This window comes from Thiosocius teredinicola (genome assembly GCF_002009425.1).
GTDB lineage: Bacteria > Pseudomonadota > Gammaproteobacteria > Chromatiales > Chromatiaceae > Thiosocius > Thiosocius teredinicola.
The window spans coordinates 1,005,032-1,059,770 of sequence record NZ_CP019936.1 but is presented as its reverse complement, the minus strand read 5'-3'; the positions used below and the strand labels follow the sequence as shown (position 1 = coordinate 1,059,770).

Annotated in this window: 64 protein-coding genes and 2 pseudogenes (1 of these 66 only partly in view); 15 read left to right on the top strand and 51 right to left on the bottom strand. The window is 56.1% G+C overall.

Translation table 11 applies throughout. From position 1 onward, the window contains the following. A protein-coding gene (locus tag B1781_RS05145; protein WP_078118634.1) for a VWA domain-containing protein crosses the window boundary here: on the bottom strand, positions 1-1,645 show its 5' portion. The gene continues 197 nt to the left of window position 1, outside the view; only the first 1,645 of its 1,842 coding nucleotides appear in the window; its start codon is at positions 1,643-1,645; the stop codon falls past the left edge of the window. 124 nt (positions 1,646-1,769) lie between these two features. Then, positions 1,770-2,669, bottom strand: coding sequence for a lysophospholipid acyltransferase family protein (locus tag B1781_RS05140; protein WP_078118633.1), 900 nt, complete (start codon positions 2,667-2,669; stop codon positions 1,770-1,772). 91 nt (positions 2,670-2,760) lie between these two features. On the opposite strand from B1781_RS05140, the gene B1781_RS05135 reads away from it, so the two are divergent. From B1781_RS05135 to galU, 3 genes are read left to right on the top strand one after another with little or no spacing between them, the layout of a single operon-like run. Continuing rightward, positions 2,761-3,189, top strand: a complete 429-nt coding sequence (locus B1781_RS05135; protein WP_078118632.1) for a rhodanese-like domain-containing protein — start codon at positions 2,761-2,763, stop codon at positions 3,187-3,189. Between the two features lie 42 nt (positions 3,190-3,231). Next, positions 3,232-3,726 carry a hypothetical protein gene (locus B1781_RS05130; protein WP_078118631.1) on the top strand — a complete coding sequence of 165 codons (495 nt, stop codon included), beginning with the start codon at positions 3,232-3,234 and terminating at the stop codon, positions 3,724-3,726. Between the two features lie 21 nt (positions 3,727-3,747). Next, positions 3,748-4,581 (top strand): UTP--glucose-1-phosphate uridylyltransferase GalU, encoded by an 834-nt coding sequence (gene galU, locus B1781_RS05125; protein ID WP_078118630.1) that lies wholly within the window; start codon positions 3,748-3,750, stop codon positions 4,579-4,581. Positions 4,582-4,960: 379 nt separating this feature from the next. Here the strand turns inward: galU and B1781_RS05120 are convergent, their stop codons facing one another. Beyond that, positions 4,961-5,566, bottom strand: a complete 606-nt coding sequence (locus tag B1781_RS05120) for an OmpA family protein (protein WP_078118629.1) — start codon at positions 5,564-5,566, stop codon at positions 4,961-4,963. A gap of 660 nt (positions 5,567-6,226) precedes the next feature. Between B1781_RS05120 and B1781_RS05115 the strand changes: the two genes are divergently transcribed. Genes B1781_RS05115 through B1781_RS05105 form a run of 3 tightly spaced genes read left to right on the top strand, consistent with a single transcriptional unit; the run spans position 6,227 to position 10,097 of the window. Next, on the top strand, positions 6,227-7,999 hold the full coding sequence (locus tag B1781_RS05115) for an alpha-amylase family glycosyl hydrolase (protein ID WP_078118628.1): 1,773 nt from the start codon (positions 6,227-6,229) through the stop codon (positions 7,997-7,999). Between the two features lie 31 nt (positions 8,000-8,030). Then, positions 8,031-8,852, top strand: a complete 822-nt coding sequence (locus tag B1781_RS05110; RefSeq protein ID WP_078118627.1) for an HAD-IIB family hydrolase — start codon at positions 8,031-8,033, stop codon at positions 8,850-8,852. A 39-nt stretch (positions 8,853-8,891) separates the two neighbouring features. Continuing rightward, positions 8,892-10,097 carry a glycosyltransferase family protein gene (locus B1781_RS05105; protein ID WP_078118626.1) on the top strand — a complete coding sequence of 402 codons (1,206 nt, stop codon included), beginning with the start codon at positions 8,892-8,894 and terminating at the stop codon, positions 10,095-10,097. Positions 10,098-10,139: 42 nt separating this feature from the next. On the opposite strand, the gene B1781_RS05100 is transcribed toward B1781_RS05105, so the two are convergent. From B1781_RS05100 to B1781_RS23120, 3 genes are all read right to left on the bottom strand, one after another. Further along, complete coding sequence (locus B1781_RS05100; RefSeq protein ID WP_078118625.1) at positions 10,140-11,255, bottom strand: HD-GYP domain-containing protein; 1,116 nt, start codon at positions 11,253-11,255, stop codon at positions 10,140-10,142. Next, positions 11,248-18,039, bottom strand: a complete 6,792-nt coding sequence (locus B1781_RS05095; protein WP_078118624.1) for a transporter substrate-binding domain-containing protein — start codon at positions 18,037-18,039, stop codon at positions 11,248-11,250. Before B1781_RS05095 ends, B1781_RS05100 begins: the two co-directional genes overlap by 8 nt. 663 nt (positions 18,040-18,702) lie before the next feature. Beyond that, the gene (locus tag B1781_RS23120) at positions 18,703-18,942 is read right to left on the bottom strand and encodes a hypothetical protein (protein ID WP_164513259.1); all 240 of its coding nucleotides are present in this window, start codon (positions 18,940-18,942) and stop codon (positions 18,703-18,705) included. Positions 18,943-18,964: 22 nt separating this feature from the next. Between B1781_RS23120 and B1781_RS23115 the strand changes: the two genes are divergently transcribed. Both B1781_RS23115 and B1781_RS05085 read left to right on the top strand, forming a co-directional pair. After that, the gene (locus B1781_RS23115; protein WP_164513258.1) at positions 18,965-19,096 is read left to right on the top strand and encodes a DUF2934 domain-containing protein; all 132 of its coding nucleotides are present in this window, start codon (positions 18,965-18,967) and stop codon (positions 19,094-19,096) included. 100 nt (positions 19,097-19,196) lie between these two features. Next, the gene (locus B1781_RS05085) at positions 19,197-19,631 is read left to right on the top strand and encodes a hypothetical protein (protein ID WP_078118622.1); all 435 of its coding nucleotides are present in this window, start codon (positions 19,197-19,199) and stop codon (positions 19,629-19,631) included. 121 nt (positions 19,632-19,752) lie between these two features. On the opposite strand, the gene B1781_RS05080 is transcribed toward B1781_RS05085, so the two are convergent. The 4 genes from B1781_RS05080 to B1781_RS05065 form a co-directional block, all read right to left on the bottom strand. Further along, the gene (locus B1781_RS05080) at positions 19,753-20,013 is read right to left on the bottom strand and encodes a BolA family protein (protein WP_078118621.1); all 261 of its coding nucleotides are present in this window, start codon (positions 20,011-20,013) and stop codon (positions 19,753-19,755) included. A 14-nt stretch (positions 20,014-20,027) separates the two neighbouring features. After that, positions 20,028-20,348 carry a Grx4 family monothiol glutaredoxin gene (gene grxD, locus B1781_RS05075; protein ID WP_078118620.1) on the bottom strand — a complete coding sequence of 107 codons (321 nt, stop codon included), beginning with the start codon at positions 20,346-20,348 and terminating at the stop codon, positions 20,028-20,030. Continuing rightward, a complete protein-coding gene (locus tag B1781_RS05070; protein WP_164513257.1) occupies positions 20,345-21,166 on the bottom strand; it encodes an ankyrin repeat domain-containing protein in 822 nt (273 codons plus the stop codon). The genes grxD and B1781_RS05070 overlap by 4 nt, the downstream gene beginning before the upstream one ends. Before the next feature lie 201 nt (positions 21,167-21,367). Further along, positions 21,368-21,679 (bottom strand): antibiotic biosynthesis monooxygenase family protein, encoded by a 312-nt coding sequence (locus B1781_RS05065; RefSeq protein ID WP_078118618.1) that lies wholly within the window; start codon positions 21,677-21,679, stop codon positions 21,368-21,370. 258 nt (positions 21,680-21,937) lie between these two features. On the opposite strand from B1781_RS05065, the gene B1781_RS05060 reads away from it, so the two are divergent. The 3 genes from B1781_RS05060 to B1781_RS05050 are packed head-to-tail and all read left to right on the top strand — an operon-like array spanning position 21,938 to position 24,628. Continuing rightward, entirely contained in the window at positions 21,938-23,641 is a 1,704-nt protein-coding gene (locus B1781_RS05060; RefSeq protein WP_078118617.1) for an AAA family ATPase, read from the top strand. Beyond that, entirely contained in the window at positions 23,634-23,990 is a 357-nt protein-coding gene (locus B1781_RS05055; protein ID WP_078118616.1) for a NifB/NifX family molybdenum-iron cluster-binding protein, read from the top strand. The genes B1781_RS05060 and B1781_RS05055 overlap by 8 nt, the downstream gene beginning before the upstream one ends. Before the next feature lie 8 nt (positions 23,991-23,998). Beyond that, on the top strand, positions 23,999-24,628 hold the full coding sequence (locus tag B1781_RS05050) for a glutathione S-transferase family protein (RefSeq protein WP_078121929.1): 630 nt from the start codon (positions 23,999-24,001) through the stop codon (positions 24,626-24,628). Between the two features lie 109 nt (positions 24,629-24,737). On the opposite strand, the gene B1781_RS05045 is transcribed toward B1781_RS05050, so the two are convergent. The 8 genes from B1781_RS05045 to B1781_RS05005 form a co-directional block, all read right to left on the bottom strand. After that, complete coding sequence (locus B1781_RS05045; protein WP_078118615.1) at positions 24,738-25,208, bottom strand: GIY-YIG nuclease family protein; 471 nt, start codon at positions 25,206-25,208, stop codon at positions 24,738-24,740. 159 nt (positions 25,209-25,367) lie between these two features. Further along, entirely contained in the window at positions 25,368-25,952 is a 585-nt protein-coding gene (locus B1781_RS05040) for a GNAT family N-acetyltransferase (protein ID WP_334223979.1), read from the bottom strand. A gap of 174 nt (positions 25,953-26,126) precedes the next feature. Next, the gene (locus tag B1781_RS05035; protein ID WP_078118613.1) at positions 26,127-26,519 is read right to left on the bottom strand and encodes a rhodanese-like domain-containing protein; all 393 of its coding nucleotides are present in this window, start codon (positions 26,517-26,519) and stop codon (positions 26,127-26,129) included. A gap of 1,353 nt (positions 26,520-27,872) precedes the next feature. Then, positions 27,873-28,217 carry a hypothetical protein gene (locus B1781_RS05025; RefSeq protein WP_078118611.1) on the bottom strand — a complete coding sequence of 115 codons (345 nt, stop codon included), beginning with the start codon at positions 28,215-28,217 and terminating at the stop codon, positions 27,873-27,875. 153 nt (positions 28,218-28,370) lie between these two features. After that, positions 28,371-29,440, bottom strand: a protein-coding gene (locus tag B1781_RS05020) for an IS3 family transposase (protein ID WP_125931932.1) whose coding sequence is annotated in 2 segments (ribosomal slippage) — positions 28,371-29,185 and positions 29,185-29,440 — 1,071 coding nt in all. Because the reading frame shifts where the segments join, the coding sequence is not laid out codon by codon here. Between the two features lie 351 nt (positions 29,441-29,791). Next, positions 29,792-30,118: a low molecular weight protein tyrosine phosphatase family protein gene (locus B1781_RS05015; RefSeq protein WP_078118610.1), complete on the bottom strand. Its 327-nt coding sequence runs from the start codon at positions 30,116-30,118 to the stop codon at positions 29,792-29,794. A gap of 139 nt (positions 30,119-30,257) precedes the next feature. Beyond that, positions 30,258-30,617, bottom strand: coding sequence for a hypothetical protein (locus B1781_RS05010; RefSeq protein WP_078118609.1), 360 nt, complete (start codon positions 30,615-30,617; stop codon positions 30,258-30,260). A 147-nt stretch (positions 30,618-30,764) separates the two neighbouring features. Then, entirely contained in the window at positions 30,765-31,178 is a 414-nt protein-coding gene (locus tag B1781_RS05005; protein WP_078118608.1) for a hypothetical protein, read from the bottom strand. Between the two features lie 256 nt (positions 31,179-31,434). On the opposite strand from B1781_RS05005, the gene B1781_RS05000 reads away from it, so the two are divergent. After that, positions 31,435-32,391: an IS30 family transposase gene (locus tag B1781_RS05000; protein WP_078118607.1), complete on the top strand. Its 957-nt coding sequence runs from the start codon at positions 31,435-31,437 to the stop codon at positions 32,389-32,391. A 31-nt stretch (positions 32,392-32,422) separates the two neighbouring features. Here the strand turns inward: B1781_RS05000 and B1781_RS04995 are convergent, their stop codons facing one another. The 6 genes from B1781_RS04995 to B1781_RS04970 form a co-directional block, all read right to left on the bottom strand. Further along, complete coding sequence (locus B1781_RS04995; RefSeq protein ID WP_078118606.1) at positions 32,423-32,890, bottom strand: hypothetical protein; 468 nt, start codon at positions 32,888-32,890, stop codon at positions 32,423-32,425. A 104-nt stretch (positions 32,891-32,994) separates the two neighbouring features. After that, positions 32,995-33,369 (bottom strand): hypothetical protein, encoded by a 375-nt coding sequence (locus tag B1781_RS04990; protein ID WP_078118605.1) that lies wholly within the window; start codon positions 33,367-33,369, stop codon positions 32,995-32,997. 167 nt (positions 33,370-33,536) lie between these two features. Then, positions 33,537-33,815 carry a putative quinol monooxygenase gene (locus B1781_RS04985; RefSeq protein ID WP_078118604.1) on the bottom strand — a complete coding sequence of 93 codons (279 nt, stop codon included), beginning with the start codon at positions 33,813-33,815 and terminating at the stop codon, positions 33,537-33,539. 642 nt (positions 33,816-34,457) lie between these two features. After that, entirely contained in the window at positions 34,458-34,910 is a 453-nt protein-coding gene (locus B1781_RS04980; RefSeq protein ID WP_078118603.1) for a protein tyrosine phosphatase family protein, read from the bottom strand. 129 nt (positions 34,911-35,039) lie between these two features. After that, positions 35,040-35,609 carry a hypothetical protein gene (locus tag B1781_RS04975; RefSeq protein WP_125931931.1) on the bottom strand — a complete coding sequence of 190 codons (570 nt, stop codon included), beginning with the start codon at positions 35,607-35,609 and terminating at the stop codon, positions 35,040-35,042. A gap of 332 nt (positions 35,610-35,941) precedes the next feature. Then, the gene (locus B1781_RS04970) at positions 35,942-36,142 is read right to left on the bottom strand and encodes a hypothetical protein (RefSeq protein WP_078118601.1); all 201 of its coding nucleotides are present in this window, start codon (positions 36,140-36,142) and stop codon (positions 35,942-35,944) included. Between the two features lie 183 nt (positions 36,143-36,325). On the opposite strand from B1781_RS04970, the gene B1781_RS04965 reads away from it, so the two are divergent. Together B1781_RS04965 and B1781_RS23580 are read left to right on the top strand one after the other, a co-directional pair. Next, positions 36,326-36,565, top strand: coding sequence for a type II toxin-antitoxin system ParD family antitoxin (locus B1781_RS04965; protein ID WP_078118600.1), 240 nt, complete (start codon positions 36,326-36,328; stop codon positions 36,563-36,565). Then, positions 36,565-36,867 (top strand): type II toxin-antitoxin system RelE/ParE family toxin, encoded by a 303-nt coding sequence (locus B1781_RS23580; protein WP_078118599.1) that lies wholly within the window; start codon positions 36,565-36,567, stop codon positions 36,865-36,867. Before B1781_RS04965 ends, B1781_RS23580 begins: the two co-directional genes overlap by 1 nt. A gap of 73 nt (positions 36,868-36,940) precedes the next feature. On the opposite strand, the pseudogene B1781_RS04955 reads toward B1781_RS23580, so the two are convergent. The 9 genes and pseudogenes from B1781_RS04955 to B1781_RS04920 all read right to left on the bottom strand — a co-directional run. Then, positions 36,941-37,546, bottom strand: a pseudogene (locus tag B1781_RS04955) (IS3 family transposase); the annotation flags it as partial. A 209-nt stretch (positions 37,547-37,755) separates the two neighbouring features. Further along, complete coding sequence (locus B1781_RS04950; protein WP_078118598.1) at positions 37,756-38,793, bottom strand: IS110 family RNA-guided transposase; 1,038 nt, start codon at positions 38,791-38,793, stop codon at positions 37,756-37,758. 62 nt (positions 38,794-38,855) lie between these two features. Continuing rightward, a pseudogene (locus B1781_RS23395) lies at positions 38,856-39,358 on the bottom strand (transposase); the annotation flags it as partial. 53 nt (positions 39,359-39,411) lie between these two features. Then, on the bottom strand, positions 39,412-39,567 hold the full coding sequence (locus B1781_RS23110) for a hypothetical protein (RefSeq protein ID WP_164513255.1): 156 nt from the start codon (positions 39,565-39,567) through the stop codon (positions 39,412-39,414). A 147-nt stretch (positions 39,568-39,714) separates the two neighbouring features. Next, the gene (locus B1781_RS22875) at positions 39,715-40,173 is read right to left on the bottom strand and encodes a hypothetical protein (RefSeq protein ID WP_125931929.1); all 459 of its coding nucleotides are present in this window, start codon (positions 40,171-40,173) and stop codon (positions 39,715-39,717) included. A 149-nt stretch (positions 40,174-40,322) separates the two neighbouring features. Continuing rightward, positions 40,323-40,688, bottom strand: a complete 366-nt coding sequence (locus B1781_RS04935; protein ID WP_078118596.1) for a hypothetical protein — start codon at positions 40,686-40,688, stop codon at positions 40,323-40,325. A gap of 630 nt (positions 40,689-41,318) precedes the next feature. Continuing rightward, entirely contained in the window at positions 41,319-41,747 is a 429-nt protein-coding gene (locus tag B1781_RS04930; protein WP_125931928.1) for a hypothetical protein, read from the bottom strand. 133 nt (positions 41,748-41,880) lie between these two features. Next, complete coding sequence (locus B1781_RS22870) at positions 41,881-42,387, bottom strand: hypothetical protein (protein ID WP_125931927.1); 507 nt, start codon at positions 42,385-42,387, stop codon at positions 41,881-41,883. A gap of 123 nt (positions 42,388-42,510) precedes the next feature. Continuing rightward, a complete protein-coding gene (locus B1781_RS04920) occupies positions 42,511-43,041 on the bottom strand; it encodes a hypothetical protein (protein ID WP_125931926.1) in 531 nt (176 codons plus the stop codon). A 592-nt stretch (positions 43,042-43,633) separates the two neighbouring features. Here B1781_RS04920 and B1781_RS23105 point away from each other — a divergent pair. Continuing rightward, the gene (locus B1781_RS23105; RefSeq protein WP_164513254.1) at positions 43,634-43,777 is read left to right on the top strand and encodes a hypothetical protein; all 144 of its coding nucleotides are present in this window, start codon (positions 43,634-43,636) and stop codon (positions 43,775-43,777) included. 133 nt (positions 43,778-43,910) lie between these two features. On the opposite strand, the gene B1781_RS22865 is transcribed toward B1781_RS23105, so the two are convergent. The 18 genes from B1781_RS22865 to B1781_RS04840 form a co-directional block, all read right to left on the bottom strand. Continuing rightward, on the bottom strand, positions 43,911-44,144 hold the full coding sequence (locus B1781_RS22865) for a hypothetical protein (protein ID WP_125931925.1): 234 nt from the start codon (positions 44,142-44,144) through the stop codon (positions 43,911-43,913). A 211-nt stretch (positions 44,145-44,355) separates the two neighbouring features. Further along, complete coding sequence (locus tag B1781_RS04915; RefSeq protein ID WP_078118592.1) at positions 44,356-44,931, bottom strand: hypothetical protein; 576 nt, start codon at positions 44,929-44,931, stop codon at positions 44,356-44,358. Further along, complete coding sequence (locus B1781_RS04910) at positions 44,924-45,370, bottom strand: hypothetical protein (protein WP_125931899.1); 447 nt, start codon at positions 45,368-45,370, stop codon at positions 44,924-44,926. Before B1781_RS04910 ends, B1781_RS04915 begins: the two co-directional genes overlap by 8 nt. A gap of 419 nt (positions 45,371-45,789) precedes the next feature. Next, complete coding sequence (locus B1781_RS04905) at positions 45,790-46,356, bottom strand: hypothetical protein (protein WP_078118591.1); 567 nt, start codon at positions 46,354-46,356, stop codon at positions 45,790-45,792. Between the two features lie 277 nt (positions 46,357-46,633). Further along, on the bottom strand, positions 46,634-46,870 hold the full coding sequence (locus tag B1781_RS22860; RefSeq protein ID WP_125931924.1) for a hypothetical protein: 237 nt from the start codon (positions 46,868-46,870) through the stop codon (positions 46,634-46,636). Between the two features lie 160 nt (positions 46,871-47,030). Beyond that, positions 47,031-47,441, bottom strand: a complete 411-nt coding sequence (locus B1781_RS04895; RefSeq protein ID WP_078118589.1) for a hypothetical protein — start codon at positions 47,439-47,441, stop codon at positions 47,031-47,033. A 163-nt stretch (positions 47,442-47,604) separates the two neighbouring features. Next, on the bottom strand, positions 47,605-47,934 hold the full coding sequence (locus B1781_RS04890) for a hypothetical protein (RefSeq protein WP_078118588.1): 330 nt from the start codon (positions 47,932-47,934) through the stop codon (positions 47,605-47,607). Positions 47,935-48,079: 145 nt separating this feature from the next. Beyond that, positions 48,080-48,685, bottom strand: a complete 606-nt coding sequence (locus B1781_RS04885) for a PIN domain-containing protein (RefSeq protein ID WP_078118587.1) — start codon at positions 48,683-48,685, stop codon at positions 48,080-48,082. 145 nt (positions 48,686-48,830) lie between these two features. Further along, positions 48,831-49,151: a hypothetical protein gene (locus tag B1781_RS04880; RefSeq protein ID WP_078118586.1), complete on the bottom strand. Its 321-nt coding sequence runs from the start codon at positions 49,149-49,151 to the stop codon at positions 48,831-48,833. 140 nt (positions 49,152-49,291) lie between these two features. Beyond that, the gene (locus tag B1781_RS04875) at positions 49,292-49,684 is read right to left on the bottom strand and encodes a YgdI/YgdR family lipoprotein (protein ID WP_078118585.1); all 393 of its coding nucleotides are present in this window, start codon (positions 49,682-49,684) and stop codon (positions 49,292-49,294) included. Positions 49,685-49,818: 134 nt separating this feature from the next. Beyond that, positions 49,819-50,223 (bottom strand): hypothetical protein, encoded by a 405-nt coding sequence (locus B1781_RS04870; protein ID WP_125931923.1) that lies wholly within the window; start codon positions 50,221-50,223, stop codon positions 49,819-49,821. A gap of 650 nt (positions 50,224-50,873) precedes the next feature. Beyond that, entirely contained in the window at positions 50,874-51,062 is a 189-nt protein-coding gene (locus B1781_RS04865) for a hypothetical protein (protein WP_078118583.1), read from the bottom strand. Between the two features lie 19 nt (positions 51,063-51,081). After that, entirely contained in the window at positions 51,082-51,438 is a 357-nt protein-coding gene (gene yidD, locus B1781_RS04860; RefSeq protein ID WP_078118582.1) for a membrane protein insertion efficiency factor YidD, read from the bottom strand. Positions 51,439-51,768: 330 nt separating this feature from the next. Further along, on the bottom strand, positions 51,769-51,900 hold the full coding sequence (locus B1781_RS23390; protein ID WP_334223886.1) for a hypothetical protein: 132 nt from the start codon (positions 51,898-51,900) through the stop codon (positions 51,769-51,771). Between the two features lie 168 nt (positions 51,901-52,068). Further along, positions 52,069-52,338 (bottom strand): hypothetical protein, encoded by a 270-nt coding sequence (locus B1781_RS04855; RefSeq protein ID WP_078118581.1) that lies wholly within the window; start codon positions 52,336-52,338, stop codon positions 52,069-52,071. A 579-nt stretch (positions 52,339-52,917) separates the two neighbouring features. Continuing rightward, the gene (locus B1781_RS04850) at positions 52,918-53,253 is read right to left on the bottom strand and encodes a hypothetical protein (RefSeq protein WP_125931922.1); all 336 of its coding nucleotides are present in this window, start codon (positions 53,251-53,253) and stop codon (positions 52,918-52,920) included. 161 nt (positions 53,254-53,414) lie between these two features. Further along, the gene (locus B1781_RS04845; RefSeq protein WP_078118579.1) at positions 53,415-53,693 is read right to left on the bottom strand and encodes a putative quinol monooxygenase; all 279 of its coding nucleotides are present in this window, start codon (positions 53,691-53,693) and stop codon (positions 53,415-53,417) included. A gap of 144 nt (positions 53,694-53,837) precedes the next feature. Further along, positions 53,838-54,224 carry a hypothetical protein gene (locus B1781_RS04840; protein ID WP_125931920.1) on the bottom strand — a complete coding sequence of 129 codons (387 nt, stop codon included), beginning with the start codon at positions 54,222-54,224 and terminating at the stop codon, positions 53,838-53,840. Positions 54,225-54,739 lie beyond the last annotated feature (515 nt).

The window sequence follows — 54,739 nt, the reverse complement described above, 5'->3', positions numbered from 1 at the left end:
CCTCTTCAGGTTCGGGTTGCGGCTCGGCCGGCGCAGGCTCTTCGGTTTGCGCCGCTACCTCTTCGACCGGTTCCTGTTCGACCGGCGCCGGCTCCGCGGGCGGAGGCTCGACACCGGGCGCCATCAGCGGGCCCGAGGTGCGTTCGACCAGGTTGCCAAGGCGGCTTTGTCCCGACAATTGGACGTATGTCGGCAAGGCGCGGTCCGCGACCACCGCCTGCCAGCGGTCTTCGCCGCTGGACGACAAGGCGAGCGGTGTCTTGCTGCCGTCCGGTGCCTGTTGCCATGCAGTGACGGCGCTGTTGCCCTGCATCACCGCAGTCTGCAAGGCGACGTTCAGTTGCGCCGCACCATCTGCATCGACAACCTCGGCGGTCATCGGCGCGTGCACCTGCATACGAAAACGTTTTTCGCGCATGAAGGTCGGGCTATCGATCGCCACCACCAACTCGAGCTCTTCGCGCGGATCGGTTTCACCGAACTGCATCGAATAGCGACCGTCCTGCGCGTTTTCATCGCCGCTTTCACCGGTGTCATTGAGCGGCAGCGGCGAGGTCTCGCCGCCGGTATTGGCTGCGGCGTGTACCTGCAGCAGACGCAGGAAGGCCTGACGCGTCACCACCTTGCCGCGGTTGGACAGACTCGCTTCGATCGGCGTGGTCTCGCCGGCCGCGATGTGCGCCGGTATCTCCGACGTCTGCAGTTTGAGATCGGTAACCACCATAACGCGGTTGTCGGGGTCGACGTCCGCCTCGAGGCGCCACTCGCCTTTCTGCGGCGAGGCGATCGTAATCAGGTCATAGCCTTGATCGCGGAACCAGGCCACGCCCGCGGGCAGGTCACTGTCGGTGTACGACTCGCCATTCGGCGAATGCAGCACGGCCGGCTTGGCGTCGGGCTTGCTGAACAACAGCACGGTGGCCTCGCTGACGCTGCCGTCGACGACGAAGCGGTTGTCTTGCAGCGGTACTGCATCCGGTTTGCCGACCTGCTCGAACATGTGCAAGAACACACGCTGCAACTCGTCGGCATGCTCGACCTGCTGATACCAGCCACCGGTATCACCCGCCAACGCCTTCATCAGTTCGTGATCGGCGCGCTCGGACAGCGCGATCGTGTGCACCTTGACGCCGGCGGCTTTGAGTCGCGGCAGCAAAGTGTCGAGGATGCGTTCACGCGACGCCGTGCTCTCCTCGGCTTTCTTCGAAACATCGACCATGCCGTCGGTCAGCAGAACCAGGTGACGCGCGAACTTGTCGGGCTCGCCGCTCCAGTCGGCCGACGCCTTGTCGAGCACATCTTCGATGTTGGTGAACTGACCAGGCGACGAGATACGCTGAGAAAGCGCCTTGGTGCTTTTTTTCCACGCATCGTCGACATCGGCGACCGGCACCAGGTTGTTGGTCTGATGCGCGAAGGTCCATACCCCGGCACGTGTACCCGGCTGCAGCAGACCGCTCAGCATGCGCAGCGCCGGGCGACGCAGATTGTTCGGGTCGTTCTTTTTCATGCTGCCGGAGATATCGATCAGCACGCGGACATCCGCCTGCTGCGGCGGCGCGGCGAACCCAGGTGCGGCACAACAAAGCAGCACGGCAAGCAACAACAGCCGCCCGATGTATCGATTCGCCGGTGGAAAACGCATACCTTGCCCCTGGATACGAAATGAGTTCCTCCACCGGGTAACGGCAGGCTGAGGCCGCGCTTTAATGTTGAACGAGGGTTTCGGCCACGCTTATGTGCTTGAAATTCGTCGGCAAAAGCCGTCGTCAGCGGTTGTGCTGCTTGTACGGGCTGGACCGGCGTTGTCCGGGTATCTCGAAACGCCGGTAGGTCCATTGATACGCGGTCGGAAACTCGCGTGCGCAGCGCTCGACATCGCGGTTGAGCGCGGTTGCCGCGAGCTCGGCAGAGTCCGCGGCGATATCGGCGTCGCCGTCGAAGAAACTCACCCGGTAACGCCCGATCGTCGGGTCGAATACCGAGTAACAGAACATCACCGGCGAGCCGTGGCGTCGGGCCAGGCGACTGATCAAGGTCATCGTCATCGCCGGATGGCCGAAGAACGGCGCAATCACCCCCGAGGCACCCTCGGCTTTCGGCACCTGATCGGGCAGGATCACGATCGCCTCGCCGCGCTGCAAAGCGGCATGCAGCGCCTTTAGCCCCTGACGGTCGGTCGGCACCGGTTTGATCCCGGGCCGCGCGCGGCCCTTGCGCATGATGTCGTCCATGAACTGCGCCCGTGGCGGTCGGTATAGCGCCGTGGTCGACGTCACTCTCGCCAGCGGATAGGCCATCATTTCCCAGTTGCCGATATGCGGCAGGGCAAAGATCAGCCCCCTGCCCTTCGCCAACCGGGACTGCGCAGCCTGCGCGAAACCCTCGTCTTCGACCAGGGCGTACCAGTCGGTGCGGTCATCGGCCCAGATCTTGATCATCTCGGCCATGCTGCGCCCCGACTCGACGACGCTCTTGCGCGCATACTGTCGCTGTTCTTCCGCGGTGAGCTCGGGGAAACACAATGCGATATTGACGCGAGCGGTGCGCGCCTCGCGGGTGTCCAGTCGGTGCAGCAAACGCCCGATCGCAGCACCCAGGCTGCTGACCCAGGTAAGCGGCAAGCGGGCGATCAGGCGAATCAGGCCGCGCAGTAATCGGTCACGCATGATCGGCAATACCGACGATTGGATTTTCGTTGAGGACAAACACGGCTTATTGGTCTATAAAAACAACTTGGTTTTGTAGCGAGATCCAGCGATGAGCGAAAAGGACCCGTCCGAATTATCACCCAAACAGGCATTCCAGATGTTGCAGGATGACCCACGCGCCCTGCTGGTAGACATCCGCTCGACCATGGAATTCCTGTTCGTCGGGCACCCGAAGGGCGCAGTGCACGTCGCCTGGATCGACGAACCGGACTGGGACATCAATCCGCATTTCGTCCCCGAGATCCGCAAGCTGCTGCTCGGCGGCGCGGTGTGCGACCTCGACGAAGGCTGCGCCCCGGTGATCCTGATCTGTCGCAGCGGCAAGCGTTCAGCCGAAGCCGGACGCGCCCTGATCGGCGCAGGTCTGAAGAACGTCTTCCACATCGACGAAGGCTTCGAAGGCGAACTCGACGACAACCATCAGCGCGGCACAGTCGGTGGCTGGCGCTACCACGGACTGCCTTGGGAGCAATGCTGAAGCATGGTACGCTGACCGCATCGTTGGTCAGTTTGCCGCTACATGTCGACCGCTGTCACCCTGTGTGAACCCCACTACCTGCTTGCGCTGGGCGCAATCCTGGAACGCTACGGACTGCACGTAGAAAAGGTCGCAGACGGTCAATCCATTCCCGGTTCCTACTGGGGCGAATCTGAAGCCGGGCTGATCGGCAACCACCTGTTCGTACGCAACGACACCCCGCTCCACTCGGCGCTGCACGAGGCCTGCCACTACATCTGCATGGATGACGCACGGCGTGCCCAGTTGCATACCGATGCCGGCGGCGACGATCCCGAAGAGAACGCCGTGTGCTACCTGCAGGGACTGGTCGCCGACAAGCTGCCCGGCTATGACCGATCGCACCTGTTCGCCGACATGGACGCCTGGGGCTACAGCTTTCGCTTAGGCTCGGCCCAGGCGTGGTTCGAGCAGGATGCGAAAGACGCCCGGACTTGGTTGCAAACCCACCGTATCATTGATTCCACGCAGTGCCCGACGGGCCTGCTTCGTCGATAAAGAAACTACGGACCCTCCCCCATGATCAAGAAGTGTTTATTCCCTGCCGCCGGCTACGGCACCCGCTTTCTTCCCGCCACCAAGGCGATGCCGAAAGAGATGCTGCCGATCGTCAACAAGCCGCTGATCCAGTACGGCGTCGAAGAGGCGATGGAAGCCGGAATGACCAACATCGGTATGGTGACCGGTCGCGGCAAGCGCGCGCTCGAAGACCACTTCGACGTCAGCTATGAGCTCGAGCACCAGATCAGCGGCACGTCGAAAGAAAGTTACCTGGCCGACATCCGCAACATCATCGACAACTGCAGCTTTTCGTACACCCGTCAGACCGAAATGAAAGGCCTCGGCCACGCCATTCTGACCGGCGAGAACCTGATCGGTCGTGAACCTTTCGGCGTCATCCTCGCCGACGACTTGTGTGTCGGTGAGAACGACAGCGTTTTGATGCAGATGGCAAATATCTACGCCAAATACCGCTGCAGCATCGTCGCCATCGAAGAGGTGCCGCACGAAGAGGTTTACAAGTACGGTGTGATCGCCGGCTCCGAACTCGAAGACGGCGTTTACGTGGTCTCGGACATGGTGGAGAAACCCAGTCCCGAAGATGCACCGTCGAACCTCGCGATCATCGGTCGTTACATCCTGACACCCGACCTGTTCGATGTGATTCGCGATACCCCGCCCGGACGCAATGGTGAGATTCAGATCACCGATGCGCTACAGACGCAGGCGACCAAAAACATGGTGTTGGCCTATCGCTTCAAAGGCCAGCGTTTCGACTGCGGCAGCGTCGAAGGCTTCGTTAAAGCGACCAACTATTTCTACGAGCGCTGGAAAGAGAAAGAAGGCGCCTGATCGCCAAGCTGCATAGGCAGGTGTTCCCTCGCGCGGGGGAATGCCTGCCACGCTTGCCGTCCCTTCATCCCCCCGCCTTGCAACGCCGCCGTCGGCATACCCGCACCACTCGCCGTCTCAAGGGCGAAATAAGATCGACACAACGCGTTCAGCGCTCCGTCATGCTCACGACACACAGGGGAGTAATGCTAGCGAAAGCTGGCAGGGAAGCTGGCTGCGCAGAAATCAGCCGATTCTGCGTTCGCCTATAGACCGTTCTTGAGCCGGGACCGGAGGTCTCGGCTTTTTTTGTGCGGTCCCGGGATGGCCCGGGACCGACAAGCGATAGTCGGTTGCGCGGAGTAGACTGGCGGCTACCCCGAGCAACCTGTCGGTTCGATCAGAACAGGTCCAGATCGACCTCTACACGGCGGTTCGGGCGCAGGCAGGTGATAGCTTCCGAACCACGGACGCCTTCACAACCTACGACCGGCATCGATTCACCCTTACCGGAGATCTCGATGGCCTGCGGATCGATACCTTTGTTGTTGACCAGATAGTCGTTGACGGCGCTCGCGCGGCGCAGCGACAGATCAAGGTTGTACTCCTCGGTACCGATACGGTCGGCATGGCCAGTCAGACGAACCGTCTGGATCTTGCCTTTGCCTTGTGCATCGTTGACCAGGGTATCGATCGACGACATGGCCTCTTGGTCGAGGTCAGCGCTGTCGAAACCAAAGGTCACGGTAGCCTCAGTGGTGACTGCTGCCGGAGCAGGAGCCGGAGCCGGAGCCGGAGCAGCAGGTTCGGGTTCGGCGACCTCAGCCACTTTTCCATCGCAGCCCACGATGATGTCTTCTGGCGTCCACGAGCCAGTGCGCCAACATTCGCCGGCACTGTTGCGCCAAACCTCACCACTGGAATCGGTCCAGTAACCTGCCTGAACCTGCGATACCCCAAGCGCGGCGGCCATCAGTACAGCAAGACGAATAACCCGGATTCTCATTTCGACCTCCTCACAGATCGTAATACGGCTAAAAAATCAGCCAATTCAAACGCCTATTAGCATTCTAGATTGTTTCGACGAAATTTGGGATTGAGCCATCTCAATGAAATCAAGTCGACCAGCGCTGGAGCACAGTGTTGTGACAGCCTTCTCTAATATTGTGCACCCGCACGATCGCTTTCTACCACCAGATTTTTCGATACTTTTTGCCCACTTGAACCACGAACTGGCGGTCGCGATCCAAATTGGTGCAAAACATTGCGTCGAGAACCAAACTATAGGCAACAATGTTGGTCTCCATGGGGCAAGTCCCGCACGCCCGAACTGCGAACAGGTCGACAAGCCTGGCGGCGCTGGATCACGCCCCTTATCGTCGCGCGGTCGCATTGCCGATTCCCGGCAAGCTGAAGCCGGCCGAAGGTCGGCGGCGAAACGTCTTGCCGTTGAATACCTTACGATGTCGCCCAGCACCCATCCACGTCGCGACAGGGCAGCAGAATCTCCGCCGCACGCCCGCCCAGCGGCTTTCCAGCCCGCATTGCCGCCACTGCCCGGTCGCGCAGGCTTGTGGCAGCGGCAGCCCGCTGTACTGGGCAGTATCAGTGGCGTAGATTTTGCTGCGTTGCGATGATGTTTGCTACTGCGTCGACCTAATCGCCCATGAGCACCGCCGAACTGGATTTGCCGTTCCCCGACATCCCATCCGATCTGCCGGCCGAGCAACGCATCGTTGCGCGCCTGGCTTTTCTGTACGGTGACGAACGAGCGGCGGAGATAGACCGGCGGATACAGCGTCTGCTCAAGACCCATCGCCAGTTGCGTACACGCGTTGTGCAGGGGGAGTTCTGGTCGCAGCGCGACGTGGTCATGATCACCTACGGCGATTCGGTGCAATCGTCGACCCACCCCCCGCTGCAGACGCTGCACAATTTCATCTCGGACTACCTATCCGACGCGTTCAGCATGGTGCATATCCTGCCGTTCTTCCCATGGAGTTCCGATGACGGCTTCTCGGTAACCGACTTCCGCGCAGTGAAGCAGGACCTGGGAACCTGGCAGGACATCAAGCGCCTCTCGGAAGACATCGATGTGACGATGGACTTGGTGCTGAATCACTGTTCGCGCGAAAACCTGTGGTTCGTCGATTACATCTTCGGCGAAGAACCGGCGTGCAACTATTTCATCGAACTGGATCCATCGACCAACCTGTCGATGGTCACGCGACCGCGCAGTTCACCGGTACTGAGCGGTGTACGCACGCAGACCGGTATGCGCCACGTATGGACGACGTTCAGCAACGACCAGATCGATCTGAACTACGCCAATCCCGACGTGTTGATCGAGTTCATCGACATCCTGCTGTACTACATTCGACGCGGCGCCCGCATGATCCGTCTCGACGCCGTGGCCTACCTGTGGAAAGAGATCGGCACCAGCTGCATCCACCTGGCGCAGACCCACCAAGTGGTCAAACTGTTTCGCGATGTGCTTGAACTGGTCGAGCCGGCAGCCTTGATCATGACCGAGACCAACGTGCCGCACGCCGAAAACATCGCGTATTTCGGCGATGGCGACGAAGCGCACGTGATCTACCAGTTCAGCCTGCCGCCTTTGCTGCTGCATGCCTTGTTCAGCGGCAAGAGCAGTTACCTGAATGCCTGGGCCAAAGGCCTTGAGCAGTTCGGCCAACCGCCGAACTGTACCTATCTCAACTTCACCGCATCGCATGACGGGGTCGGCCTGCGTCCGCTCGAAGGCCTGGTACCCGCCGAAGAGGTGCAGTACATGCTCGAGGCGATGCGTGAGCGCGGCGGCTATATCTCGACCAAGTCAAACCAGGACGGTACGGAGAGTCCCTACGAGCTCAACATCAGTTACTTCGATGCCTTCCGCGATCCGGCCGGAGACAATCAGTGGCACATCCCGATGTTCATGGTGTCGCAGATCATCTCGCTGTCGTTCAAAGGTATCCCGGCGGTCTACATCCACTGCCTGACGGCGACGCCCAACGACAAGCTCGGCGTCGAACGCACCGGCATGACGCGCTCGGTCAACCGCCGCAAGTGGGATAAAGGCGAACTTGAGTTTCTCATCGGCAACGCCGAGTCGGAGACCGGCCAGGTATTCGCCCTCTATCGACGTCTGTTGCCGATCCGACGCGAGCAGCCGGCGTTTCATCCGGATGCCGAGCAGGTCATCTACATCGTCGACGAAGCGGTGTTCTGTTTCGAACGCATCGCCCTCGACGACAGTCAACGCATCCTGGTGATCGCCAATCTGTCGCCGCAAACAGTGAACATCAATGCCCATCTGCTACCGGACGACCTCGGTCAACGCGAAGACCTACTGGAACTGAACGTCCCGGTCATCAGCCAGGATGTGCTGCAACTGGAACCCTACGCCATCTTCTGGTTTAGTCAGCGTACTCCCTGAGCCCTGATCGACCACGACCGCACACAACCTCATGCGCGCCAGCGACACCATTATCTTCACCGACCTTGACGGCACCTTACTCGATCATCGCGATTACAGCTTCGACGCTGCCGGACCAGCGCTTGCCGAGGTCGAGCAACGCGCGATCCCGCTGATACTCGCCACCAGCAAGACCCTGGCCGAGGTCACCGAGATCAATCGCCAGCTCGGCAACCCACAACCGGTCATCGTCGAGAACGGCTGTGCCCTGTGCTTTCCGCTGAGTCGCAGCTACCCGTTCAAGATACGCACCCAGGAAACCATCAACGGGCACGCCGTGGTCCGCTGTTCAACACCCATCGATTCGATACGGCGATTCCTGAGAAACCAGCGCGCGCGATACGACTGGCAGATCGAAGGTTTCGGCGACATGAGCGTCGAGCAGGTTGTCGAGCACACCGGTCTTAGCCACGAGCAGGCGGAACTCGCCAAGCAACGCCTGTGCAGCGAGCCGTTTCTTTGGCACGACACGCCGGCCAACCTGGAAAACTTTCGCGCCCTGGCCGCCGACGATGGATTGCGCGTGACCCAGGGCGGTCGCTTTTGGCATCTGATGGGCAACAGCAGCAAGGCCAAGGCGCTCGATACCATGTGTCGGCTGTATACGCCGCATGACGCAACACCGCTCACCGTCATCGCCCTTGGCGACAGCGAGAACGATCGCGAAATGCTCGAGATGGCCGACATAGCCGTCGTCATCAAACGCCATGATGATACGCACCTGGATTGTCGCGGCAAAAAGCAGACGATCCGCACCGAACAACAGGGTCCGGCAGGATGGAATCAAGCCATCCTGCAACTACTTCGACAATAAACGGACAGCCAAAGGTCGACAAAGACGAGGACGTATTCGATGGACTTCTTCCAGAACGGAACCATTACCACCCTGCACAAACTCTGTGCCCGGCCGATCGAGGAGATGGAAGCCGAGCTCAAGGCATTCTCCGCCGACCGTCCGATGGCGTTGATCCTGCCGAGTCTGTATTCCGAGTTGCAGGGCCCTGCGTTGCCTCACATCGTCGAAGAACTCAAACACGCCACCTACATCTCCGAGATCATCGTCGGACTCGATCAGGCCGATGAAAGCCAGTTCGAGCACGCCAAGGAATTCTTCTCCGAACTGCCGCAGAACGTGCATATCCTGTGGAACGACGGCCCCTGGTTGCGCGATATCGACGCCGACCTGCAATCGCAGAACCTCGCACCGACGCAGGCCGGCAAAGGGCGCAACGCCTGGTATTGCATGGGCTATGCCTTGGCGCTCGATCATTGCGAAGCGATCGCATTGCACGATTGCGACATCACCACCTATGACCGCAGCCTGCCGGCTCGACTGTTCTACCCGGTCGCCAACCCGGCATTCAGTTTTGAATTCTGCAAGGGCTACTACTCGCGTGTACACAACGATCAGTTGAGTGGTCGCGCGACCCGGCTGTTCGTGACACCCTTGATCCGCGCACTGCGCAAGGTCGTCGGACAACTCGACTACCTCGACTTCATGGACAGTTTTCGCTATCCCTTATCCGGCGAATTCTCACTGAGCAGGGACTTCGTCAAGACGCTGCGCATCCCCAGCGACTGGGGCCTTGAAGTGGGTGTGCTTTCGGAGGTCTACCGTACCCTGGCGCGCAGCAGCGTATGCCAGGTCGATATCGCCGACCAGTACGACCACAAGCACCAGGACCTCTCCGAAGACGACGCCACCAAGGGCCTGACACGGATGAGCGTGGAGATCGCCAAGTCGCTGTACCGCAAGCTGGCGACCGAAGGCATTACGCTGTCGAGCGAGGACTTTCGCTCGATCAAGGCCGCGTACTATCGCATCGCACTCGATTCCACCGAGCAATATTTCTACGATGCACGCATCAACGGCCTGAAGTACGACCGCCACAAAGAGGAAGGCAGTATCGAGGTGTTCGCGCAAAGCGTCATGTCGGCCGGCGAGACCTTCCTGTCCAATCCGATGGAATCGCCGTTCATCCCCAACTGGAACCGGGTGCACGACGCATTCCCCGACATCTGCCAGCGCCTGTTACAGGCGGTGCGCGCCGATCGTTGACCGGCTGAGCCAAACGCAGACGCTGCCTGACCGGCCTGGGACCTATTGCATCCCGGCCTCCGAGGCGCCGGCTTCCTGGTCGGCATAGGTGGCCGCGATCTCTTTGAACTGGGTTTGCAACGCAACGAAGGCGTCGACGATGTCCGGATCGAAATGCTTGCCGGAACCTTCGCGAATCATGTCGACGGCATCATCGTGGCTATAGGGTTCCTTGTAGACGCGTCGACTGATCAAGGCATCGTAGACATCCGCCAATGCCATCAAGCGGCCGGCAATCGGTATCTCGTCGCCCTTGAGGCCCTTGGGATATCCTGAACCGTCCCATTTTTCATGGTGCGAGAGCACCATCGATCGGGCCAGTTCAAGAAAGTCGGTGGTGCCCAGTTCGTCTTCCGCACGCAGCAGCGCGTCATGACCATAGTCCGTGTGTTTCTTCATCAGCTCCCACTCATCGTCGTCGAGCTTGGCCGGTTTGAGCAGAATCCGGTCGGGCACACCGACCTTGCCGATGTCGTGCAGCGGCGCGGTCTTATACAGTAGCCGTATGTTGCGTGGATTCAGAAAGTGTTCGAAGCGCGGATGATCCTGCAGCTTTTCGGCCAGCACGCGCACATAGTTCTGCGTACGCAACAGGTGGCGGCCGGTCTCGTTGTCGCGCGCCTCGGCGAGTGATGCCATGCAGAAGATCGCAACATCTTTGGCCCGTTCCAACTCGGCGGTGCGCTCCTGCACCCGCTCTTCGAGGATCACGTTCTGCCGTTCCAGCTCCCGGCGCGCCCGCGCCAGTTCGAGATGCGTGGCCACGCGGGCACGTACAATCGGCGGGCTCATCGGTTTTGAGATGTAGTCGGTCGCACCGAGTTCGAATCCTCGCAACTCGTCGGCAACCTCACTCTTGACGGTGAGAAAGATCACCGGCACCTCGCTGACCGCCGGATTCTCTTTGAGGCGACGACAGACCTCGTAGCCATCCATGCCTTCCATCATGATATCGAGCAGGATCAGATCCGGCGGCGGATCCGACGCAGCACGGCGCAGCGCCTGCTCACCGTCTTTTGCGACCACGGTCTTGTAGTCGTCTTTGAGAAGATCGACCAAAACGTCGATATAAAACTTCTCATCGTCAACGATCAGAATCTTGGGTTTGCCGTTATCCATCTTGTTTTTCCAACAGGCTTTGCGAAACCGTCGACAAGACCGTGACGGCCTCGTCGAACTCATAACTCTCGATGAAAGCGATAATCTGCTCCAACTGCGTCCGAATTGCCGGGTCTGCAATGGCTCTATCCAACGCTCGAACCAGACGCACCGCTTCTGGATCTCCTTCGCTCAATGACTGCTCGAGCTGCCGGAGCAACGCGCCGACATCCTGCTCTTGTGCGTCGCCGGCTTCCGCGGCGGCATTCGCGACAGGTGGCTCGTCGGACGACCCAAGTCTAGTCAAACCGCCAAACAACCGCGTAAAGGCCTCACGAAAATCTTTCGGCAGGCTACCCGCCGCTTCGAGGCGTCCGTCCAACGCCATCTTCTCCAGGCATCGTGCCGCCTGTTGCAGCTCGCGGCCGCCGATATTGCCGGCGACCCCTTGCAGAGTGTGCGCTTCGCGCCGGACTTGCTCCATATCACCGGCGGTCACGGCCGTTTGCAGTTCCTCCAGGGCATTGCCGTGACTGCTGACGAACTCGCCCAACAGTCGTCGGAACAGCGCCCGATTACCCCCCACACGTTCCAGCCCCCAATCCACATCCAGGCCGGGCAACTGCCCGGGCAGGTCATCGGATGGATCCAAGGGCCGCGAGCTGGAAGCTTCACCGCGGACGAACGCCTGCTTGTCGCGCGATGCCGGCAGCCAGCGCTGCAGGGTAGCGAACAACACGGCCGGATCGATCGGCTTGGCGATGTGATCGTTCATGCCGGCATCGAGGCACCTTTCGCGCTCACCTGTCATTGCGTGCGCCGTCATCGCGACGATCGGCAGCTTGGCGAAGGCCGGCATCTCACGGATCTTCGCAGTCGCTTCATAGCCGTCCATCTCGGGCATCTGGATATCCATCAACACCAGATCGAAGGCATGCCGCTGCAACATCGCCAGCGCATCCTTGCCGTTGCGCGCCGTGCGGATCAGCAGCCCCATGTTCTCCAACAGCTCGCGCGCCACTTGCTGATTGATCAGGTTGTCTTCAACCAGCAGGATGTCGCCGGCAAGACGGTGCTGCATCGGGGAAGCCGCAGCGGGCTTGGGTGAGAAGGGGCCACGCACTTTGCCGCCCAGTGCCTTGATGACACTGTCGAACAATATCGAAGGATTGACCGGCTTGATCAGGAAGCCGTCCAGCCCGACGGCATCGGCTTGATGCATCACCTCTTCGCGCCCGTAAGCCGTCACCAGGATCACCGCCGGTGGGCGCTCGAGCATGGTGCCGAGCTTGATGCGCCGCGATGCCTCCATGCCGTCCATGCCGTTCATCCGCCAATCCATCAGGACCAGACTGTAGGGCTTGCGGTCCACACTTTCGGCACGGTGCAACATCTGCAGTGCGGTCTCGCCGTCGGCCGCGGTCGACACCTCAAACGTAAACGACGTCAGCATATCGCTGAGTATCTGCCGTGCTGCCGGGTTGTCGTCGACCACCAGCACGCGCAAACCGCGTAGATCCGGATCGGGAACCCAGCCGCGTTCTTCGTAAACGTTCGGCACACCCAGCGGCAACGTGAAACTGAACGTGCTGCCCTTACCCTGCGTGCTGGTCGCGGTCAGTTCACCTTTCATCAAGCCAACCAGGTGACGACAGATGCTCAGGCCCAGGCCGCTGCCGCCGTAGCGTCGCGTGGTCGATTCGTCGGCCTGGGTAAAGGCATCGAACAGGCGCGGCAGTTGCTCTTCGGGAATACCGATGCCGGTATCGCGCACCGAGAACCGCAATGTCACCTCGTCATCGACGCGCGACACCTGGGCCACCGACACGGTGATCTCACCCTGTTCGGTGAACTTGATGGCGTTGCCGACCAGGTTGATCAACACCTGACCGAGCCGTAAGGGATCGCCCACCAAGCCGTTGGGAACGGCCAGATCGCGATTGAAGAGGATCTCCAACCCTTTCTCCTCGGCCCGCATGACGGTCACGCCGGCGAGATTCTCCAACACCTCGTCGAGCGAGAACGGAATGCGCTCGACGTCGAGTTTGCCGGCCTCGATGCGCGAGAAATCGAGGATATCGTTGATCACGCCGAGCAAGGCATTGGCGGCCGAATGGATCTTGTCGAGATAACCACGCTGACGCGCCGACAACTCGGTCTGGCGCGCCAGGTGCGCAAAGCCCATGATCGCGTTCATCGGCGTGCGTATCTCGTGGCTCATGTTCGCCAGAAAATGGCTTTTGAAGCGGTTGGCCTTCTCCGCCTCGTGCTTGGCCTGCGCCAGGGCCGCCTTCTGCCGCCGCATCTGTGCAACCCACAGCAGCGTCAGCAACACCACAGCCGCCGCTACGCCGATCACCTGCCATAAGAGCGTGTAGTCGACACCGACGTCGTAACGTATCGCCAGCGACTCCTGGCGAATCTTGCGGCGCTCATTCTGATCGATTGCCGCCAGCGCCTTGTCGAGGATCCCGGTCAGCATCGGCCAGTCTTTGCGCACGCCGATGGCAAGCTCGTTGGAATAAGGCGTTGGCGCAGCGACCTTGAGGTTGCCCAACCCGTGTTTGTCGATCAGATAACTGCCCAGGGTCAGGTTACCGACGTAGGCATCGACCTCGCCGACGACCAGTGCGCGCAAGGCCTGCTCGGTGGTATCGACCGGCCACAGCTTGAGTTCCGGATGGTCACGTCGCAGGAACTCTTCGCTGACATAGCCTTTCTCGACCGCCACCCACTTGCCGGCAAGATCGGATACGCCCGAAACCAGCGGTGCATCCTTGCGCGTGAAAACGACGAATGGAAACACCAGGTAGGGCTTGGTGAACTCGAGGTATTCCCGACGCTCCGGCGATGGCGTCAGGGCCGGCAGCACATCGATCTCGGCGCGCTTGGCGCGGTCGATCACCGCTTGCCAGTCCAAATCGGGCACATGCTGCATCTCGACGTTGAGCATTTCCCCGATGCGACGCATGAACTCGGCCGATATCCCGCGGTACTGGCCGTCTTCGGCGACGAACTCGATCGGCTCCCATGCCGGGTCGATACCCAGCCGCAGTTCAGGGTGCTCGGCCAGCCATTGGCGTTCCTGGTCGCTCAGGTCGAGCCTGGGCGGCACATCGCCGGCCGTCGATGTCGCCATCGTGATCGGTACCCACTTGCGCATGATGCGCAACTTCTCGGTCTCGGGGATCGCCGCCAGCGCCTTGTCCATGATCGTCGCCAGCTCGGGCCAATCACTGCGCACCGCGAAGCGCTGACCGTCTTTGTGCAGCTCGTAAGGGCCGGCCACCTTGAGGTTGGTGATACCGTTCTTGCTGGAGAGGTAGACATTGATACCCAGTACGCCCACATAGGCGTCCGCCTTGCCGGTCGCGACTGCGCGCAGTCCGTCCAACGGCGTCGCCACCATCACCGGGTCCACGCCCGGGTACTCACGCAGCACACGTTGTCCCGATGAATAACCCTCGACCAAGGCCACGCGCCGTCCGATCAGATCGCGTGGATTGGTGATATCGCTGCTACCCACCTGGGTCATGATCACCAATGGTGTCGGGATGTAGACATCGGTGAAGTCGAGGAACGCCTCTCTGTCCTGGGTCTTGGTCGCCGTTGCGATCACATCGACAGTCCGCTCGCGTGACCCCGCGAGTATCTGCTGCCAGGTAAGATCGGGCACGGCGACGAATTCCACGTCCAGCATCTCACCGATATGTTCCAGGAAGTCGGATGCCACACCGCGGTATTCACCGTCGGATGCGCGGAAGCTGTAAGGCGCATAGGCCGTATCGATGCCGACGCGAATCTCGGCATGATCGGCAAGCCAGCTCTTTTCCTCAGCGGTCAGGCGCAGCCCCTGCGTGGTGCCAGCATCGCTGCGGCCCAACCAACGACGACGTATCGCGCGGTGCTCTTCCGGCGTGATGCTGGCGAGCGCCTTGTTCAACGCAGCCGTCAGGATCGGCCATTCCTTGCGCACCCCGAAACGCAGCTCGGACTTGCCCAGCTCCGGCACCGTCGCGATGGCGACCACGTTCTTCAGCTCGTTCTGATCGATCAGCCAGTTGGCCACCGCCGGTGTGCCGATGTAGGCGTCGGCCCGACCGAACGCCACGGCTTCGAGCGCGCGCTGTGTGTTGTCGACCACGGCAAGCCGGATGTCGGGATAGCGCACCGCCAGTTCTTCATGCAGATGAAAATCGCGTTCGACCGCGACGGTCATGCCGTCGAGATGCAACAGGCCCGAGATACGGTTTTCGTTATCGCGTGCGTACAGAAAATAGGGAACAGAATAATACGGGTGACTGAAGTCGAGGTACCGGTCGCGCTCCGACGATTTCGAAACCGCAGAAACGATGTCGAGATTGCCGCTGTAGGCCTGGTCCAGAATGCCGGACCAGTTCAGATCGGTGCGCTGCTCAACCTTGAGCCCAAGACGCGTGCTGACCAGCTTGAGATACTCGGCAGCGATACCCTGCATTTGGTCGTTGCCGTCGACGAACTCGATGGGCGGCCAGTTGGGATCGCTGCCGACGCGTACCGCGAAATGTTCACTCAGCCAGGCATGTTCGACCGGCGTCAGTCCGAGCTCCGGGTACTGCGCGAAATCGCCGTACATGTTGATCCAGCGCCGGCGTATCCGGCGTCGTTCATCGTCGGCGATCGCATTCAGGCCTTTTTGCAGTATCGAGGCAAGCAAGGGCTGGTCCTTGCGGCTGCCCATCGACAAGGTGCTGGCACGCCCGAACGTTCCGGCGATCCGCAGGTTGGTGATCTCCAGATTGTCGATCCAGTATCCCGCCACCCCGATACTGAGGATGGTCGCATCGGCTGCCCCTTCCGACACCAGGCGCAGCGCCGCTGCAATATCATCGACCTCAATGATTTCGGCATCCGGCACCTTGGCGTGAACCACGTTGTTCACCGAGTAGCCCTTCGGCAATGCCAGGGTCTTCAGTTTCAAGTCGTCCTCGCCGCGGATGTCATCACGCGAACCGCGCGTAATGATCACGCGGCGCGATACAAAGTAGGGCTCGGTGAAACTGAGAAAGGCCTCGCGCTGCGCGGTGCGATTGAGCAGCGGAAGAATATCGGCACGATGATCCTTGGCGGCCGCCTGCGACTCATCCCATCCGACGGTCGGCACCCGTTCGAAGCGCACCCCCAGCTTGCGCTCGAGCAGTCGCAGATAGTCGGCTGAGACGCCGCGGTATTGTCCACTTTCATCGACGAACTCATACGGCGCGAAGGTCGGGTCGATCGCGATCCGCAGCTCGCGATGTTCGTTCAACCAGGCGAGTTCGTCGTCGCTGAGTTGCACGCTGTCGTGACGCGGCAGGTAGATGCCGAAGTCGGCGCTCTCGCCCAGCCACTGATGCAGTATCGCTTCCATCTCCTGGCGGCTGATCGCACTCAGGCCGGCCTCGATCTCGTTCATCAGCGCCGCATTGCCTTTCGGCACCGCAGCGCGCAGAGACAACTGGAACAGGTCGCTCTTGATCGCCTTGAACTCGCCGCGCAGCCCGGCGCGCATCAGCGCAAGTTCAGTCGACGGCCGGTCGGCGACGAAGCCGGCGATCTTGCCATTGATGCAGGCATCGATCATGTCGCCGATGTTGGCGAAGGTCTTATGTTGCGCCTTGGGCAAGGAGCGCTCGAAGACGCCGTCGGGAGGCGGCCCGAGCACACCGATGGTGGCTTCGGCAAAATCATCTATGCCGCGCGTCTTGCCGTCGTCGAACAGGTAATAAAGCGTGCCGGGCGCACGCAGGTAGGGGCTGGAGAACGACAGCCATTCACTCCGCTCGGGCGACTGCAGTATCCCCACATGTACATCGGCCCTGCCCTGCTTGAGGTCGCTGAGCGATTGCGGAATATCGGTGAGCCGAAACTGAACCCGCCGCCCGGTCTTCTGCGACCACAGACGCCACAACTCGACACCGATGCCCGCCGGCTCACCTGCCTCGTTGAGCATCGTGAACGGCGGCAGGTTGCGGCTGCCTGCAATCGTCAACGCACCCGATGCGGCGAACGGCGTTGTGCCTTCCCAGCGCTGCTCCATTGCCTTGTGATCGTCGGCGCTCATGCCGCGAAAGCCGGCCTGGACCAGGGTAAACAATCCCTTATCATCGGCGCGCACCGCGGCACGGTATTGCACCTGATACAGCGGCCGCTCCAAGGTAGGCACGAACGCACCGGCCAGGCCGTTGGTGGTGGCGAAGTGGCGGTAGTCGGCCAACGGCGAAACGAACACCCTGACCTCGCCGTCCTTGGCGCCACGGTACAGCGACTCCAGATCGGGATAGACCGCTAGTGCAGCGCCCGGCAGGCGGCTTTCTATATAGCTTTGGGCGAAGCCCTTGACCACGCCGACCTGGAATCCGCGAAAGTCTTCGATACCCCGCACGCCCTGAACGGTGCGGTGAGAGAACACGAATGCCTCAACATCGATGGTCGGCACGGTCAGCGCCAGGCCTTGCATCCGCCCTTGCTGGACGACTAGGCCGGCGTGGGCATCGACTTCGCCGCGACGCAGCAAGTCGATCGACGCCTCGCGACCTGCGGCAACGAAATCGATACGGATGCCGGTCTTGCCGGACCACAGACGCCAGAAATCGATCAGACGGCCGGCCGGCTGCCCGGTGGACGATGTGTAACTGGCCGGCGCTTCGTCGGCGCTGTAAGCGATCGTGATGCGATCGGGAGCGGCACGCACTGCGGCACTTCCGGCCAAGAGCCAGCATAACGCAAGCACGATGCGCGAGAACGCAGCATGCGCGCCGAACAAGGAGCCGAATTTGCCGATCATGCCTTTTAGGTAGACTCCCCACTATCCTGTGGGTATTTCCCTAGTCCAACTGAGCTTAGCGGACGCCCGACGATCTAACCAGTTCACGGCAAAGGAATTTTTTTGAAGGCTCATTCATCTGCATCGGCCGCAGCGCATGGCGATGGCGACGGGCGATGTGAGGGCGAAAGGCGGCTGCCTGGACATCATTAACCTAACTTACCAAGTACCGCGGCAGTCCAGTTGAACAGAAAATCCCGTTCGTCTGACTACCTATGACTATAGAGTATCCTGGCGATACGACAGGGCACATCGCGCCGCCGGTGTCCGGAACGAGCAAAGCAACAGGCAAACCAGCCGCAAAGTCACGCTTTATGCCGCCGGTGGTTGCCGCGACATAACGTCCGCACCACCATCCCATGGACGATCCTGGTTTCTTCATATCGCCCGCAACGCGGATCGACCCCACAGAGTTGAGAATCAATCGCGGCAAGCCAAGGCGACTACCCGATCGCCTCGTTACAGCTCAGCGCGCTCAAATGCGCCATCGTTATGCGCGGCCGTGACCGTGCGCACAATTGCTGTGCATGCACCCCCGGTTCCCGCTTGTGGATGCAATACAGAAATCCGTAAATAGCGACTACCGCAGAGTTGGTTCAAATCTTGCCCTTGGCGGTACAAGGGTTAAACCAGAATTTTAAGAACGTCTACGAGGGTATCCATGGCCAAGACGACGAAGAAAGGCGCTACGAAAGCATCCGGCAGCGACACGATATCGGACGAAAAGAAGAAAGCGACAAAAAAGAAAACAACCAAAAAGAAAGCATCGGCGAAGAAAGCCGTCAGCAAGAAAAAAGCAGTTGCAAAAAAGTCGACTGCTAAAAAAGCAACGAGCAAGAAAGCCGCCAAAGTGTACGGCGCCATATCGTCGGCAGAGCGCCACCAGATGATCTCCGAAGCCGCCTACCTGCGCAGCGAGGCCCAGGGGTTCGCCGGTGACGGACGCCAGGATTGGCTGGACGCTGAAGCCGACGTGGATGCGCGCCTGGTCAAGGCGAAGATCAAGATCGTCGACTAACCTGAGCCAATAGAGGATAGCGCCGCGCAAGCGCGCGATTGAACGTGCACCGCTGTCACCGGCGGTGCCCGGATGGGTCGCGGCAAAGGAGGGATCGGGCATGAACCACAAAATGTCACAAGCTGATCGGCAATACGTCGACGATTTTCTGCACAGCCGTATCGATGCGGGGCTCTTCCGCCACCGGGAACACGTCAAGATCGCCTATTGTCTGTTGACCACCATGGATGCGAATGCCGTCTGGTTGACGATAAGACAGAGTCTGTTGGCGCTGCTGACGGCGGTGGGCGCGGACAAGACCAAATACCACGAGACATTGACGCGGGCGTGGGTACTCGCCATCGACCATTTCATGCGCAGCACCGAGCGCTGCAACAGTGCGGACGAATTTATCGAACGCAATCCACTGCTTCTGGATCAAGGCATCATGCTAAGCCACTACAGTAAGCAGTTACTCGAGTCCGAAACCGCACGCACCGAGTTTGTCGACCCCGACCTGGAGCCGATCCCACGCTATCGCAGCAAGCTCGCTTGAGCATGCTTGCCGCGTAGCGCGACGAGGCATAACGCGCCACCGCCATACGGCGCTCCGACCGAGAGGCGACACGCCATAGTGTCGTCAGTTGGGAAACCACAGGCAGGCTGTGGGGCGGCGACTACATCTTGATCTGCACCAGCCCGGTTTGGCTGTTTTGTTCTTCCGGCGTCTTGGCACGTACCGATAAGGCATGCAGTGCGCCACCCTTGATCTCGTCCTTGAACAGCGCAAGGATCGGTTTTTGCCGCTGCAGCGTATTCATGCCGGCGAAAGCTTCGCTGATAACATAGACCTCGAAGTTACAGTCCTCGCCGGCCACATCGATTACTGCATCAGGATAGAGCGTTCGGATACGCTCGACGATCTCGTCTTCTGTCATCGCCGTCTCCGTGGTCAGGCGTTCGAAGTGGCCGACTCAAGCATCGGCTGCAGTTCACCGCTGGCCATCATCGCCTCGACGATATCGCTGCCGCCGATGATCTCGCCGTTGATGAACAACTGCGGGAAGGTGGGAAAGTCCGACACCTCGGGCAACGCCTCCATGATCAGCGGCGACGCGAGTACATCGACAAAGGCGAAGGGATAACCACTTGCCTTCATCGCAGCAGCCGCCTTCGCAGAGAACCCGCAACGCGGTTCTTCCGGCGTACCCTTCATATAGAGAATGATCGGGTTTTCTTCGAGTTGCTTGCGTATCTTGTCGGTTGTCTTCATGCGATCGATTCCTGTGCCATGGCGGCATTGCCCGCAGGCATCTGCCGTGCATCATCGGATGCGCTGTCGCGCACCAGGGATTTGAGAAACTTGAGAACGGGGACGGTCGAACTGCTTTCCAGCGCGTCATAGCCGTCATGTGTGCGGATCGTCAGGTCGGCGCCGGCAGCGGCCAGCACCTGCAAAACGTCGAGCTTGCCGGTCGACGCGGCATAGACGCTGCACGTCACGCCATTGACATTGCGGTTGTCGATGTCGCTGCCATGCGCAATCAGCGCGCGCACCAAGACCACATCACCATTGACACAGGCAAACCACAATGCGCTGTGGTCATCGTCGTTGACTGCGCGCAGGTCGGCACCGGCCGCAAGCAACACATCGACCACCTCGCGCTTGCCCTGCAACGCCGCCAACATCAACGCCGACATGCCCGCATGAACGCGGCTGTTGAGATTGTTCGGATCGAAGCCGTTCGACAGCAGCCAATTGTTGGCCACACCCGGCATGCCGAGGCGCTTGGCCTGCCAGTTTTGCCAGGCCAGCCAACCGCCTTCGAGGTTGTACAGGCTGTTGAGGCCGAACTGGCCGAGGAAGTTACACAGATCGCGGCTCTGGTTGCCGTGGTAGCAATACACCAGCACCGTGGGATCGCTCTTGCGACGACGAACCAGGCCTTGGATCACGTCCTCACCATGCCCCACGGCATTGGCAAACTCCCCTTTCGCGCGACTGTCCGCATCACGCATGTCGATAACGACGACATCGCCGCCCGCCAACAATTCTTCCACCTGGTCGGGCTGAATATCCTGATAACTCAACGCAAACTCTCCGCTGCACAACTCGTCTATGCATCGGAGAAGAGCAAACATCGTTCCAAGCGGACCGAACGCGTTTTTCTACTGCTGCTACAGCGGGTTAGCGTCGCTCACCGCAGTCGATCGCGTGTCGCATAGCCAACAAAGGCGAAGGTGTTGCGACATCATCGACAACCCATGCCCGACATCGCGCCAGGTACCGTCTCAGCTGGCGGCATCGGCCGCGATCAGCACCTCGAACATCTCGATCTTGCCCTCGCCGGCGAACGCCTCTTTCGGCATAGGATTGCTGTGCGCCATCTTGAAGTCTTCGGAGCCGACCCAGCCTTCGAACGCCTGCTTGTCTTTCCAAGTGGTCTGCACAACGTACGGTGTGTCCGGTGCATCCGGCTTCAACACCTGCATGCGGACAAAGCCTGCCTGCTTGTCGATCTGTCCGGCACGGTTGCGAAAACGCTCCTCGAACATCTCTTCATAACCCGGTGCAACAGGAACACGGTTGGTCACGATATACATGGGCTCACTCCATCATCCAACTTACTCACGAAGCGCCGACCATATCGCAGGCATGGCCGATTCGGCCACCGCGCCAACCTCCCGAACCTGCGCAAGCGCACTGTGGTGTTTGTTCGCTTACCGACAATCGGACGCAGGCGACGCCGTCGTCTAACCGACAACGCAGCTTGCAGCGTCTAGCAAATCAACGAGATAGGCGTTGTGGATCACTGCTTGCATAGCATCGGCAATCACTCAAGCCGTACGACATGGGCCCGCATGAAACTGCAGATAGAGCGTTGCAACGTCGAGGCGATGATCGCCGAATTCCCCGACCTTTCCGGACTCAAAGAGCAACTACGCTTCGGCAACAAGGCCGAGATCCCCTTCGAGCAGCTGTCGTCGAACCAACTGGGTTTTCTGCGCAACCTATACGAACAGGCCGGACCGAATATGGCCGGGCGCGCGGCCCAGATCGCCGCACTACAACGTGCGGTCAACGATCCCGGCGAGCGTTACGACGAAGGTGGCCTCGAAGCCCTGGTACCCGACATCGCGGAGTTTCTGCTACGCAACGCGATCCGCGGCTGGCTGTTCAAGGCACATGCGAACGGCAAACCGATGGCTTATCTCGTCAGCCGCATCGATTTCACACCGCCCGGCGAAGAGGAGTCGGGGCGTATCCTGATCGACCTGAAGGCCAACAGCATGGCCAAACTCGCTACGGTCAACCTGATCATCAGGGAACGCGACATCATCGGTAAGACCGTGGCCGAGATCTTCGCGGCCAAAGGATTCTTTCACGAAACCGAAGAGCTCATCGATGCCTACAACCGGTCGGCAGACCGCTTCTTTGCCTGGCGGGCGGACTATGGTCGGCAGTTCTCCGGACGTGGTACGGGTTATTTCGCGGAAGACCCGACCGCGAACCGACGCAACACCGACTGGACACGCAAGAACGTCGTGGTGCTGTCTTCGGCCGGCGGTTGGGCGCGCATGGTGAATGACGAGGAAATTCTCACCGAGCGTACCCTGGCCCTCGATTCATCCGGCGATATCCTCGGTAAGTACCTGCGCCGCGCCGGCAAGAGCACACGCTTCAACGATCAGGTAGAGAACGCGACCGAAGCGCTGAACGGCGAGATTCCCAAAGGCCTGTTTACCGAGCTACCGGTACACGGCTACGTCCTGATGTTTCATCTCGAACTGCATCATCACCTGTGGGTGCATGTGGACGATATGCAGCCATACGAGTACGAGCCGGAACTCAAGGACAAGCTGATCCTGCCTCCCGAACAGACCGATCTCATCGACATCCTGACCGCCGAGATGGATATGCTGATGGACGACATCGTCGAAGGTAAATCCGGCGGGACCACGGTGCTATGCGCCGGCCCTGCCGGCGTCGGCAAGACACTGACAGCCGAGGTTTACTCCGAGATCATCAAACGTCCGCTGTACCGGGTGCATTCGGGCCAACTGGGCCTCAACGTGACCGAGATGGAGCAGGCGCTCAAAGACACCCTGACCCGGGCCCAGCGCTGGGGAGCCGTGATGCTGATCGACGAGGCGGATGTCTATATCAAACGGCGTGACGACAACATCGCCGCCAATGCCGTGGTCGGCGTGTTCTTGCGTGTGCTGGAATACTTCAACGGCCTGCTGTTCCTGACAACGAACCGGGTCAACGATATCGATGAAGCCATCGTGTCGCGCTGTATCGCGATGATCAAATACCACCCACCGGGCCTGGATGACCGCCGACGCATCTGGCGAGTCATGACCGAGCAGTTCCAGCTGCAACTGGCACCGGGTTTGATCGACACCTTGGCGGAGACCTTCGCCGAAGCCAGCGGACGCGACATCAAAGGCCTGACCAAGCTGGTTGCCAAGTACTGTCACCACAAGCAACTCGAGCCATCGCTCGAGGTATTCAAGCGTTGCAGCGTGTTCCGTGGCATGGATGTCTTCAGCTATGCCTGATCACGCATTGAAGCTGGCGGTCGCGAGCAAGGAAGGCAAGGCAATCAGCGAACACTTCGGCCATGCCAAGCAATTCTGGATCTACGAGGTTGCGGGAGACGACTGCCGTTTCGTCGAGAAGCGCGACGTCGAACACTATTGCCTGGGCAACCATTCGAGCAAAACGGCCATGGCGCAGATCCTGGAAACCATCAAGGACTGCCAGGCGGTTTTCGTTGCCAAGATCGGCGACGGGCCCACCGAAAAGCTCGCCGCCATCGGCGTCGACGCCGTTTCGCAGTATGCCTGGGAAGGGATCGAAGAGTCGCTGTTGGACTATGCACGCTCCACCAGTCCCCCGTCATCCTGAACATGGCGATGAAGTTCTACATGACGCCGGGCTCATGCAGCACCGGCATACATATCCTTCTGGAAGAGATCGGTCTCGTCTTCGAGGCACACATCATCGACCTGCTGGCTGGCGAGCAGGATCAAGCCTGGTATCGCCAGATCAATCCCAAAGGCACGATCCCGACGCTCGACACGGGTACCGGATTGATCCTAACGGACTACCAATCGATAGCCTGGTGGCTTGCCAGCCACCATCCACGCCGCCGTCTGTTGCCACTGGGCATCGACCAGCAGGCCAAAGCGCTGGAGTTGATGAGCTACGCAGTCAACACCCTGCACGGCCAGGGTTTCGCACGTATCTTTGTGCCCGCGAGTTTCGCAGCGTCGCCAGATCATCACGAAGAAGTTGAATCCAAAGGCCGCGACATCGTCACGACAGCATTTCAGGTTGTCGAGGCCTCCCTGGCGGAAAGCGGTTTCGCCTTCGAGGCTTTCAGTATTGCCGACGCATCGTTGTTCTACGTCGAATTCTGGGCAGACCGGGTCGGTCTTGAGCTACCGCCCAAGTGTAGGGGTCACTTCGAGCAGGTGCTGCGACGCCCGGCGGTACGCCAGGTCTTGAGCGAAGAAGGCTACGGGTCGATTTACTCGCGCTGATCGCCGGCCATCGAAGCCAGGATTTGGACCGCTACAGGGTGCCTCGCGGGACCAGGGGCAGCGCGGAGTTCGTTACCGCCCAGCGCACTTCGGTGCCGCCGCACGGCGCTTACCTGCAGCTTGGTGATCGGGCGGACACATCCGCAAAGTCTGTGCAGGTCAAGCATTCAAGTCCGCCCTCGGAACTCAGCGAAAACTGCGCCAGCACGGGCCTATGATTCGTGTAGAAAAGATGAGACTCGCAGTCACAATCCGTGCAACCGAAACCCGGTATCGGCTGCACGCGGTCGTCCTGGCCAAGGACGGTCGCCCACTGATGCTCCCGTCGACGCACGTCGTAGGTCAGCCAAACATTTACCAGCTTGGCGTATGCGCGCAGGTAATCAATATGCCAGTGCAGGGACTTCTCATTGCGACAGTGTCTGCCAACCCGGGCACGTACACCACCCGGCCCGAACGCACTGCCGACATAGAGATAGTAGCCGCGGTGCAGTCGCAGATCGCCCCATCGACCGACCTGTACGGATGCCGCAGCCCGGCAATGTAATACCAGAACATACGTGCCAGGGTCTGACGTCATGTTTGCCTCGGGTTATGACGTATCGTGAAATCTCGACACCGAGTATTGGACGTACCACATGTCTGGCGACGCATTGATCATCGATACAGATCTAATAGCGGCACACCGCCGCTTACGCAGCTCAACCTAAAGACTGCCCCGCTGACTTGCCAGACAGAGTCAGCTCAATGCCCGCTGGTACATGCATGCCTGTCCGCCCGGTGCCGCATACTCATGAAGTGGAGAATCGAAGTCGCCGATATGCACGAAACCCTGATGCTCGTAGAAACCGCTTGCGCCGGAGCTATTTGTCTCGACAACCACTGTCTCGACACCCGCAGCCCTACAATGCGACAAGAAATCGGACACCAGGCGCTTACCGTACCCTTTCCCCTGACGATCGCGTTTCACCACGAATAACACGATCTCGCTGCGCTTGCCCTTGACCACGCGAGACCTGTTCAAGCCGTGGTTATAGATTGCAGCAAGAAATGTTCTCTTGTGCTTGAAAGGCAGGCCTTTCAAGCAGAAAAGGCGCCCGAATATTGATAACGCAAACAGCGTGTTCCTCCTCACCCGACTCCCGGACTCGTTGTAACCGAACAAGAACCCAACGACCGCACCGTCTTCCTCGACCACGCGCCTGTAATTGCTTTCCAGCAGGGACCCGCGTGTATAGATCCTACGAGCCAGCCCGGCCAGCGATGGCGGTCGAAAGTTTCGGTCGAACTCCCAAGCCTCGTTGACCAAGGCTTCGCACGCCACGTAGTCCCTTTCGTCGTAGTCTCTTAGCACTTCACGTTGTGTCCTTGCCGCACTTGCGAATTTTCATTCAGCGTTGAGTATTGCGATAGCTACTATCCGGTGTGGCCAGAAGCAATCCAACGACTTGCTTCTACACAGCAGCAGGCTCGAAGCACCCGTCCGATGCACCCGGTTCTAGCAACCGCATGAGACGAGTTGCCCTTCCCTACCCTCCAGACCCTCAGTGGCATAGCCATCGCGTTTCCACCAATCAAGTCCACCCATCAACTCCTTCACGTCGAAACCCAGCTTAGCCATGTTGAGCGCACCCTTTGTCGAGGCATTGCAGCCAATGCCATCGCAATAGGTAACGTAGGTCACGCCCTTATCAAGATGCACCGTGGTCTCTTCGGTCATCGTTCGGTGGGGGATATTGATTGCTGACGGGATATGTTCGCGCTCGTATGCCTCTACCGAGCGTGCATCAATTACCGCTATGTTTGCTGAGCTTTGTAACGCCGCGAACAGGTCTGCAGAATCGGTTTCGAAACGCAGCTTGGCCGCATAAAAATCCACCTGATCGATCATTTTCGGTTCACCCTATGTGTCTAGCATCAGCGTCGGGGACTAATCGATTCGCAGGTCTCCGCAAGACGCGCGTCCCGGCGCGAACGGCGATCAAACTGAAGAAGTCACTCTACACACCAGATCGCGGCACGTGCTGTTGAGCCATTACACTCCGGTCCGGCATAAAGGATCAACTCTGAGAGCTTATTCTTCTGCAGATCCGACTTTCGAAGTGTCGGCACACCGCCCTTGCACCGGAAGATGTGATTCACTGCCAGCCACCCGCATGCTCGCGACAGATTCCGTGTGCCCCCCAAGAGGAACACGTCTGAGGCGTCAATGGCCCCGATTCCCCCTTCCATCTTCAACTTCGGCGAAACCGCTAGGCACCGAGCATCGACGCTCGCCGCGTGGCATCCGAAGCTAGTCAATCTGCACTCACTGAAGAATACAGAGTGCGGCATGAAGCGAATACGACAACCTGCGCAACCGGCCCGCTGTTCTCAAGTTGCATGAATGGATAGAGGAGTTGAGGAACGAGGCGATTTGTCACGCGGCCACGTCGACTGTATCGTTAGTGTTGACAGGGAACGTTGCAACGAAAGACCAAGGAATGGTTGATTGCGAATTCCTACGAAGCCCCGCTGACAAGGATGCCGGCGGGGCTTCGTCATGCCTGGCGTTCAAGCAGGCCATCCGTTTCTAAACACAAAACCAGCACATAGAGATATTTGCGGCACCATGACCAAGCCATGTGTGACAAGTTCCGAACCACCTGCCAGTCGGGCGGTTGCGGGGTTATCCGGAGCGTTTTGTTTAGGCCGGAACGGAATGCAAGGACGACCATTCCATCCTACGTTTGCCCCTCCACCCAATACTACGAACCACCGGGCACGCGCTCGTCGCAGCGCGATCTACCGGGAAGCAAGGCGACTTATAGGCCTCCCGGCACAAGATTCCCGAGCCCGAAGACTCATCCTCTTTCTTGTCGTTTGCCGAAGTATCTCAAGCACGATAAGGCGCAGAAGCCCTGATATCAGAATCCAGGGAGAACAGCGTTCAAAAATCAAGCGATCACTTGTCAACGCAGCTTAGCTCAAACCATTCCGAACCAAGTACTTTGACCGTGAAGACCCTTCGGGCGAATCAGCGGCCGCCGTGTGGAGACACCTATCATTTGAATGGCTTTTCAGCCAACAAGACAGACCTCCATGCATCGTTGTTGCACTTCAGCATTATCTTTGCCAAACGGCATCTCTAAGGGCGATCTTTGGACAGCAATGACGTAGGCAAGCGTCACGAGACATCGCGCACCAAGCGCCCAAGCGAACCCATCCAGCGGGAAGATCACCCTGCCTTACCGGTGACATGCAATCAGCTCTTAGCACCAAATTCATTGATGTTCAGTGAAAAGCCTTTCCCGTCTGTCGCCACTAACCCGATTGCTTGCTCATATTTGTAAACGATATCTTCGAGCACAACCGTACGATCGATTAAGTTAACAATGTAGCCGGATTCTGATAGATCGATCACCGTCACGCGCTTTTCAGCCTTCTTGGTGAACACGCCGGTTTTCTGGTCATAAACAAACACGTATCCCTCGATACGACATACCGCACTCTCCGTCGCAAGCACCTCTCCGACAAAATGACGACGACCAGAGTTCTCGTACAAAGCCCTGTAAATAACGTGAACATATTCACCGATTTCAACTATCATTGTGTTTCCTCGCCAATCTACCGAACGCTTTTCGCACCCAGATGGCGTGGCTCTCATTCTGATGATCCAGCACGCTTGTATGCCTTCTCACCTGCGATTGCATTGACCGTACCCCTGAGAGTGAGCCACGTTTGATGTGGGAGTCTGAGCATATCAGGCCACTTCCTGAGCGAACACGGCTGGTGGTTTCTTGCCCAGTGATCGGTGTGGCCCGATATCGTTGTAGTGGTCTCGCCAGGCATCGATCGTTTCGCGCGCGTCCTCCAAGCTAGCGAACCAATTCAGATCGAGACAGTAGTCTCGGAACTTGCCGTTGAAGCTCTCGACGAACGCGTTCTGGGTGGGCCTGCCGGGTTGAATGAAATGCGGCGTCACCTTGGCACGCTTCGCCCAAAAGAACATTGCCTTTGACGTGAACTCTGGGCCATTGTCGACAACGATGGTTTTCGGTAACGGCCTGCTCAGCTGATCAAGAGCACGAGCAACCCGGTGTCCGGAGATCGATGTGTCGACGATCTGCAGTACGCACTCTCGGGAGTAATCGTCGACGACGTTGAGGACGCGGAAGCGCCGCCCATTGGCTAGCTGATCCGAGACGAAATCCATCGACCAGCGCTGATTAACCTTGTCTGGTACCAGCATCGGCACACGCGGCCTCGTCAGCTTCTTACGGCGCTTGGTGCGCACCTGCAGCCCTTCTTCGCGGTAGATCCGGTAGGTCCGTTTGTGATTCATCACGTGACCGGCGGCCCTCAGCATGTCATGCAGCGTCGGGTAACCATAGCGAGGGTATTGCTCGGCCAACATCTTGAGCCTCTCGCGCAGGCCCGTATCATCGCAACCTTTCAGCGGCGACCAGATGGCAGAACGGCTAAAACCGACGACACGGCAAGCACGACGTTCACTGAAACGGCGATCCTTGAGGTGTTCTACGGCCCGTCGCCGTTGCGCAGCCGTCACCACTTTCCCTCCACCAACTCCTTGAGCGCGGCTTTGTCGAGCTCAGCCTCAGCCAGCAGGCGCTTGAGCTTGGCATTCTCCTGCTCAAGGTCCCGCAGCCGCTTGGCTTCCGAGACCTCCATGCCGCCGTACTTCGATTTCCAGCGGTAGATCGTGTTCTCCACGATCCCGTGGCGACGGGCCAGGTCTGGCACTGAGGCTCCGGCCTGGTGCTCCTTGAGGATCGAGATAATCTGTTCTTCTGTGTAGCGCTTGCGCTTCATCTTGGGACCTCCTTGGGGTCAAAATACAAGGAAATCCCACACCACGCATGGCTCGGATTACGGGGGTACGGTCAACACCGATCTCATTTCGCTATCGAGCGGCGCGCTTCGATGAGGACTAGCACTGCACCGGCAATTCCGCCGCTGCGCTCGGCCGAGTGCGCCGTAGTTTCCGCAACTGCCTTGATTGCAAGAAACACAATTTTCTTCTGCACCTAACGCCCAGTTAAGCGGCGGCCAGTGCGGAGCGCCGTTTGCGCAACGATGGCGAAGCCATGCGCAAAACGGCGCGGAGTGCTGGGCGTCCGAGTGAGCGCAGCGAACGGCTTGAACGACTTGTTAGGTGTTGCCTCATAGTCGGATGTGCCTTGACACCTTAGCTTGAAGCAACCGAATCAGCTCTGGCTGCATTCGCTCGTAGTTATCGGGAATATCAAGAACCACCAGTTTCTTGCCCTTCAGCAACTCTTTGTACTTCTTCGACACCTTATTTCGATGAGCCTTTTCCATTACCAAAACGATATCTGCCCATTCAACCGAATCGCCACTTAGTGGTGTTTCTGCGTCTGCATTTGTTCCAGCGGACAGAGCTTTGATGCCGTCATATTTTGAGAACACTTCTTCCGCCGTAGGGCTACGTAACCGGCACTCGCTACAGACAAACAGAAGATGTTGCATTTTCCCTTTATTCACCTAACGCCAGGTTAAGCGGCAGTCAGCACGGAGCGCTTGCTCGGGCAAAATGGCGTAGCCATGCCTGAGCAAGTGCGGAGTGCTGAATGTCCGAGTGAGCATAGCGAACGGCTTGAACGACTTGTTAGGTATCGCTCTCCCTGTACTCACTGATCACCTCTATAAGCCCCACAATATTTTTGTTCAGTTCTTCAAGCTCTTCTGCAGGAACCCACCATTCTGTGTGGTGCGACGCTCCAACTTGTTCGATGCTGTACCGATCCATGAAAGCCTTGCGTACTTCGAAACGAGTTACGTAACCCACTTTGCTATCCGCCATGTTCCATTTTGTTGCAATTTCTTTTGCGTACCGCTCATTCGTTACCGGATAGAAGATAGGCTGCTCGGGAAGCCTGGGCGGCCATTTTCGATACCCGCTATCCGATACGAGCTTCAACTCCTCAGGACCTGTGGGACGGTACAGGGTAATAGTTTCCTCGCTCATTCTTCTTCCTTATTCTTGTTTTGCCTAACGCTCAGTTAAGCGGCGCTTTGCGCGGAGCGCCAGCTGCGCAACAATGCCGAAGGCATGCGCAGCGGGTACGGAGTGCAAAGCGTCCGAGCGAGCATAGCGAGCGGCTTGAACGACTTGTTATGCATTTTTCGCCGCATGAACGAGCAGCGAATCTGTGTAAGAGTACCCGTAGCCGTACCCAAAGCCAGCACCACCCTCCACCGCTTCGGTGCTGCCTAAAATCCGGGGCGAACTACGTATACCTTCAGCTTGGTACTGGTAGTGATACGCCCCTGATGTGAGTGGCGTTATGGACTTCACTGCGTACCCATCGTGATTCAATGAGCTAACCGCTTTCTGTAGATCGTTGGCCAACCTTTCGCCATCTATCTCGCAATCAGACCAACCAGTTTGCTGCCACCTTTTTTCTTTTCGCGTTACTTCCTTATCGCCACCAAATAGCCCCTTCTTTGTTTCTCCAGTGGGCACTTTTACCGTGACCTCCTTTCCGACCGGTAGAAAATAGGCTTTTACGTAGATGATTTTTTCCATTTCGCATTTCCTTATCGAATTGATTTGCATAACGCCCAGTTAAGCGGCGCTCTGCGCGGAGCGCCTGTTGCGCAACGATGCCGAAGGCATGCGCAGCAGGTGCGGAGTGCAAAGCGTCCGAGCGAGCTTAGCGAGCGGCTTGAACGCCTTGTTAGATGCCGCGAATTCATATAGTAACTGCAACGCTCCCAGAAATAAGCGAGGTGACCTGGGATACTGACTGCTTCTCTGAACCGGCAAGTAAAGGGAATCAGCCATGATGTATCACCAGCTCACCTCTGGAGAGAGGTATATGCTCTCTGCGCTGCGTAAGCAAGGCCTGTCACAAGCGCACATTGCCCGACAGCTCGGCAGATCGCCCAGCACCATCTCCCGAGAACTGCGGCGTAATGCTTGTCCCAACGATGGACATTACCGGCCTTTCAGGGCCGATGGCCGAAGCCGCCATCGCCGCTCGCACTCTCGACGCAACACCCAGTTCAATGCCGACCACTTCGCCATTGTTCATCGCTACCTGTGCCAGCGCTGGAGTCCTGAACAAATTGCCGGCTTCCTGCGCCGTCACTGCATCCTCTTGATCAGCCACGAAACCATCTATAAGCACATCTGGGCCAACAGGGCCGCGGGTGGCACGCTGTACCGACACCTTCGCGGCGCTTCTAAGCACCGACGTAAGCGCTACCGTGCCTACGATAGCCGCGGTCGCCTGGCGGGCAAACGCCACATCAGTGAACGACCGGCTAGCGTCGAGGCAAGGCGCACCATCGGTCACTGGGAGATCGATACCGTCATGGGTCACGACACCAAGGATTGCATCGTTACCCTGGTCGAGCGCAAAACCGGCTACCTCATCATCGGCAAACTCAAAGACCGGACCAAAGAGGCCTTGAACCGCTGTGTAATACCCCTCATCGATGCGCACGGCTACCACATGAAAACCATCACCGCCGATAACGGTACTGAATTCCACGGTTACCGCGATATCGAGAAGACAACAGGCGTCCGTTTCTACTTTGCAACACCTCACCACTCTTGGGAGCGCGGCACCAATGAAAACACCAACGGCCTCATTCGCCAGTATCTACCGAAGCAAACCAGCATGGCCGGTCTCACTCAGCAGCAGTGCAACGACATCGCCTTGCAAATCAACGCTAGACCGAGAAAACGACATGGCTATCGCACCCCGGAGGAACTTTTCGATGGCATCGCCTGATCGTTGCACTTTAAACTTGATACTAGGTGCCCTACACTGTTGACACATAGTAGATTGCCATTTTCCTATTAGCGAACACCACAAGATAGTGCTCTCGACCATTAGCCCCCACCCCTAGGTAGTAGAGTGCGGAGCTGCCGACTTGTAGTTTCAGGTTTTCAAATTTTCTTGCCAGGTACTCAGGGACGTGTGACATGCCATCAGCTTCTGCATCGTAAGGCCCCAACTGCAATCTCTCCAACCACAACTGCGCTTCATTGATGCTGATATCTAACAGCCACGAATATTCAGATTTGAAAAGGTTATCGACAACCTTCGAATCGAAATCAAGGACTTCGATACTCAGCGCTGGCTCGCCAAAAGCGAGTTCGCTAAAACGCGGACTCGCGAAATAGTAAGCGACCAACGCTGCGAGCGCAGCTGCGATGAAAACGTTTTTAAGCACGGGGCCCTGTTTCACCGTATAGCATCTAACGCCAAGGTAAGCGGCATTCAGCATGGAGTGCTTGCTCGGGGGAAAATGGCGAAGCCAAACCCGAGCAAGTGCGGAGTGCTGAATGTCCGAGTGAGCGTAGCGAACGGCTTGACCAACTTGTTAGCCTTCTACGGGAACTCGCGAGAGAACGCGGGCAAACCTAGCTTTTGCGACAATGCTTCAAACTCCTCGGCCGTAAACGGCCCTTCGGTAATCTCTTGGCCATTGAGCTTCGCTCCATCATTGAACTTTGCGATGTAGTAGTACAAAGTTGTTTTTGCGCCTGGGCTTTGTTGTTTTGCAACTACGTACCTATCATTACTCCCAACCGCTATGATCTCAGGATCTACTCGACCAAGTAGGCCACCATCTCCCAGGCTGAAAAAGAGCGATCTGTTGCTTTCGACGTCAATCCACACTACCTCATAGGGCGGATCACTCCATTCGGTACTACTTTCGCAGGCAGATAACGCCAAAGCTGCAATCAACGCCAAATACTTCATGTCCGTTCTTCAGGCTAACGCCCAGTTAAGCGGCGCTTTGCGCGGAGCGCTTGCTGCGCAACAATGCCGAAGGCATGCGCAGCAGGTGCGGAGTGCAAAGCGTCCGAGCGAGCATAGCGAGCGGCTTGAACGCCTTGTTAGGCGCGTACCGGATTCTTCGCTTCACCTCAGCCCTCTGACACTTTGTAGTTTCTTCGCACATTCACAGCAACTCTCCCCCAGCGAGAAGCCCTTACCCTATCCTGATGCACCTCGAAAGCTTGCCTGCTCGTAAACTCTTCGTAGACGCGAAACCGCGAGCTATTTTCTGCATCTCTATCCACCCGAAACACGAGGCAGCCTTCTTCTCTTCGCGTTAACTCGATGTGTTTCGGCAGCTCATTAAGTACTTCTTCTAGATCGTTCTCCGGTACATCGATAATTCCCTCTAATACGACCTTTGCCATGACCTGACCTCTATGAACGCCTAACGCCCAGTTAAGCGGCGTTTAGCACGGAGCGCCTGCTCGGGAAACGATGGCGAAGCCATACCCGAGCAGGTGCGGAGTGCTGAACGTCCGAGTGAGCGTTAGCGAGCGGCTTGACCGACTTGTTAGATGCTTTTGGAAATGCGTTAACTCGGAAGCCAAAAAGCGTTTGCTGCTCGGAGCACAACGAATGCTCGCATGCTTGGCATTGAGCACGGCCGCGAAATGGCCGCGCTCGACGATTGGCACTGACGTTCCTATTGGCACAGCGAAACAACCTCCATATTCAAAATCTCGCAAGCGCTCGCTAATTATGGGCCACGGGCTATCAGCATACACCGCAACCACGTACCGCGAATAATCGCTGACCGACAAAGAAAGCGGCCTCGAATCGCTCACTTTAGCCGCTACTGCGGGATAACGAAACTCGCTCGCTACACAGCAGCCAATTTACTGGCACGGGCTTGCCAGCATTCATTTTCTTTTGCGCGCATCTAACGCCTAGGTAAGCGGCATTCAGTACGGAGCGCTTGCTCGGGAAACAATGGCGAAGCCATGCCCGAGCAGGTGCGGAGTACTGAATGTCCGAGCGAGCCGCAGGCGAGCGGCTTGACCGACTTGTTATAACCAAACATCTTTGGCTTCCAGCGCCATGAATTCTTGCCATACCTCATTGGGCTTCCATTCCTCCAGCACGACTTTTCTCGCTTCTTCTTCATCCATGCGCCGGACCAATCGAAAATATTGATACAGGAAGGCGGACACCCGGTAGTTCACGACACAGTGAACCCAACATTTTCTTGACTCGAATGCCTGCATAAGAGCGAAAAATGATCTCAGATGCTCGACGGTAGGCGCTTCGAACGGTACGGCGAGGTGTACGTATGCCATTTTTCTGGCCGTTACTATGTAGCCCTCTTCGGGTATCGCGTTTTCTGAGTTCGGCATCGCAAGATTGATGACCACTTCGAAACCTGCTACAGCAACTTCTTTGAACTGCATTTCGTGGGGCTGGCCAGACGATGCCAATCGTTCCGATATCTCTCTGTAGTTTGTTATCTCTTCGAGACTCATTGGTTATAACGCCCAGTTAAGCGGCGGCCAGCATGGAGCGCCGTTTGCGTGAAGATGGCGAAGCCACACGCAACACGGCGTGGAGTGCTGGGCGTCCGAGCGAGGATAGCGAGCGGCTTGAACGCCTTGTTAGCGCAAATACGCAGAAACAGCATAATTTTCTCCGTTCTTTGAAAACACCCTAGGCGTTTTCAAACCCTCTCCGTTCCAGGTGTAGCCATTGTAGGTGTACTCGTATCGGCTAATAGCACGACCCGCATAATCGAAGCTAACCTCGCATCTCCAATCCCAGTACCCACCGAGCCATTTCGCTCCTTCGACTCCGTGTTGCGTGAGCGCGGAAGGCGCTGGCGGCTTATGTTCCAGAGGGCAATCCCATTTTGGGCTATATGCCCAATACACGTAGGCCCCGACATTCTCATGATAGGCATCTATCCATTTATCAGACACAAATGGATCGAGGGCTTTGATTGCGGCTACCTGCTCCTCAGTAGGCTTAAGCACAAACAATTTCTCATTCGCCACTGATACCGTAGTAATAACGCCGGGCTTCAATTCTGGTAACTCGATTAAGATGATTGATTCGTTCTCCGCTCTGTCCGACAGACGCAAAGCAGCAGAAAAAACGTAGGCCACATACACGAAGCCAACGAGCACCATCCCGCCAACGGCTATGGATAAAAATTTCCTTCGTTTCATTGAGAAGCGCTAACGCCCAGTTAAGCGGCGCTTTGCGCGGAGCGCCCGCTGCGCAACGATGCCGAAGGCATGCGCAGCAGGTGCGGAGTGCAAAGCGTCCGAGCGAGCATAGCGAGCGGCTTGAACGCCTTGTTAGGCATTTTTCGAAACCTCCAAGTTGGTGATGTCGGGCACCTGCCTTATACACCGTTCGATAAGGGCCAAGAGACGATCTCCTTCCGCCACCTTGTTTCGACCAAAAAACGAATGGAAGAACGAGCCCGATTTTTCAAGCTGGATCATAACCTCGGGTTTAGCAGTGACACTTTTACATGGTGTAGCACTGAAGCCAATTAGGTACTTTTCTCCATCAAGCGTTGCATCCACGTACCAACCCAATCTTCCGGTTCGACCCCTGCTACTTCTGCACCAGCATTCTTCAGCCGAGCCGCAAGCCATTCTCCGACAGACTTACCCTGAATCGGATTGATTGGGTTTTCTTCTTCTGATTCGAAATCGAAATGGTTCGATTCGAACGAAATCAGATATTTCATTTCTTATGCCTAACGCCCAGGTAAGCGGCGTTTGGTGCGGAGCGGGCGCTGCGTAAACATGGCGAAGCCATGCGCAAGCGGCCGCGGAGTACCAAACGTCCGAGTGAGCATAGCGAACGGCTTGACCGCCTTGTTATGCCCACCTATAGTACCAATTATTGGTACCCATTGAGGATTTACCCAATGAGCAAGAACACCAGCATCACCCTCGGCGAACATTTTGACTCCTTCATTTCCGCGCAATTGGAAAGCGGCCGCTATGCCTCTACCAGCGAGGTTGTTCGAGCCGGACTGCGCTTGCTCGAGGAGGAAGAAACCAAGCTTTCCACCCTTCGAAAGATGCTTGATGAAGGCGAAGCAAGCGACTTTGTCGATTACTCGCTCAGCGGCCTCATTGAGGAATTGGATAGTGAAAATCATTGATGCCTCGATTTAGGATCAAGGCCGCAGCCCGAGCCGACTTGAAAGGCATTGCAATATTCACAGAAAGCAGCTGGGGCCACGAGCAGCGAAACAACTACCTGACCGAACTCGATCAAGCGTTTCATCGTTTGGCGGAAAATTCGGAACTCGGCCAACCCTGTGACCATATTCGCTCGGGCTATCGAGTACTCCCTGTAGGTAGCCATCTTAACTTCTACAAACTTGGCTCCGACCGAAGCCCTGAAATTATTCGCGTACTACATAAACGCATGAATGTTTCAGCACGTCTTTTGAAGGCATAACGCCAAGTTAAGCGGCGGCCAGTGCGGAGCGCCGTTTGCGCAACAATGGCGAAGCCATGTGTCCACCCCCCGATTACTGAGACAGTCGTAAGCTGGAGTTTTCGAGTTTTCGTCGGTACACGCTGGGCGGTAGATCGCCCAAACTCTCATGTGGTCGCTCGTCGTTGTAATCGAGTCGCCAATGCCAAGCCATTTCCCGGACCTGGCTCAGGCTTTCGAACAGGTAAGCGTCGAGAAACTCACGCCGCATAGATCCGTTGAACCGCTCGGCAAAACCGTTCTGCTGCGGCTTGCCTTTCTCGATGTAGGCCAGATCGATGTTGTTGTCTTCGCACCAAGTGGCAAAGGCATCCGAGATCAGTTCCGGACCGTTATCCAGGCGTATCTGCTGGGGCAGACCGCGCTCGTCCTTCAGTTGCTCTAGCACCCGGATCACCCGTTCGGCCGGCAGCGAACTGTCCACCTCGATCGCCAAGCACTCGCGGGTGCCCTCATCGATCACGTTTAACGTCCGGAAACGCTTGCCGCAGTACAGCGTGTCATGCATGAAATCCAACGCCCATTGACTATTCACGGCGGCGTCGACTTGCAGCGGTCGGGGCTCGCGCTTCGGCAGCTTGCGTTTGGCCCGCCTGGGAAGATTCAGGCCCAGCCGGCAATACACGCGATAAACCCGCTTGTCGTCTGATCTCGGTCAACCCCAGTATCGCCAGAATCAGTTCCTTCGAGCTCGTTGTCGTCTCCGAGGTCAGGTGTGCCTGCCTCAACATGGTGCCAGATGTCGCTTGGGCCTACCTATGTGATTGACGTAGTCCGATCACTGTCGGCTATTAAGCGCGTCTCGGAATGACCCAGGCGACGAACTCGGGAACTGTTTCTTTACCTCATCTAAGCAGCGATCGGTTCGCCAAGCGCGCAATCGAATGACGTGCCGTCGATCCACATCCGATGCATCACAACAGCCAACCGCCTGGCCAGCGCGACCTTGGCCTTCTTGACGCCGATTCTGCGTCTCAGCTGATTTGCCCATACCTGTAGCGGCGATGTCGTCTCGCTCCGCGTCATCATGACATGCGCAGCTTCGAAAAGTTGGGTACGCGCCATTCGGTCACCGCATTTTGAGATATGACCTGCACGATCCACCTCTCCGGATTGGTAGCGTCGCGGTGTGAGGCCGAGATAAGGGCCAACATCAGCGGAGCGCATGAATCGGTTAGGATCATCTATCGCCGTCATGAACGCCAGCGCGGTCAATACGCCCACGCCCGGGATCGTCATCAATCGCTGACAGATATCGCTTTCCTTGGCCATTTGGTCAACCGCACGATTGTAGAAACGGAGTTGAGCGGTTAACGATCGCCAGATCTCAAGCAGCGAACCAATGACAGGCTCCAAGCTCTCGTCCGACTCAATAGCTTGGTGGACCGCGTGTTCGAATCGGCTGCCTTTCCCAGCTGGCAAAACAATCCCAAATGTCTTCAACACGCCGCGGATCTGCGAGTACAACGCAGACCGCATCGAAACAACACGCTTTCTCGCTGTCAGCACGAGCCGGATGCGATGCGTATCCAGACTCTTCACGTCGACGGCTCGAAACCACCCTGCACGGACGACCTGCGCCAGAGCGTACGCATCATTGCGATCTGTCTTGTTGACCTGAAGCGCAATCGCAGCGTGCACATGCCGCGCATGCAAACAGACTACCGGCAAACCCGCCGCTTTCAGTGTATGCCAGTGCCAAACTGCCAGTGGCCCAGTCTCCAGTCCAACTCGGAGTGCACCAGAGGCTTGTTTCTTGACAGACGCAATGATGTCTTCTGGATGACTACGGCAGCATCCTTCCCAAACAATTGCGCCTGCATCGTCAATAACGCAAATTGACGTCGCTTTCTGAGAGACGTCCAATCCTACGTAGGTAATAGCCATCGCTTCGTCCTCCGCTTACTGTCCCATCGGTCAGTATTGCAGGGCTGAAGCGATTACAGCATGTGATTGAACTCATGTCCCTGCCGCCGGATGCGTGCATAGCATTTCCAGAATCCGGCACGCGGCGCCTTCTTCAGTACCGCGTTGATGGCGTCAATGACAGCAGAGTCAGCCTCTCGCCAATCCTTTGGCTTACGGTAGTAGCTGGCCCGACTTAAGCCGATCATGCAGCACGCTCTGGCGATCGAGAGACCGGTTTCAACCAGCTCCACTGCCACTGCGCGCTTCTCTGCTGTCACCAACCCTTTTTTACGATCAGATCCTTGACCGCCTGAAGCTCCAGGCTTTGATCCGCATACATCCGTTTGAGTCGAGCATTCTCGTCTTCCAGCTCCTTAAGGCGTTTGATCTCTGCCGCTTCCATGCCGCCGTACTTCTTCTTCCAGTTGTAGTAGGTCGCCGAGCTGATCCCGTGCTTGCGGCACAGATCCTCAACCTTCATGCCCGCATCCGCTTCTTTGAGCATCGATACGATCTGTGTCTCGGTAAATCGTGATTTCTTCATGGTCGTCTCCTGAGCCAATAATCTCAGAAAACTCCAACCCCGCGTGTCTCAGATTAGGGGAAGTCGACAGGTGCAGCTCCCTCAAGTTCTAAAGACGCGCCATTTTGGTAGATCGGCTCCCGCTGCTGCAAAAATCGCAGCTTATTTGCGGCATTCTCGAACTCTCTTCTAGCGCGCCGAAGCTCTTCTTTGTTGTTATCTTCGCTCATTCAGTTTTTACGCCTAACGCCAGGTTAAGCGGCGGCCAGCACGGAGCGCCGTTTGCGCGAACATGGCGAAGCCACGCGCAATAAGGTGCGGAGTGCTGGGCGTCCGAGCGAGCGCAGCGAACGGCTTGAACGCCTTGTTATGCGCTTTCAATTGCCAGTTCTTTCCAACGTGAAGATGACACCTGGAGAATGCCCAACCACAGTACGATAACGTATTAAATTGGGCGACGTTCCAAGCAACTGGTACACCTTGAACTCAGCGCCATTCTCTCGCCCAGCATCCTCAACCTCTGGATCATTGCGCGTAATGTAAACTGTGCCATCGCAATACCAATCTCGAACGACCTTCGGTGCTTCTTGAATAGTGCCATCTTCGTTCTTGATAGTAATATGCAACTCCAATTTTCCATTGGGCCGATAGACAGCCGTTTGGATGTTTGTGTAGTTGCCATAAGGATTAAACGTTTCGCTCTTCCATTCGCCCAGAAAGTGCGAACAATTATTGGTGATTGGTATTGCGCCGGACTGAATCCGACCGCCCGGCGCGGAAATAGCGGGCCACACTCCGGCAAGGCTGAGCGAAACCGCAATTACTAGAAATTTCATATTCTTCCTTTTACGCATAACGCCCAGTTAAGCGGCGCTTTGCTCGGAGCGGGCGCTGCGCAAAAATGGCGTAGCCATGCGCAAGCGCCTGCGGAGTACCAAACGTCCGAGTGAGCATAGCGAACGGCTTGAACGACTTGTTATGTGTTTCACTCGAACACGCATTGCCACCCGCCATTTTCTTCTACCTGCAATTCGGTTACGGACAGCCAACCCTTTCTCGTGTGAATACGAACTGGCAGCAGCAAAAACCTTCTTACGACGTTTGCCACGTACTCCGCTAATTCGGCCGAGCTTTCCCCTTCGTAGAACTCGACTGATTCCGAAAATTTTTCGTCACCGGGCCCGACGAAATCGAAAAACACTTCCATTAACGGATATGGCCAAGTTACGGTGACTTCCTTCCCAGGAATTTTAGCAACTAGCTCGTACGCTGCTTCAACCCACGTGATTCTTGGCGCGAACTCAGATATTGCCACCATTAGTTCTTTTTCCAGGCTGAGGTCGCGATCCATCACTTTCTACACATAACGCCCAGGTAAGCGGCGTTTGGTGCGGAGCGACTGTTGCGCAAATATGGCGAATCCATGCGCAAAACGGTGCGGAGTACCAAACGTCCGAGTGAGCGTAAGCGAGCGGCTTGACCGACTTGTTAGATGCTTTTTGAAATGCGTTAACTCGGAGGCCAAAAAGGGGGTAATGCACGGAGCAAACAGAGTGAGCGCTTCCCTGCCATTGGGCACGGCCTCGAACTTACCGTGCGTAACGATTTGCACTGACTCTCCTAGTAGCACGGCGAAACAACCTCCATATCTCAATACGCCCGATTGCTCGCTAATTATGGGCCACGGGCCATCAAGCACCACCGCCACCACGTACCGCGAATAATCGCCGACCACCAAAGAAAGTGGCCTCGAAAAACTCACTTTAGCCGCTACAGCGGGACCACGAAACCTGTACTTTGCGCAGCAAGACTTTTATTCCTTCACGCTCGCCAACTTTCATTTCCTTTTGCGCGCATCTAACGCCCAGGTAAGCGGCGGCCAGTGCGGAGCGCCGTTTGCGTAACGATGGCGAAGCCATACGCAAAAAGGCGCGGAGTACGGGACGTCCGAGTGAGCGCAGCGAACGGCTTGACCGACTTGTTAGGTGCCTGCGCAGAATTCACTGAGACCCTCGCTGAAACGTAAGTATTCAAATTTTGCTCGCTCTAATTCTTCCTTGAGCGCGCTACTGGCGAAAAGGTATTGCTTACCCATTATCGCTAGCTGTTCACCATGAGCTTGGACTTCATCGAACTTTTCAAACTCGATTTCGGAACCAATACAGATTTCCGCATGTGTATCGAACTCTTCATTTGTTGTACGCCGATACAGGGTTGCCGGACGGATTTCGATTTCTTGCAATCGGCGGCTCACTAAATACTTCGCCAAGGCTCGATCTGCCAAGACATACCCATACCCGATCATTAATGGTGCGGTTCTTCCGTGTGCAGTGAACTGGTAGCGACCATCTGCCAATTGGAACAGATTATCCGACTCCGCTTCACAAGTAACATGAAACCACTGCGCCATTCCAAGCACCTAACGCCCAGTTAAGCGGCGTTTGGTGCGGAGCGCCTTTTGCGCAAATATGGCGGAGCCATGCGCAACAAGGCGCGGAGTACCAAACGTCCGAGCGAGCATAGCGAGCGGCTTGAACGGTTTGTTATGCGCCAGTGAGCTTTTCATGAATCGCTCGAAAGATCTGCATTTCGATTTCCTCCAATTTGTTCGCCTGGCCAGAGAGATTTCGCACGGTGTTCAGCGAACCCCAGGTTTCTAGCACATGCACTTTTCTGCTCAGTACCCGAGCCGAATCACCTGAGCGACGGATAGTTGCGCTGATTTCGTACTCATACAGGTTTTCGGCTGGAATTACACCCATAAAGAAAATCATGCCTGGACTGACATCACGGAGATAAGCCGTACGGCGAACTTCGACCACAATTCCGGTATCACCAGCCTCCGTCTGTTCTTGCAACATCGGGCAGCTATTCCACGGATGGAACTGACCACTTCCTATACGTTCCCAGCATTCATACTTTGGTGGACCAACGTTTTTCTCTTGAGCCCACTCAGTAAAAGCGCTTTCATCGACCAACGCATAGCGTGTAGAGCAGCCGCCCATGAGCAGAGCGATAAGAGCAAGTGGTATTAATGGATTATTACGCATAACGCCAGGTTAAGGGGCGTTCAACACTCCGCACCCGCTTGGGCATGGCTTCGCCATTTTCGCCCAAGCAGGCGCTCCGCGTTGAACGTCCCAGTGAGCGTAGCGAGCGGCTTGAACGCCTTGTTAGCGCTGCATGCCACGGGACATCTTTCCTCGGCCGAAAACTGAGAACACTTTTGGCCCAGCAACTTCTCCTCGCCAATTGTTCACCGTGCGCATAATTGATAGCTCTGCTTCATCTTTTGATGTGCGATCAATATTCACCATCCATTTCTCAACCCACAATGGCGACCTACGAATATGCAGGAACATAGAAAAGACATGCCGATGTATGACATGAATCGATTCGCCTACCTTCACCCACTCGGCACCAGGACTTCGGATGTAGAATTCTGCAGTATCGCCCCGAATTACAAGCTTAATCGCCGGGGAAATCTCTGTTGTTTCGGTACCGCTAGGGACGGTTTCGTCGGCATGAATGATTCGGTAGCTCCCTTGCCATTCACCATCCATTGGGCCCCATGCATCAACGCGTGCTAAATCGCTTTCAAAGCCCACCAAGGGATCTGCTGCCAATTCCGACCAAACGGTCGGCGCGTGAAACGCGAGGAATGCACTAAAGGCCAGCGCCATGAGATTTCTCTTAACTTCCATATTTCCTTCTTTTGGCGCTAACGCCGTGTTAAGGGGCGACCGGCGAAGCCGGGCGTCCCAGTGAGGAGCAAAGCGACGAGCGGCTTGAACGCCTTGTTAGCCGTGAACTTTGCACGAGCAAACAAGAAGCCTGCTTTGCATTGCGCCCCACAAAACCTTTGCCCGAAATTTACACTTTCTGAAGTAAAAGCCAACGCGGCAAATATTTGCGGACCAAAGGGTGTTCCCGCGGGCACCTTGGCCGACGATCCACGGTCTTTCTGCGTTGACCACCATCTTGCGGCTAAAGCTGACGCATTGCTTCTAGAAGTGAAATGATCACATTGGCCTGACTTCTTCAAAAAGCCACCTGCCCTGCTCATTTTTGTTGTTCTTTGAAGAAGCACTTCCCTTGCCTTAGCAAAATTAAAAAAGACCGTGGCTAACGCCCAGTTAAGCGGCGCTTCGCGCGGAGCGCCGGCTGCGCAACAATGCCGAAGGCATGCGCAGCGGGTGCGGAGTGCGAAGCGTCCGAGCGAGCGTAGCGAGCGGCTTGAACGACTTGTTAGGTGATTGGCGGAGTTGATTCCCACATGACGTCTCCTGAGGGCCAATGCTCGCCATTTTGATCAACAAAGACTCGATCACCATCTTTGTTAACCAGCTGGCTCGTGAGCCCTTCTGGAACCTCGAAGAAGAAATTATTCTGACCGTTATGGCGGGAGAAAAAGCATTTCACCGGGCACACCTCACCTGATTCAGTGAGTAGCCCGGTAATTGGTACCTTCGATGGACTGATAAGAGGGATTTCTGTGGCTTTCATCTTCTTTGCTAATACGTTTTCGTTTCTTTGGATAAGGCCTGATGCTGATTAAATTTCTGAGTGTGAGTTAGGCTGTATTCTTTCCTGCTGAGAGTTCGTTGCATTCATCGCAAACAAAATTCACATCTTCGCCCCAGTAACTAGCCTTATTGACTCGTGTGAAGCCAGGCGTCACCTCGGCAACTGTGGTTGCAGTATTGCCTTTTGCGAAAGCCCATCCATCTTCTTGCCAACAATGAGCTTCGCCCGTTTTCCCGCATTTTGGGCAATTCAAAGGAATCGTGAATCGATCTTTAGCCATTTTCGCTCCATATACTGATGAGTCTGTTCTTCACCTAACGCCCAGTTAAGCGGCGATCGGTTCGGAGCACCTTTTGCGCAACAATGGCGAAGCCATGCGCAATAAGGTGCGGAGTACCGAGCGTCCGAGCGAGCATAGCGAGCGGCTTAAACGACTTGTTATGCCGCATCGTTCTTGGGAACTGCGCTAACGGCACAGAAAACATCGAATGCTATCTCGACGGAACGACTATGGGCACCGCATATCCATATGGTGCCACCTGCTTTCTGAGTTCGCTTGAGGCCACTATTTCCTTTGTTTCAGAATTCATGATACTCAGCGTTACTGTTTCGAGCCCATTTTCCAGAACGGGTTCATAGGTAGCCCCGCTTTCCGCAACAAACTCAATGCCCCCATAAGCACGAAGGACTCCAGTCGCCTCCGCACCCACAAACATGCTGACTTTTCCAGGGCGTAGACGATAGGTCCAGTTCGACATCTTCCAGTTCGGTCTCGGACCACCATCTATCTCGATCGGGACCAACTTTGCATTGGTATTGAAAATTGCGTGAGGCTCATCTTTTGAGGGCTCTTTGTATGCATTGGCTGCGCAACCTGCGAGAGTAAGAGCCAGGCATGATAGAAATAATATTTGTTTCATAAATCCTCTTTTAGCATAACGCCAAGGTAAGCGGCGTTTGGTACGGAGCGGGGGCTGCGCAAAAATGGCGAAGCCATGCGCAAGCGCACGCGGAGTACCAAACGTCCGAGTGAGCATAGCGAACGGCTTGACCGCCTTGTTATGCATTCTTCAACCTTTCGAACGCAGCTTCGGGAAACGGATACTTACCAAGGGTTCTTCCAGCAGCACCGCAATGCTTTTGCACCTCAGCAAGCATGGAGCGCACAGCACCAAGCAACTCCGCGACCGAAACTTCAAAAATTGCCAGCACTTCTTCCTGCGCTTGGCCTCCTAAAACCGCATAGGGGATGGCTACCCACACCAATTTGATTTCAACTCTACCATCGCCAAGAGGCGCCATTCCGAGAAGATGCTGACCGGGTTCATTCTCGAACGCGACTTTTGCTTCGCGGCCTTCTAAGACAGTTGAGCTAGTTACTTCGGCAAACTCTCCAAGGCTATCAATGGCATCTGTTCCTTCAAATTCCCACGAGCGTTCACCCACCATCATTCCGAAGTGAGCTACATTTTCCGACGATTTACTCCAAGTAAACGAAAGGCTCATTTTTATGCATAACGCCCAGTTAAGCGGCATTCAGCATGGAGCGCTTGTTCGGGGAACAATGCCGAAGGCATGCCCGAGCAAGTGCGGAGTGCTGAATGTCCGAGCGAGCATAGTGAGCGGCTTGAACGACTTGTTAGATAAATACTCGCTATCTACAGGCGTTGTTGCACCAACCTTTGCAGCTATCGTACTCAGGATCGCACACACTGGCAGGGTTATTTCTATCAAAGCACCTGTTTCTCTGCGCATAGCAATTATCCATACATTCTCCCCAATCGCAGGTTGGACCTCTGGCAATCCTAGTGGCTTCTAAACTTAATTCCTCGAGATTTGTATTAATCGACGCATCTCCTGCTGCGACAGTGGTGGCAAAGGATAAAAGTGCAGCGATCACAACTTTCTTCATCAAGACTCTCCATTTACTCGATGCTGGCCGGGCCACGGACCCGCTCTTCGGCTTCCACTGTGCCCAGCATGGTATTAAAAGGATTAGTCGAATCATATAGCTTCGTTATATTAAACGGGTCTACTCCTTTTGCGGTTTCTTTACGGATCAATTCCGATAGTTCCTTTCTCTCGACAACTCGAATTCTGTATAATTCGATGATGGCACTTTGACTATAACCGAGGTTTGATAGTTTTTCGCTAAGCGCTATCCAGTCTATCGCCTCATGTGTAGTTGTTGGAGCATTATCTTTGGACCAAGGAAAACTTCTACTCCCTCTATCGTGGATCCCGTTTCGATATTTTTCTCCCGCTATAGTGCCGGACGCAACCCCAAGAGAAAGAACGAAAAGAGATTTGCCCACGATAGGCATCAGGTTCTGCTGGGAATCAGGAAAATCGAATAAGTATTTGGCACCAACCACTGTGCCCACAAGGGCTAAAAAACCAGTAATAAATACGCCAATGACCGGGGTATTTGAAGAGCCCAGCAAAAACCCCAAAGTCAACGAAATTGACAAATATCCAATTAATAGCCACATAAACTGCTCCCTCGTTTGATATCAAGCTACTGTCTAACGCCCAGTTAAGCGGCGTTTGGTGCGGAGCGCCGTTTGCGCAAGTATGGCGAAGCCATGCGCAAAAAGGTGCGGAGTACCAAACGTCCGAGTGAGCTTAGCGAGCGGCTTGAACGCCTTGTTAGGCGCCACCGACTGCTGGAACCAACCTTCTGGTAGCCCGCAAGAAATCTCCGCTGCTGCGAATGCTACTGACACGAATAATGTGTTCTTCATTTGCCACATTCCTTGAAGCCTGCCTTCAATTTACCCTCAGCGTGAAATCTTCAATGCCGATATCTTGGAGGGGAACATTGGCTGACTCTGCGGCATCTCGCATAGCCGACAATACAAGAGAAAACGCAGCTGCACGTTGTTTCGCTGCCTCGGGATTGTGTTTTTCCCAAAACGCAAGATTGCTAGTTATTTCTTTCTTTAGCTCGATGCCGAATAGCCTAAGGCATTCTCGGTGCTCGTTCGGATCCCTTTTTCTCGACATTTTTCCTCCTTGTTTCGCCTAACGCCCAGTTAAGCGGCGGCCAGTACGGAGCACCGTTTGCGCAACAATGGCGAAGCCATGCGCAACACGGTGCGGAGTGCTGGGCGTCCGAGCGAGCATAGCGAGCGGCTTGAACGCCTTGTTAGCGCCTCGACCCAACTTAGCTAGCCCTGACCGCCACTTTTAGAGCCCACTCGGAAAACCCGAGAAAGTAGCCTGCCCCCTCCGCTTCTTCATCTTCGAATTCGTAGCCAAGCTCAAAATCACAAATCTCTGATTCAAAAATTCCGGGAATCGTGAGAAGTAGTCTAGGCTTCGGCATTGTTTCGGAGATCGCGCCAGCATTCTCAGAACGCATCTCCCCAAGCTTTGTGAAAATTGTTGGCCACAGTGCTTCATAACGGATAGCAAGATCTTCAACGATTTTCCGTTGATCGAAGTTTGGACCATCTTCACCGGCTCGGATGTAGAAGCGGAGAGTTTCCGTTCTCGAGCACGGAAACCTGAAAGGTATTTCCCCAATCCAAGCATCGATATACCTCTCGATTTTCCCTAGTTGCTCATCGTTCATTGCTTTTTAGCGCTAACGCCAGGTTAAGCGGCATTCAGCATGGAGCGCATGCTCGGGGAACAATGCCGAAGGCATGCCCGAGCAGGTGTGGAGTGCTGAATGTCCGAGCGAGCATAGCGAGCGGCTTGAACGCCTTGTTAGCTGTTGCTCGGGGTTTTGCATTTCAGACCAACCCATGTTCGTTCAGTGCTTCCGGCCAGAGCTTATCTCGGTTTTCTAGAAAATACTCTCTAAGTATCGAACTTGCCTCGGGCTTTCCTAGATCGTTGCTTTTAATGAGCGCAATGAGCCGATTAGAACTTTCTTTGCCAATAACACCGAGGTTTGATTGTTCTTCCGGCTCGCAGCAGCCATACCCATCGTAGGAAATGCGCAGAAGATACAGACAGCCTTTTTCGTCGACTCCGAAATCTGCGAACACGCTGTCATTCTGCATGGCCAAACAATATTGGCAAGGACGTGTTGGCATTGGGTGTTCCGAACGTATTTCCATGACCGATTTCTTTTACAGCTAACGCCCAGGTAAGCGGCGTTCAGCTCGGAGCGACTGATCGCGCAAAAATGGCGAAGCCATGCGCGAGCAGGCGCGGAGTGCTGAACGTCCGAGTGAGCCGCAGGCGAACGGCTTGACCGCCTTGTTAGGGCTGACTGATCGGCGGCCTGTAAGCAACTTTCTCATTCTCAACTACCAGCAGTTTTCGCTGCTTCATACGCTCAACCAGCGCCACCAACTGATCTTCTTCGAGCTTTTTTGCGAAAAGCGCATTAATCGTATTCTTGAGCGTTTGCACTTTCCGTGGCCTTGAGTGCCCGAGGGCGGAAAGCCTCTCGACGACCGCTTCGACTTTTTCATCGATGGTATTCGCGTTTGAAATACGAACCAGCGGTATTTCAGCAAGATCTTTTTCACGCTGTGCAAAGATCTTCTTTTCTCGCAGATGCCTGATGAGCGGATCAAAGCCCGTATCTCTTGAAATTATATGGAAATACGCATCCGGATCCTGCTCGGAGATTTGGCCCATATAGAAAGCAATGTGGAAATCTAGAGCATTCGGACCATTACCGCCGATCTTTACGTATTTTGCGCTGCTCCCAAGTTCCTGGATTGCGGACACAAGCTCAAAAGGTATCTTTGCCTGATTAGACCCAACGAATACGATGACCTTGAAATCATGGCCATCAAGTAGCGCGAAACTTTTTGGCTGAACATTCTCGTAATCAATCAGGACGTAGTTGTTCTTCAATGGCTCTGTCCCTTTTTAGCCCTAACGCCCAGTTAAGCGGCATTCAGCAGGGAGCGCTGGCTCGGGCAAAATGGCGTAGCCATGCCTGAGCCAGTGCGGAGTGCTGAATGTCCGAGTGAGCGTAGCGAACGGCTTGAACAACTTGTTAGGCATGCACTTTCACCTTTACGGATTTCGCCGTAATCGCAAGCACTCCACTTACCAGATAGATGTACGTGGTGCCTCCCTTCGTCGCTGGATGCCAGTATGCAATGTTGCCCGCGCTGCGATTTCTCTCTAGATCGATGAGATTGGCAACCTCGCTAACATTTTCAACGCCTTTAAACACGATCTTGGCTGGCACCCTTGTTTTCGAGTTTTCTGCCTCCGGATAGTAGGAAATGCTCAACTCGACTCTTCTTTTCGGGTAGTTAATTGATAGCCCATCCATAGTGGCATCATGAAGCTCGATTTCTTCTGCTTTCATTCCCTTGCCTAACGCCCAGTTAAGCGGCGCTTTGCGCGGAGCGCCTGCTGCGAAACAATGCCGAAGGCATGCGCAGCAGGCGCGGAGTGCAAAGCGTCCGAGCGAGCCCCGCGAGCGGCTTGAACGACTTGTTAGGCATTCTACGGACCGAAGCGTGTGACATCTTGAATGGTTCCACCCCACATACCAAGATGGCCCGTACCAAATCCATCAAACACACCGGAAACGAAACCTTTCTTTCCATCAAGCGACTCAAATCTTCTTTTTTGTTCATCGGTAAGCTTCACCCAAACTTCGTGTTCACCTGACAACACTCCATAGGCCTCGTATTTCACGGACAATTTCCCGTATACCTGGACTTTCTTTCCGTGATATCGCTCAGGAGTGATCACCAGCTGGGCAACAGTAACCTGACACTCACCTTCCCAACACTCCGTTCCCAATCTGCCATCCTTTGTGTACTTGTGGGCTTGGTTCGAAGAGCAAGCTGATAAGACGAGTGTCGCCGCGAGCGCCAAGTTCTTCATTTGCATGCCTAACGCCCAGTTAAGCGGCGTTTGGTTCGGAGCGCCTTTTGCGCAAGTATGGCGTAGCCATGCGCAACAAGGCGCGGAGTACCAAACGTCCGAGCGAGCTTAGCGAGCGGCTTGAACGACTTGTTATACGCTCAGCACCCTTCATCAAGAATCTCTCTCGCCAACTCAAGTATTTGCTCCTTCGCGGGGCTTTGCTTAACTTCAACGCTGGACTCATTTTCGAGCTTGTATTGTGCTACTGGGCACAGATATCGGTCGATATCTTCGATTAACAGAGAGTTCTGTAAGTAGCGATATTCACTCAATTTAATAAAGTGCGCATCGATATACCAGTTGAGCATACGTTTCGCTTTCTCCGTATCGCCCTCTTCCAACTGCTTCAGAACTTTAAAGTAAGCAAGTGCATAGGCAGCTTCATACTTCATTCGATCATTGGCTTCGATGTACACGGCAATGTAGCCGGTGGCGAGAAAGCCAACATACGCCATGAGGGTACCGAAAAGGAACCATGCCAACGGCTTGATTAATTTCTTCATGCTTTTTTTACGTATAACGCCCAGGTAAGCGGCGTTTGGTGGGGAGCGCCTTTTGCGCAAAAATAGCGAAGCCATGCGCAGAAAGGTGCGGAGTACCAAACGTCCGAGTGAGCGTATGCGAGCGGCTTGACCGACTTGTTAGATGCTTTTTGAAATGCGTTAACTCGGAGGCCAAAAAGAGGGGCTTGCGCGGGACACAATTAATGCGCGCACTCCCGGCATTGGGCACAGCCTCGAAATAACCGTGCGCGACGATTTGCACTGACGTTCCTACTGGCACAGCGAAACAACCTCCCTATCTCGAGCCTCGCAAGCGCTCGCTAATTAAGGGCCACGGGTTACCAACCTACACCACAACCACGTACCGCGAATAATCGCTGACCACCAAAGAAAGCGGCCTCGATAGCCCGCTTTAGCCGCTACTGCGGGACCACGAAACCTTCTTGCTGTAAAGCAGCCAATTTACTGGCACATGCTTGCCAGCAATCATTTTCTTAGGTGCGCATCTAACGCCCAGTTAAGCGGCGCTCAGCATGGAGCGCCGTTTGCGTGAAAATGGCGAAGCCGCACGCAACACGGTGCGGAGTGCTGAGCGTCCGAGCGAGCATAGCGAGCGGCTTGAACGACTTGTTATGCGCACTCGTGCGTGCCTATTCTTTAACGTAGATAGCGAAGTAGGTAATGGTGGGACTACCAATACTCAAGCAACCAGCTTGCTGAGCCTGAAAGACCGAATGCAGCTTATAGCCTGCATTGGCATGCGCCGTGAAATGGTTGCCCAGCTGACTAATAGCCTTGTTGGAAAATTCTGCCCCGATTGGTTCGATTTTGTATTCCATTTGGTGTTCTCCTTATACGCTACGGTAAATCTATACCGCCGGAACCGGGCCGGCAACGACGAAGCCTTTTGGCCGTGAGCCATACCCCTTTAAAGAAACCTCTTTTACGGAACGCGAGCTCCGAATAATGCGAGCAACTTGGCTCGAATACACAACGGCTGCCGAGCTTTGGCGAAATTCGCCGCCCATACCAGCGCAGCGATATGACCGTTAGCCGGAGCCAGAAAGGCCGACTCGGCACTGGTAAAGCCGCAATTTTCTCATCGCCGTCGGTTTTTCCGCGTAACAATCGTTCGATAGTTGGCAGCTGATGCGGCTCAACTTGGCAATCATAGGTGTTACCGCCTGCTTCGATTCGTTTTGCTATTTTCTCCATAGCGGATGTCCCTATTTACGCATAACGCCCAGTTAAGCGGCGGCCAGTGCGGAGCGCCGTTTGCGCAACAATGGCGAAGCCATGCGCAAAAAGGCGCGGAGTGCTGGGCGTCCGAGCGAGCTTAGCGAGCGGCTTGAACGACTTGTTAGGTGCGCTACGGCGTACGTTACCATGGGCGATGAAACGTCCTCTGTACTCATCAAATGGCACCTCTTCCAAGATTGCACACTGCTTTTTTCTGGCGTTTCCTCGCACTGACCTTCACTCCATGAGCCACTTGCGTACCGCGAACACGGCATCGCGAACCCCCATTTGAATACCGCACCGATCTCATTCCGCTATCGAGCGGCGCGCTTCGATGAAGGCCAGCACCGCACCAGAAATTCCGCCGCTGCGCTCGACCGAGGGCACCGTAGTTTCCGCAACCGCCACAATCGCTAGAAACACAATTTTCTTCTGCACCTAACGCCCAGTTAAGCGGCGGCCAGCGCGGAGTGCCGTTTGCGTGAAAATGGCGAAGCCACACGCAATAAGGTGCAGAGCACTGGGCGTGCGAGCGAGCATAGCGAGTGGCTTGAACGCCTTGTTAGGTTTCTCACGTTCCATACTCAAGGATGCTTTCTTACCTAGCTAGTGCACGCTGTACAGGCGAATTATCTCCGACACCGGCATATCTCGCCATTTGATCGCTTCTTCGGACTCTTCATATGAATGCGGAGGCAACACAGAAGATTGCGAGAACAGCGCTTTAAATACTGCCAATTTTGCCTCCCTCACTTTCTCAGCGGCTCGTTCCAATTTCGAATCATCAAAACCGTGGCTTAGAGCATGCTCCAATTCTTGCTCTCGCTTTTGCAAGAGGGATTTCTTCTTCTGATGATTCGCAATATACGCGGTCATTGGTTTACGGAAACCTAACGCCCAGTTAAGCGGCGGCCAGTGCGGAGCGCCGTTTGCGCAACAATGGCGAAGCCATGCGCAACACGGTGCGGAGTACTGGGCGTCCAAGTGAGCGCAGCGAACGGCTTGAACGACTTGTTAGGTGCGCAACAGAGCGCGTTACCATGGGCGATGAAATAGCCTCTGCACTCATCAAATGGCACCCCTGCCAAGTTCGCACACTGATTGTTTTTGGCGTTTCCTCGCACTGACCTTCACTCCATGAGCACCTTGCCTACCGCGAATACGGCTTCGCGAACCCCCATTTGAATACTGCACAGATCTCATTCCGCTATCGAGCGGCGTGCTGCGATGAAGACTAGCACTGCACCAGAAGTTTCGCCGCCGCGCTCAACTGAGAGCACCGTAGTTCCTACAACTGCCGCGATTGCTAGAAACACAATTTTCTTCTGCACCTAACGCCAGGTTAAGCGGCACCTAGCGCGGAGCGCATGCTGCGCCAAAATGCCGAAGGCAGGCGCAAGCAGGTGCGGAGTGCTAGGTGTCCGAGTGAGCGTAGCGAACGGCTTGAACGACTTGTTAGGCATTAGACCGCACCAAGTAAGACACCACCAAGAGCACGGGCGCCGCCAACATGCCTAGGTAGAAGTTAGCCGAGAAAAGCAAAGCTCGAACGTTACCCATCTTTGATACGCCACCTTCTTTTCGCAGCCAACGTTCCAATGCAAATAGCCAGAAATGGTGAGCAAAGACGGCGGCACACAACACCGCAAACAATTCGCCGGAAACCCAGCTTTTGTTCACCAATGTAATTAGCGCAAGAACCCCAAAGATGCCTACCGTAGCCATAGCGTACTTAAACCAAGCCTTCCAGATGCTCCGCACTGTTGACTCTGCGTAAGTAGCAATTTTCATTTCTTGCCTAACGCCCAGTTAAGCGGCGCTCAGCATGGAGCACCGTTTGCGCGAACATGGCGAAGCCACGCGCAACACGGTGCGGAGTGCTGGGCGTCCGAGCGAGCTTTGCGAGCGGCTTGAACGCCTTGTTAGGCGTATGCCCGATTCTTCGCTTCACCTCAGACCTCTGACACCTTGTAGTTTCTTCGCACATTCACAGCAACTCTGCCCCAGCGAGAAGCCCTTACCCGTTCCTGATGCGCCTCGAAAGCTTGCTTGCTCGTAAACTCTTCGTAGACGCGAAAAAGCGAGCTATTTTCTGCATCTCTATCCACCCGAAAAACGAGGCAGCCTTTTTCTCTTCGTGTTAACTCAATGTGTTTTGGCAGCTCATTAAGCACTTCTTCTAGATCATTCTCTGGTACATCGATAAATCCCTCTAGTACGACCTTTGCCATGACCTGACCTCTACGAACGCCTAACGCCCAGTTAAGCGGCGGCCAGTGCGGAGCACCGTTTGCGCAAAAATGGCAAAGCCATGCGCAAAAAGGTGCGGAGTGCTGGGCGTCCGAGCGAGCTTAGCGAGCGGCTTGAACAACTTGTTAGGCATTCGGCTTCACCGCGAAAAACCAAAAGATTGCTGCCCCAAGTACACCGATAATGCTGAAGACCATTGATTGATAAGCGAGATCTTTCAGCGAATCATTTCCGAACGGTTTCGCTAAGGCAACAAAAAAAGGACCGGGAATGATGCCGATCAGTGCATACCAGACAATTCGCGTATGGTTTCTTCGTTTCAAAAGCAGGTGGATCGGTATCGCCCATGCGACTAGAAAGCCTAGAATTACGAAGGGACTGACAATAGCTACTCCAATTGCAAGCGCTTCCTGGAGATCGTTATTTGTACCTAACGCAAAGAATATGGCAATTGAACTGAGCCACATGCCAAGCGCCGAAACTAGACTCCCTCGAATTAGCTGCATATTCATTTTTGCCTAACGCCCAGGTAAGCGGCGTTTGGTACGGAGCGCTTTTTGCGCAACGATGGCAGAGCCATGCGCAAAAAAGTGCGGAGTACCGAACGTCCGAGTGAGCATAGCGAACGGCTTGACCGCCTTGTTAGCTGAATTCATTGGCTAGCCCTCTTTCCGCGCGGTACTTTCGACCCAACCAATCAACCTTGGCCAAGACCTCTCTATTCGCTCGCCCGACAATTCGTACAACACATGATCGCGGCCAAGCTGCTTCAGCATAATTGAACCCAATTTCCGCAGTTTGGAACTCGGACAATTGAAAACCCTCCGATTTCGCGATTGCCTCGAACTTTCTGGAAAGACCACGAACGGCGCCAGACGTGGGCAACGATGCACGATATTGCTCCGAACATATTTCGCTGGTAATCAAATTGAAGCATACCAACGAGACACCCTGAGTAATGCATTCCTCGCCTAAGCGCGGGTGTAGCCACGACAAACCGCTCACTGCATGTTGAGCGGTACTGTAT

What these genes read in the sequence shown, in the direction of transcription:
- B1781_RS04865 (WP_078118583.1), bottom strand. Translation starts at nt 51,062, where the DNA reads ATGGAATACAAAATCGAACCAATCGGGGCAGAATTTTCCAACAAGGCT.
- B1781_RS05120 (WP_078118629.1), bottom strand. Translation starts at nt 5,566, where the DNA reads ATGAGAATCCGGGTTATTCGTCTTGCTGTACTGATGGCCGCCGCGCTT.
- B1781_RS04965 (WP_078118600.1), top strand. Translation starts at nt 36,326, where the DNA reads ATGAGCAAGAACACCAGCATCACCCTCGGCGAACATTTTGACTCCTTC.
- B1781_RS04880 (WP_078118586.1), bottom strand. Translation starts at nt 49,151, where the DNA reads ATGAAAGCAGAAGAAATCGAGCTTCATGATGCCACTATGGATGGGCTA.
- B1781_RS23105 (WP_164513254.1), top strand. Translation starts at nt 43,634, where the DNA reads ATGCTCGCCATTTTGATCAACAAAGACTCGATCACCATCTTTGTTAAC.
- B1781_RS22860 (WP_125931924.1), bottom strand. Translation starts at nt 46,870, where the DNA reads ATGTCGAGAAAAAGGGATCCGAACGAGCACCGAGAATGCCTTAGGCTA.
- B1781_RS04875 (WP_078118585.1), bottom strand. Translation starts at nt 49,684, where the DNA reads ATGCAAATGAAGAACTTGGCGCTCGCGGCGACACTCGTCTTATCAGCT.
- B1781_RS23110 (WP_164513255.1), bottom strand. Translation starts at nt 39,567, where the DNA reads ATGAGCGAAGATAACAACAAAGAAGAGCTTCGGCGCGCTAGAAGAGAG.
- B1781_RS04870 (WP_125931923.1), bottom strand. Translation starts at nt 50,223, where the DNA reads ATGAAGAAATTAATCAAGCCGTTGGCATGGTTCCTTTTCGGTACCCTC.
- B1781_RS04995 (WP_078118606.1), bottom strand. Translation starts at nt 32,890, where the DNA reads ATGCTGAATGCCGCTTACCTTGGCGTTAGATGCTATACGGTGAAACAG.
- yidD (WP_078118582.1), bottom strand. Translation starts at nt 51,438, where the DNA reads ATGGAGAAAATAGCAAAACGAATCGAAGCAGGCGGTAACACCTATGAT.
- B1781_RS04840 (WP_125931920.1), bottom strand. Translation starts at nt 54,224, where the DNA reads ATGAATATGCAGCTAATTCGAGGGAGTCTAGTTTCGGCGCTTGGCATG.
- B1781_RS05055 (WP_078118616.1), top strand. Translation starts at nt 23,634, where the DNA reads ATGCCTGATCACGCATTGAAGCTGGCGGTCGCGAGCAAGGAAGGCAAG.
- B1781_RS05080 (WP_078118621.1), bottom strand. Translation starts at nt 20,013, where the DNA reads ATGACAGAAGACGAGATCGTCGAGCGTATCCGAACGCTCTATCCTGAT.
- B1781_RS04850 (WP_125931922.1), bottom strand. Translation starts at nt 53,253, where the DNA reads ATGAAAATTGCTACTTACGCAGAGTCAACAGTGCGGAGCATCTGGAAG.
- B1781_RS05140 (WP_078118633.1), bottom strand. Translation starts at nt 2,669, where the DNA reads ATGCGTGACCGATTACTGCGCGGCCTGATTCGCCTGATCGCCCGCTTG.
- B1781_RS05010 (WP_078118609.1), bottom strand. Translation starts at nt 30,617, where the DNA reads ATGAGCGAGGAAACTATTACCCTGTACCGTCCCACAGGTCCTGAGGAG.
- galU (WP_078118630.1), top strand. Translation starts at nt 3,748, where the DNA reads ATGATCAAGAAGTGTTTATTCCCTGCCGCCGGCTACGGCACCCGCTTT.
- B1781_RS04910 (WP_125931899.1), bottom strand. Translation starts at nt 45,370, where the DNA reads ATGAGCCTTTCGTTTACTTGGAGTAAATCGTCGGAAAATGTAGCTCAC.
- B1781_RS05015 (WP_078118610.1), bottom strand. Translation starts at nt 30,118, where the DNA reads ATGCAACATCTTCTGTTTGTCTGTAGCGAGTGCCGGTTACGTAGCCCT.
- B1781_RS04905 (WP_078118591.1), bottom strand. Translation starts at nt 46,356, where the DNA reads ATGTGGCTATTAATTGGATATTTGTCAATTTCGTTGACTTTGGGGTTT.
- B1781_RS04915 (WP_078118592.1), bottom strand. Translation starts at nt 44,931, where the DNA reads ATGCATAACAAGGCGGTCAAGCCGTTCGCTATGCTCACTCGGACGTTT.
- B1781_RS05005 (WP_078118608.1), bottom strand. Translation starts at nt 31,178, where the DNA reads ATGGAAAAAATCATCTACGTAAAAGCCTATTTTCTACCGGTCGGAAAG.
- B1781_RS22865 (WP_125931925.1), bottom strand. Translation starts at nt 44,144, where the DNA reads ATGGCTAAAGATCGATTCACGATTCCTTTGAATTGCCCAAAATGCGGG.
- B1781_RS22875 (WP_125931929.1), bottom strand. Translation starts at nt 40,173, where the DNA reads ATGAAATTTCTAGTAATTGCGGTTTCGCTCAGCCTTGCCGGAGTGTGG.
- B1781_RS05050 (WP_078121929.1), top strand. Translation starts at nt 23,999, where the DNA reads ATGAAGTTCTACATGACGCCGGGCTCATGCAGCACCGGCATACATATC.
- B1781_RS05110 (WP_078118627.1), top strand. Translation starts at nt 8,031, where the DNA reads ATGCGCGCCAGCGACACCATTATCTTCACCGACCTTGACGGCACCTTA.
- B1781_RS05115 (WP_078118628.1), top strand. Translation starts at nt 6,227, where the DNA reads ATGAGCACCGCCGAACTGGATTTGCCGTTCCCCGACATCCCATCCGAT.
- B1781_RS04980 (WP_078118603.1), bottom strand. Translation starts at nt 34,910, where the DNA reads ATGAGTCTCGAAGAGATAACAAACTACAGAGAGATATCGGAACGATTG.
- B1781_RS04890 (WP_078118588.1), bottom strand. Translation starts at nt 47,934, where the DNA reads ATGGAAATACGTTCGGAACACCCAATGCCAACACGTCCTTGCCAATAT.
- B1781_RS05035 (WP_078118613.1), bottom strand. Translation starts at nt 26,519, where the DNA reads ATGATCGATCAGGTGGATTTTTATGCGGCCAAGCTGCGTTTCGAAACC.
- B1781_RS04845 (WP_078118579.1), bottom strand. Translation starts at nt 53,693, where the DNA reads ATGGCAAAGGTCGTACTAGAGGGATTTATCGATGTACCAGAGAATGAT.
- B1781_RS04935 (WP_078118596.1), bottom strand. Translation starts at nt 40,688, where the DNA reads ATGGATCGCGACCTCAGCCTGGAAAAAGAACTAATGGTGGCAATATCT.
- B1781_RS05135 (WP_078118632.1), top strand. Translation starts at nt 2,761, where the DNA reads ATGAGCGAAAAGGACCCGTCCGAATTATCACCCAAACAGGCATTCCAG.
- B1781_RS23115 (WP_164513258.1), top strand. Translation starts at nt 18,965, where the DNA reads ATGATCTCCGAAGCCGCCTACCTGCGCAGCGAGGCCCAGGGGTTCGCC.
- B1781_RS04970 (WP_078118601.1), bottom strand. Translation starts at nt 36,142, where the DNA reads ATGAAATATCTGATTTCGTTCGAATCGAACCATTTCGATTTCGAATCA.
- B1781_RS04985 (WP_078118604.1), bottom strand. Translation starts at nt 33,815, where the DNA reads ATGGCAAAGGTCGTATTAGAGGGAATTATCGATGTACCGGAGAACGAT.
- B1781_RS22870 (WP_125931927.1), bottom strand. Translation starts at nt 42,387, where the DNA reads ATGCGTAATAATCCATTAATACCACTTGCTCTTATCGCTCTGCTCATG.
- B1781_RS04920 (WP_125931926.1), bottom strand. Translation starts at nt 43,041, where the DNA reads ATGGAAGTTAAGAGAAATCTCATGGCGCTGGCCTTTAGTGCATTCCTC.
- B1781_RS04950 (WP_078118598.1), bottom strand. Translation starts at nt 38,793, where the DNA reads ATGGCTATTACCTACGTAGGATTGGACGTCTCTCAGAAAGCGACGTCA.
- grxD (WP_078118620.1), bottom strand. Translation starts at nt 20,348, where the DNA reads ATGAAGACAACCGACAAGATACGCAAGCAACTCGAAGAAAACCCGATC.
- B1781_RS23120 (WP_164513259.1), bottom strand. Translation starts at nt 18,942, where the DNA reads ATGGCGCCGTACACTTTGGCGGCTTTCTTGCTCGTTGCTTTTTTAGCA.
- B1781_RS04975 (WP_125931931.1), bottom strand. Translation starts at nt 35,609, where the DNA reads ATGAAACGAAGGAAATTTTTATCCATAGCCGTTGGCGGGATGGTGCTC.
- B1781_RS05000 (WP_078118607.1), top strand. Translation starts at nt 31,435, where the DNA reads ATGATGTATCACCAGCTCACCTCTGGAGAGAGGTATATGCTCTCTGCG.
- B1781_RS05060 (WP_078118617.1), top strand. Translation starts at nt 21,938, where the DNA reads ATGAAACTGCAGATAGAGCGTTGCAACGTCGAGGCGATGATCGCCGAA.
- B1781_RS05105 (WP_078118626.1), top strand. Translation starts at nt 8,892, where the DNA reads ATGGACTTCTTCCAGAACGGAACCATTACCACCCTGCACAAACTCTGT.
- B1781_RS05045 (WP_078118615.1), bottom strand. Translation starts at nt 25,208, where the DNA reads ATGACGTCAGACCCTGGCACGTATGTTCTGGTATTACATTGCCGGGCT.
- B1781_RS05130 (WP_078118631.1), top strand. Translation starts at nt 3,232, where the DNA reads ATGTCGACCGCTGTCACCCTGTGTGAACCCCACTACCTGCTTGCGCTG.
- B1781_RS05095 (WP_078118624.1), bottom strand. Translation starts at nt 18,039, where the DNA reads ATGATCGGCAAATTCGGCTCCTTGTTCGGCGCGCATGCTGCGTTCTCG.
- B1781_RS05065 (WP_078118618.1), bottom strand. Translation starts at nt 21,679, where the DNA reads ATGTATATCGTGACCAACCGTGTTCCTGTTGCACCGGGTTATGAAGAG.
- B1781_RS04855 (WP_078118581.1), bottom strand. Translation starts at nt 52,338, where the DNA reads ATGACCGCGTATATTGCGAATCATCAGAAGAAGAAATCCCTCTTGCAA.
- B1781_RS04930 (WP_125931928.1), bottom strand. Translation starts at nt 41,747, where the DNA reads ATGGCGCAGTGGTTTCATGTTACTTGTGAAGCGGAGTCGGATAATCTG.
- B1781_RS04895 (WP_078118589.1), bottom strand. Translation starts at nt 47,441, where the DNA reads ATGAACGATGAGCAACTAGGGAAAATCGAGAGGTATATCGATGCTTGG.
- B1781_RS05100 (WP_078118625.1), bottom strand. Translation starts at nt 11,255, where the DNA reads ATGGATAACGGCAAACCCAAGATTCTGATCGTTGACGATGAGAAGTTT.
- B1781_RS23580 (WP_078118599.1), top strand. Translation starts at nt 36,565, where the DNA reads ATGCCTCGATTTAGGATCAAGGCCGCAGCCCGAGCCGACTTGAAAGGC.
- B1781_RS04990 (WP_078118605.1), bottom strand. Translation starts at nt 33,369, where the DNA reads ATGAAGTATTTGGCGTTGATTGCAGCTTTGGCGTTATCTGCCTGCGAA.
- B1781_RS05025 (WP_078118611.1), bottom strand. Translation starts at nt 28,217, where the DNA reads ATGATAGTTGAAATCGGTGAATATGTTCACGTTATTTACAGGGCTTTG.
- B1781_RS05085 (WP_078118622.1), top strand. Translation starts at nt 19,197, where the DNA reads ATGAACCACAAAATGTCACAAGCTGATCGGCAATACGTCGACGATTTT.